This is a genomic window from Maricaulis sp. (genome assembly GCF_017642925.1).
Lineage (GTDB): Bacteria > Pseudomonadota > Alphaproteobacteria > Caulobacterales > Maricaulaceae > Maricaulis.
Map to the genome: position 1 here is coordinate 1 of NZ_JAEPOL010000025.1, position 53,259 is coordinate 53,259.

Here is a 53,259-nt window from a genome sequence, read left to right on the forward strand (position 1 = left end):
AAACCGGCGGGGACGGTCCGGTCGAGCTTTTTGCCGGTCGTCCCTGCCGATGGCCTCGCCGGAGCCTGCCGTGGTCAACCCGGCAGGCGCGGACAAGCTCCGTACTCTTTGCACCCCCGGATAACCGGTCCGGGCCTCGAGTGGTGCGAAGACGGGGTGATTATGCGGCCGGTCCGAGGGGGTGGGTATAAATATTCTTTCCTCCCCACATCGTGGGGAGGGGGACCCGCGAAGCGGGGGAGGGGCCGCCGCGGCACGCGGCGGGGTGCCGGCGCCTTGCCTTACAGGCCTTCCGGCGCTGGCGCGCCGCCCCTTCGACCCGATGCTGCGCATCGGCCCACTTCCCCATGGAATGGGGAAGAAAGAGGCATGCGGGCGGGGATAAGCATCTGTTCTCCCGGCCGGATGGCCCGCGAAGGCGGGCCGCAGCGCCGGGATCGACCGTGGGGCGCTTTCAGCGATGAGTCTCCCGTTGGTCCCGGACAGCGCTGCCGCGCTTCCGGGAAAAACGGGAAGTGGTGGTGTTTCCCGGATGCGGTGGCCATGCACGCACAGGGCGAATACACTGAGATGAACAGCCTGCAGGATGTTCAAGGCGGAGCCGCAAGGGGGCGCTTTTGAGACTTTTCGGGAACTGGGACTGTCCTCCGATTTCTCCGCATGTTTTCGCCGGGCTGATTGCTGCAGTGACTCCGCTCCTGGCCGGCATGGACACGGCCGCAACGCCCCCGGCTGTTGTCGAGGTCACCATCCTGCAGGACCGCGCCGACGGGGAAACGGCCTATCAGGTCGACATGACGATTCCGGTTGAGGGCGATCTTCCTCTCCTGGTGCTTCGTGACATGTCATACCCGGAGCCGAACTGTCCTGAACTCCAATTTACCTTCGGCCAGGTCGAGAATGCCCGCGTGCTTGATCTCGACCTGGACGACGACCGGCGCGTCCGGCTTGAACCTGTAGGCGACGGCCCGGTTTTCATCTCGTACCGGATCCAGACCGATTTGCGGGCCGCCGATCTGACTGTCGCAGCCGTTAACGGGTGCAATATCCTGCTCGCGCGGCCGGACGGGGTTTTTCTGGACGGAGGAGCTCTGCTTCTGGCGCCGCGCTCGCCACCCGGCGTTTGGCCACCTTATCGCGTCGGCCGCACGGTTTTGCGGATAGAGGGATTGCCGCAAGGTACGCGGGTATCGGGGTCACTCGCGAGACAGCAAGCTTCCCGTGAATGGGAGGTTGAGCGGTTTGACGATCTCAGGTTTGCCTTTTTTGCTACCGGGGCGTTCGCACGCGACCCGGCTGACGAGGCGGGGACTTTCCGCATCCACGCACCGGATCTCGATCAGGAACGCCGCCAGCGTCTCCGCTCAGCCGGAGACCGGCTTGTCTCCCACTTCAGCCAGCATTGGCGCGAAGCGCGTTTCACGGACTATACCGCCTATGTGATCGAGACGACCGGGCGGGGCACCGACCTGGGCGAAAGTGTCGGGATGGCGCGGAGCAATGCCCACGTCCTGTTCCACGGCCCAGCGACGGACTATGACAGCCTGCTGGTGATGTTCGCTCACGAGCTGGCGCATAGCTGGATCCCGTCGCGTCTGGGGCAGCTTGCCCCTGATCACGACTGGTCTTGGGTCCGCGAGGGGCTGACCGACTATCTTGCGCGCAAGGCACTCATCGAGCTTGACCTGGCCGAAGCCGGCAGTCTGGTCGACCGGCTCAATCTGGCTCTGCAGAACACGGTGCTCCGGCATACGCCTCAGCTGGAAGACTATGATGAGGGCCTTCTTCTCTGGGCGGCGATGGACGCTTATGCCGGGTCGCGCGGTGAAGCGGCGAGCGTCGACGATCTGGCACGTACGCTCATGCAGCGGGAAAACGTCCCGCTGACGCCTGCCGAGGTCTGGCAGGTCGCACAGGCACTCGGTCTGTGGCCGGCGGACCAGCCGGACTTTGTCCCCGAGCGCGACCTCCCCTGCACGCTCGCCATGGACGGGCGGATCTATACGCTCGTGGAAGGGCGTTGGCCCCGGTACGAAATAGGCTGGCAGCTCTCCGAAGACAGGGCCGGGCTGGTCGAGCGGGTCGAACCCGGCTCGCCTGCAGCAAAGGCAGGATTGATGGCCGAGCACAGGATTGCGTCCGTTCGATCCGGTGGCTTCGGCAATGTGCACCGGCCGGTCGAGTTGAAGCTGGAGAGCGCCGGTGGGCCGGCCTCATTGTCTTTCATGCCGCGGGGCGCCACGGGTGATACGGCCTACCGTCAATATGTCGCTGACGTGGATGCGGCCGGGGCCTGGGCCGATGTCGAGCCCAGCAGGCAGTGCCGGGACGCCCTCCAAACAAGCGTCGCGACCCGCGGTTGACACCGCGGCCCACGTTCCCGCGGGCGTGGCGAAGGCAGGTGCGGGCGGGGATAAGCGCGAATTTCTCCCGGCCGGATGGCCCGCGAAGGCGGGCCGCAGAGCCGGGACCGACCGAAGCTCATATCAAGCGATGAGTCTCCCGTCGGTCCCGGACAGCGCTCACGCGCTTCCGGGAAAAATGGATGGAGAGACCGACATCCATCGCCTTCAACCGTCATCCTGACGAAAGTCAGGATCCAGGGCGCGAGACGCAATCGCGGCGGGATGGGAGCACCCGGTTTTATGATCTGGGCCCTGACTTTCGTCAGGGTGACGGTGGTTGGTGTCGTCCGTAGCATTCAACCAAACAAAAAAGCCCCGGCGCAGCGCACCGGGGCTCTTTCATTCCAGCCATGCCCTTGGACCCTAGTCCTCGAACATATCCCCATAGCGGTGGCGCGGGCGCTTTTCCCAGGCCTTGCGGTGGTAGACGTCGGAGACGATGACTGGGGCCACTGTGGAGGCTTCGGCGTAGACCATCTGTTCCAGGGCCACGTCCACCTTGCCCCAGGAACAGGCTTCCTTGAGGGTGGAGGAGGAGCAGGCGCCGTCGCGCACATCGGCGACGGTGATCTGGACGGCATAGGCGTGCATGGGCACGTCCTCGCCGAGGATTTCCGCGCACACGACCGTGTCCTGGGCGAAATTCTTCGGCACGCCGCCGCCGACCATGAAGAGGCCGGTTGTGCCGGCCTTGATCTTGATGTCGGTCAGCTCGCGGAAGTCGGCCACGCTGTCGATCGACAGGTAGGGCTTGTTCGCCTTCATGCGTTCCACCTGGTGCTTCACCAGGCCGAAGCCGGCAGAGCAGTCGGAGAAGGCCGGGCAGAAGATCGGCACGCCCTGCTCATAGCATTCCTGGACGAGCGAGCCCTGTTTCTTGGCATTGCCTTCGGACAGCCATTTGCCCATCGCCTTGATGTAGGAGCGCGAGGAGCGCGGTCCCGGCTCGAGCATGTCGGCGATTTCCTGCGTGACGTGATCGCACGCCTGCAGTTCTTCCTCGTCGATATAGGTGTCGTAGATGCGGTCGATATAGAGATCGCGCAGTTCGCGGTCGTCCGGGATCTCGCGGGCCTGGTAGTGCTTGAAGCCCAGGGCCTCGAAGAAGTCCATGTCGACGATGGAGGCGCCGGTCGACACGATGGCGTCGACCATGTTGTGACGCACCATGTCACGCCAGACGTGCATGCACCCACCTGCGGACGTGGAACCGGCCAGGGTGAGGATCACCGAACAGTCCGGATCGGCCACGGCAGCCTGCAGGATGCGGGCGGCCCGCGCAGCATCGCGCGAGGTGAAGGACATCTTCTCCCAGCTGTCGATCAGCTCGCGGCCGTCGAATTCCGTGATGTCGATATGATGGATCGGGTTGGCGAGAAGTTCCGCCTTCCGGTTCGACATATCGGTCATGCGCGTCTCCTGAGTTTGGGCCGGCGCCGGCGGGCGCGGGCGAAGGAAATGACCGTCGCTTCGCTGTCGTCGGCCTTGTCGGGTTGGACTTCGAACATAGACGGCCAGGGCATGTCCTCAACCGTTACGTATTCGATGGCACCAAACCCGTTGAAATTCGTCGCCAGCGCGGTGCCGTAGGCGCCGAGCATGCCGATCTCGATGATGTCGCCCTCGGCAATGTCGGCCGGCAGTTCGAAGGGGCCGGAAATGGCGTCCATCGAATCGCAGGTCGGGCCGTAGAGGCGGAAGGATGCGGTCTCGCCGTCGGCATCGCCGGACGTGCTGCCCTTGCGGCGGTGCACACGGACCGGGAAGGGCCATTTGGCGTGCGCTGCGTCGAACAGGCGGCCATAGGCGCCGTCATTGAGGTAGAGGGCGTCGCCCTTGACCAGTTCGACCCGCGTGAGAACGCTTTCGGCCTCGGCGACCAGGGCGCGGCCCGGCTCGCACCAGAGGTCGGCATTCTCCAGCACCATCATCTCCTCGAACGCATCCTCGATGGACGAGATATAGTCGTCCATCGGCGGCGGGGTCATGCCCGGATAGATCGAGGGGAAGCCGCCGCCGACATCGACGATGTCGACCGTCACGCCGGCCTGAACGATGAGGCGCGAGGCTTCCATCATGGCCGAGCGATAGGCGGAGGGCTGCATGCACTGGCTGCCGACATGGAAGCTCACACCGAGCTCGAAGGCGTGGGCCCGCGCCTTGCGGATCAGGTCGGACGCCTCATAGGCAGGCGCACCGAACTTGCCGGCGAGCGAGAACATCGCGCCGTCATTCGACACGGCCAGGCGCACGATCAGGATCAGATCGTCGGCGTGGTTCGTCTCCTCGAGGATTTTGACCATCTCCGCCTCGCAATCGAGGGCGAAGATGCGCACGCCGAATTCATAATAGGCGCGCCGGATCGACTCGCGGCTTATTACCGGGTGCAGGAAGGCCATGCGGGCCTCGGGGCACCGTTCGCGGACGAGCTGAATCTCGGGAATCGAAGCGACGTCGAAGAAGCGCGTGCCGTTGGCATACAGCACGTCGAGAATCCACGGGCTGGGATTCGCCTTCACCGCGTAGAGGACTTCGCCCGGAAAGTTTTCCTGGAACCAGTGGCTCGCTTGTGCAACGCGATCCGGACGTGCGCAGACGACCGGGCTTTCTACGTGCCGTGAGCGGACCAGGTCCAGGGGAGTATGGTACGTGTGCAATTCACGTGACCCCCTGTTGGCAGTTAACCCAATCCGGCATCGTCGCCTCCGCCGGGAGAAGCGCGGATAAAGTCAAATACGGGCTGTGTAAAGCACGAATTTTACCTTGGACGCACTTTGTCATGTCGGGGGTCATTTCGGGGCCCCTTCGGTTGCTGAACGAGACCTTAGTGTTGCGGCTTGGCGCCGGAAGTGCAACCTCCACGCCAGGTGATCCGTATAGAAATCAATATTCGCCAATCCTCGACTTGGGCGATTCCAGTCATCACGGGCGTGAATTCCGTCAAACAAGTGTCATACTGCGGATTGTCGCAAAAATTTCAATTTCGAATTCTTCCGATGTGGCGGAATTGCCACCGGCGCGAAATCCCTTGCATGGCCAGCATCTAGTGGGTGCCGGCGCGGTAAATCCCCACCCTTGGTGATGATGCGGTTCCGGTCTGCGGGCGCCGTCGCCGCGATCTGTCATTCAGCCGTTACAATGCTGATGTTTATCCCCGGCCCAAGCGGCTGGGCCGGATACGCCGGTGCCACCGTGGTCGAGATTCATTCCTCTTGGGGGTCTTCCATGTCGGTGAAGCACAATTTCCGCAAGCTGCTGCTTGTGACCACGTCCTGCGCGTTCTTTGCAGCGTGCGCGGATACGTCCATCTCCTCTCCGGGTGCCGAAAACCCGGGCACGCCTCCGGGCGATGGCGGCAACCCGCCGCCTGCAGGCCAGACGATCGATCTGATCCCGGCCGGTGGCTGCGGTACGGGCTCGATCCGCGAAACCTCCGTCACCAATGGCGACATCACCATCAATGCCTGTGAGATCACCGGCAATATCACGACCAACACGACGATTGCCCCGAATGCCGGCGTGATCATCACGGGCCCGACCTTCGTGGGTACCGATGACGGCGCCACCGGCGGCAGCGGCGCTCGCGCCACCCTGTCCATCGGCGCCGGTGCCACGCTGTTCGGTGCGGCCGGTTCCGACTACATCGTCGTGACCCGCGGATCGCGTATCGAAGCGCAGGGCACGGCCGACGCGCCGGTGATCTTCACCTCGCGCACGGACGTTGAAGGTTCGGTCGGCGAGAACGACAAGGGCCTGTGGGGCGGCCTGGTGCTGAACGGCCGCGCGCCGATCAACGCCTGTACCGACGCCACGGCGGTCGGCGGTTCGGCCGATTGCGAAAAGTCCGGCGAAGGCTCCTCGGGCCTGTTCGGCGGCGCCGACGCAGCCGACAGCTCGGGCATCCTGAACTATGTCCAGGTCCGCTTCGCCGGCTTCAAGGTGAACAATGAGGACGAGCTGAACGGCATTGCCTTCCAGGGCGTCGGTTCCGGCACCCAGGTCGACTACGTCCAGGTCCACAACAATTCGGACGACGGCGTCGAGATGTTCGGCGGTACGGTCGATCTGCGTCACCTGGTGCTGACCGGCAATGACGACGACTCCATGGACTACACCGATGGCTGGCGCGGCCGCGCCCAGTTCGTGCTGGTCCGCCAGGGTCCGTCCGGCGATCAGGGCTTCGAGTTCGACAACCGCGGCGGCAACGACACGGCGAACAATCTCGAGCCGCGTTCCAACCCGATGATCTCGAACTTCACCCTGATCGGTAACCGCAACGGTTCGGGCTCGAACGACAGCGACCAGGGCATGCTGATCCGTGAAGGTACGGCCGGCCGTCTCTATAACGGCATCGTGGCCGATTTCGGCGATGACTGTATCGACATCGACCAGGACGCCACCTTCGCCCGCATCGGTGCGGCGACCGATCCGCTGGACATCCAGTCGGTCGTGCTGGACTGCGTGAACAATTTCGACGAAAGCACCGGCGATCCGGTGGACCTGTCGGACTGGTTCCTGTCCCGTCCGAACAATGCCGTGATCAACAACACGCTGAACGGCGTGTTCTCCGGCCCGGCCGAACAGGCCGTGACGGCGTTCGACGTGAACGGTGCCGACAGCTGGTTTGAAGATGTCGATTACATCGGCGCTTTCGCCGATGATGAGATCGCTGCGTCCAACTGGGCCTCGGGCTGGACCTACAACCTGTTTGAAGATGCCGGTTGTCCGGAGGGCACGACGGAATCCGCGGAAACCATCAATGGCGCCCGCGTCTGCCAGATCACCGGCAACATCACGTCCGATCTGCGCCTGACCCGCGGCAATATGTACGAGCTGATCGGTCCGGTCTTCGTCGGTGTCGACCGCGGCCCCGATCCGGCCAGCCCGCTGCCGTCCGGCATCGAAGCCACGCTGACGGTCGATCCGGGTGTGACGGTCTTCGGTTCGGCTGGTTCCGACTACATCGTCGTGACCCGCGGTTCGCAGCTGCGCTCGAACGGTACGGCCTCCTCGCCGGTCATCTTCACCGCCCGTACGGACATTGAAGGCACGGCCGGTGTGAACACCAAGGGTCAGTGGGGCGGTCTGGTGCTGAACGGCCGCGCGCCGATCAACGCCTGTACCGACGCCACCGCCACCGGCGGCACGGTCGACTGTGAAAAGTCCGGCGAAGGCTCTTCGGGTCTGTTCGGCGGCGCCACGGCCGACGATACCTCCGGCTCCATCACCTATACGCAAGTCCGCTTCGCCGGCTTCAAGGTGAACAATGAGGACGAGCTGAACGGCATCGCCTTCCAGGGCGTCGGTTCGGGCACCTTCGTCGACTACGTCCAGGTCCACAACAATTCGGACGACGGCGTGGAAATGTTCGGCGGTGCGGTCGATCTGCGCCACCTGGTACTGACCGGCAATGACGACGACTCCATGGACTACACCGATGGCTGGCGCGGCCGCGCCCAGTACGTCATCGTCGTCCAGGGTGCCTCGGGCGACCAGGGCTTCGAGTTCGACAACCGTGGCGGCAACGACACGGCGAACAATCTGACGCCGCGTTCCAACCCGATGATCTCCAACTTCACCCTGATCGGTAACCGCAACGGTTCCGGTTCCAACGACAGTGACCAGGGCATGCTGATCCGTGAAGGTACGGCCGGCCAGCTCTACAACGGTCTCGTCGTGAACTTCGGTGATGACTGCATCGACGTCGACCAGCAGGCCACGTTCGACCGTATCGGCGCTGCCAGCGACTTCCTGGACATCCAGTCGGTCGCCCTGGATTGCGTCAACAACTTCGACGAGAGCGCGGGTGAAACCCCGGCCGGCTTCGCCAATCTGGAAGCCTGGTTCCTGTCCCGCCCGAACAACACCGAATACACCAACTCGCTGACCGGCTTTGCCTTCTTCAGCGGTGGTACGGGTGTGGTTCCGGGTTCGGCCGAGACCGCTCTGATCTCGACCGACGTCAACGCCCTCGACACCTGGTTCGAGCCGGCCGGCTATGTCGGTGCCGTCGAGGACGCCAGCGACACCTGGTACCAGGGCTGGACCTTCGTTCCGGCGCAGCAGTAACGCAGACGCCGCGGGTTCCGGGTGTGAAAGCGCCCGGGACCCGCAGCATCGTTTAATCGCAGTCTCATGGTGATGAAGATGCAAACTACACGATATGCGCTCTCGGCTGCGTTGCTGGCGTCAACCACGCTGGTTCCGGTCGCCGCTTTTGCGCAGGACGCTCCGTCCTCCGAAGCCGAAGACGTCATCACGGTCCGCTTCCAGTACATTCCGGATGACCGCCGCGTCACCTCGGAAGTGTCGGCGGCCCTGTCGATCGACGACCTTGAAACCACCGGCGATAGCGACTTGGCTGCGGCCCTGGTCCGCGTCACCGGCCTGTCGACCACGGGCGGCAAGTTTGTCGTCGTCCGCGGCCTCAACGAACGCTACTCCAACACGCTCCTGAACGGCTCTCCGATGCCGTCTCCGGAGCCTTTCCGTCGCGCGGCGCCGCTCGACATCTTCCCGACCAATGTTCTCTCGAACGTGCTGGTCCAGAAGACCTTCTCCCCGGAATTCCCGGGCGAGTTCGGTGGCGGCGTGATCGGTGTCGAAACGGCAACCCTGCCGGATGACCGCTTCCTCACCATCGGTGTGGGCGGCAGCTTCGACACGGTGACGACGGGCAATAACGGCCTGACCTATGACGGTTCCGACACGGACTGGCTGGGTTATGACGACGGCCTGCGCGATCTGCCGGCCGAACTGGCCGAGATCTTCAACACGACCCGCGTCGGCAACAACCTGCCGGCCGCGCAGCAGCAGGCCATCGGCCGCTCGCTGGTCAATTCGGAACTCTGGGTGCTCCAGACCGTCGATACGGACGCCAATGGCTCCATCGACTTCAGCGCCGGCGACCGTTTCGATTTCGACGGTTTCTCCCTCGGCCTCACCGCCGCCGGCTCCTACTCGAACGAGTGGGTGACGCGCGAAGGTATCCGTGGCCGTGGCGGTGTTGACGGCACGTCCGCCCGCTACATCAACGGTCCGGCCAATGACGACTTCTCCGACGTCGCCGCGCCGGAAGATGCCTCCGACAACTATATGGGCACCGAGAACGTCATCGACGTGTCCGGCATGCTGTCGGTCGGCATCGACTGGTACAATGACCACGAGATCAACTTCCTGACGATGGCCCTGCGCTCGACGTCCAAGGAAGCCCGGACCCAGACCGAGTTCAACGCGGGTGGCAACGGCGTCTTCCTGACCGACAGCCTGGAATGGTTCGAACGTCAGGTGCTGTTCAACCAGCTGTCCGGCGAGCACGTCTTCTCCTTCCTGGGCGATCTCGCCCTGGACTGGCGGATCTCGGACGCGACCGCCACGCGCGACGCGCCGTACCAGCGCGAATACCGCTACGAGTATTCCGGTGCGGGCCTGCAGTATGGCGGCAATGTTGCCGACAACCGCACGTCCTTTTCGGAAATCGAGGACAACACCCAGGATGCAGGCTTCGATCTTGCCCTGCCGCTGACGGTGTTCGATCGCGATGTCGAGCTGAAAGCCGGTATGTCGGTGACCAGCCGCGAGCGTGAAGCCTACACCCGGACCTTCTCCTTCGAGCAGGGTGGTGTGGGTCTGCCGTCCGATCTGCGCTTCAGCCGGATCGACTACATCTTCGCCCCGCAGAACATCGTCGACGAGCGTCTGCGCCTGGTGGAGACCGGCGGTCTGTCCTTCCCGGAAGCCTATGAAGGCCGGATGAATGTCCGCGCCTACTATGCCGGTGCCGATATCGCGGTGAACGATTTCGTTCGCGCTGCGGTGGGTGCCCGCTTCGAAGACGGCGTCCAGAAGGTCGACACGTTCGCTTTCCCGGTTAATGCCGGCGACAGCGGCCTGCTGGAAACGCGGATCGAGGAAGACTACGTCCTGCCGGCGGTGACGCTGACCTGGACCTTCGCCGACAATCTGCAGCTGCGCACCGGCTATTCCCAGTCGATCGCCCGGCCGCAGTTCCGCGAACTGGCCTTCGCCGAATTCTTCAACACCGATACCGACCAGCGTTTCCAGGGCAACCCGTATCTCGTGAACACCGAGATCGAGTCCTACGATGCGCGTCTGGAATACTATTTCGGCCGCGAGGAATTCGTGACCGTCGGCGTGTTCCACAAGATCCTGGAAAACCCGATCGAGGAGTACATCCTGCCGACGGGCGACAGCCTGGGCACCTCCTTCATCAATGCGCCTGAAGCGACCCTGACCGGTGCGGAATTCGAGTTCGAGAAAGTCTTCGATCTCTCCAACCGCTTCGATCGTCCGTTCTTCAATGACCGCGAATGGTTCATCAAGACGAACTACACCTACATCCAGTCGGAAGTGTCGGCTGACGGTACGGTGACGATCGCCCAGGGTGCCTTCGGCCAGCCGTCTGCGAACGTGCTGGACGCGGCGGGCTTCATCGATGACGGCCGGGCCCTTCAGGGCCAGTCGGAACACCTGTTCAACGTCCAGCTCGGCTTCGAAACCTTCGATGGCCGGGCACGCGGCGCCCTGCTCTTCAACTACACCGGAGAGCGCACCCGGGCCGTGGCCGATCTGAACACCGGCAATCCGGCGATCATCGAGCAGGTCCCGAACTCGCTTGACCTGGTCTACAGCCGCACGCTCGATCTGCGCGGCAATGACTGGGATTTCGGGTTCTCGATCCGCAACATCCTTGGCGACGATTACGAAGCCACCCAGTCCGCGGGCGGGGTCGAACTGCCGGTCGACACCTATGATGTCGGCACGGAGTTCGCGATCTCCATCAGCCGCAGCTGGTAACACGCATTCGGGCGGGCGGACCTTCGGGTCCGCCCGTCTGCATTCATCCGACGATTAATCCCGAAACGTCGTAAAACTGACGTACGCCACGTGTATCGGGGAGCGGATATCCGAAGCTTCGATACGGCATGCCCAAGGCGGGCGCCGGACGCCGGTTCGAAGCGGATGGCGACCGAAGGGACAGGCGATCATCGTGACGCATCAGTCGCAATCACTGCCGGCCGGACGGGGAGGGCGAACGCGCCTTCCGCGCAGTCTCGCGACCGTGCTCGCCCTGGCCGAACTCCTCCTGCTCGCCGGCCTGACCTATATCGCCGCGCGCCTGATCTGGCTCATCGCCTTCGGCGCCAGCGCGACCGATTTCCAGCAGGATCCGGCGGATGCCGGCCCGCGGTTCGGCGGCGCTCCGTCCTACCAGGCCGACCTCACGCAACTGGCTGAGACCGACCTGTTCGCTGACCGGCGTGCCGGGCCTGTCGATGCGGCGCCCGTTGCGGCGGCGATCCAGGAAACCAGCCTCGATCTCACCCTGCGCGGCATCCGCCGCGGCGCGACGCCGGACAGCGGTGGCGCCATCATCCAGATCCCCGGTGGCCGCCAGAGCTTCTTTGCCGTGGGTGCGGAAGTCCTCGATGGCGTGACGCTGGAAGAGGTGCATGTCGACCATGTGCTGATCCGCCGCCGCGGCATCGCCGAATCGCTCTTCCTGCGCGACGAGGACACGCCGCGCGCGGCTGCGGCGCCCGCCGCCGCTGGCGGCCAGTCCGTCGCGGGCCTGTTCCGCGCCGAGCCGGTGCGCGAGGGCAATCGCCTCACCGGCTATCGCGTCAGCGAGGCCAGCCCGGCCCTCCTGTCGGCAACCGGCCTGCGCAATGGCGATGTGATCCTGGCGGTGGATGGCCGTCCCGCCACCGATATTTCCGATCTTCCCGCTCTCTTCCGCCGTCTGCGCGAAGAGGACGGTTTCACCCTGTCGATCAATCGGGGCGGCCTGCCCCTGACCCTTCAAGTGGACCTGCCGTGATGACCGATTTCGTGAACCGACTGATTGCGGGCCTCCTGGCGCTCGTCCTGTCTGCGATGGCACCGGCTGCCGTCTCGGCCCAGTCCGGCGGCCAAGGCAGCGTGGTCAATTTCAACCAGGCCGAAATCCAGGCCGTGATCGACGATGTATCGTCGGTGACCGGCTATACCTTCATCGTCGATCCCAATGTGCGCGGCCGGGTGACCATCACCTCGCAGGCGCCGCTGACGCCGGACCAGTATTTCCAGGTCTTCCTGTCGACCATGCGGGTGCATGGCTTTGCCGTCGTGCCGACCGCTTCGGGCGCCTACCAGATCATTCCCGAACAGGCCGGTGCGCGCACCTCCAGCCCGGTCAATTCCAACCTGCGCGGCGACCAGTATGTCACTGCCGTGGTGCGCCTGACCCATGCGGGCACCCGGGATGCGCTGACGGTCGTGCGGCCGATGGTCAGCCCGAACGGTTTCGTCAATGCGGCCGAGGGCGGCAATGCGCTGGTCATCGTCGACTATGCCGAGAATGTCGCGCGTATCCGCCAGGTCCTGCGTGACCTGGATCGCGACACTTCGGTGGTCGAGATGGTCGAACTGTCGAATGTGTCGGCCGGCGAGATGGCGCGCATCATCGAGACCATCCGCACCCGCAACACGTCCGGCGAAGACGATATGGCGTTCGGCGTCACCGTGGCGCCGATCCCGGCCTCCAACACGGTCGTGCTGCGCGGCAATCGTGACGCCGTGGCCGAGATGATGTCGCTGATCCGGCGGGTGGATGGCGTCAGCCGGTCCAACCAGGGCTTCCGGGTGATCTATCTCAGCCATGCCGACGGCGAGGACCTGCTGCCCATCCTGCAGCAGGTGGTCGAGACCATGGCCGATGACGAGACCATGGCCCGGCGTCCGTCCGTCTCCTATCACGCGCCGACCAATGCCGTGGTCGTCAACGCCGATCCCGACATCCAGCGCGAGCTGGAACTGGTGATCCGCCAGCTCGACATCCGCCGTCCGCAAGTGCTGGTCGAGGGCATCGTGGTCGAGATGTCCGACACGGTTGCCGACGAGCTGGGCGTGCAGATGCTGCTGGCCGGCGGCGAGGGCGATGCGCCCCTGGCGATGACCCGCTTCGGGTCGAATACGCCGGATCTTCTGGCCCTGACCGGGGCGATCACTTCGCCCGGCGATGACGACAGCGACTTCAATGACGATCTGCGCCAGGCGGCCCTCAACTCGCTGCTCGGCGCCACGGGCGGCACGATCGGTTTCGGCGGACAGAATGGTGACGGCACGCTCTTCGGCCTGGTGCTGAACGCGGTGGAGAGCGACCGCAATTCCAACGTCCTGGCGACGCCGTCCATCCTGGCGATGGACAATGAGGAAGCCTCCTTCCTGTCCGGCCAGGAAATCCCCGTCACCACCGGTGAAGTGCTGGGCGACGACAATTCCAACCCGTTCCGCACGGTGCAGCGCCAGGAAGTCGGCGTGCGCCTGCATGTGCGCCCGCAGATCACCGAGGGCAATACGATACGCCTGCTGATCGAGCAGGAAGTTTCCTCGGTCGCGGGCACTGTCAATGACGACACGACCGACCTGATCACCAACAAGCGTGAGATTCAGACGACGGTGCTGGCCGATAATGGCGAGATCATCGTGCTGGGCGGGCTGATCCAGCAGGAAGACGAGGATTCGGTGACCGGTGTGCCGGGCCTGTCCCGCGTGCCGGGCGTGGGCCGTCTGTTCCGGTCCGAGGGCACCGAGCGCCGCCGCACCAATCTCATGGTCTTCATCCGCCCGACCATCATCCGCGACGAGGCCGACATGCGTGCGGTGACCGACAATCGCTACGGCTATATCCGCGGCCAGCAGATCGCCAACGATCCGCAGGGTGCGAGTTCGCTGGAATCCATCGTCGAGATGATGATGATCGACATGCCGCGGGGCAGCGCCGACGATGGCGAGTGAAACGGATACCAGCCCGGCCCGCGAGGCCAGCCCGGTCACCTATGCCTTCGCCCGCCAGAAGGGCGTCGCCTACCGGCCCGGTGCCGAGCCGGCCTTCCTGTTGCGTCAGGGCGGGGACCGCCGGGCGCTGCTGGAAGTGCGGCGCGTGGTCGGGGCCACGCATCCGGTTGTCGAGTGCGATGCCGGCCGGTTCGACCAGGCCCTGTCGGATATCTACGCCTATGCCGGTCTGGGAGCGGACAGTGCGGACGCCGATGCGGCGGACGGCGAAAGCCTGTCCCGGCTGATCGACGAGATCCCCAAGACCGAGGACCTGCTGGACAGCGCGTCCGACGCACCGATCATCCGCCTGATCAACGGCATGATTGCCGAGGCCGTGCGCACGGCAGCATCGGACATCCACGTCGAGCCCTTCGAGGACCGGGTCTCCATCCGCTACCGCGTCGATGGCGTGCTGCATGAGACAGTCTCGGTCTCGCCGCGCCTGGCGCCGCCGCTGGTCAGCCGGATCAAGGTGATGGCGCGGCTGGATATTGCCGAAAAGCGCGTGCCGCAGGATGGCCGCCTGACGATTGCCCTGGGCGGCAAGTCGATCGATGTGCGGGTCTCCACCCTGCCGTCGCGTCATGGCGAACGCGTCGTGCTGCGTCTGCTGGACAATTCCCAGGCCCGCTTCCGTCTGGACGATCTGGGCATGCCCCAGGCCATGCTGGCGGATATGAAGAAGGCGCTGGCCCAGCCCAACGGCATCATCCTCGTCACCGGTCCGACCGGCGCGGGCAAGACCACCACGCTCTATGCCGGGCTCAACCTTCTCAACGAGGAGACCCGCAACATCCTCACCGTCGAGGATCCGGTGGAATACGCCATCGACGGGATCGGCCAGACCCAGGTCAATGCCAAGGTCGGCATGACCTTCGCCGCCGGCCTGCGCGCCATCCTGCGCCAGGACCCGGACATCGTGATGGTCGGCGAGATCCGTGATGTCGAGACGGCCCAGATCGCCGTCCAGGCCAGCCTGACCGGTCACCTCGTCCTGTCCACCGTGCACACGAATTCCGCCGTCGCCGCCATTGCCCGCCTGCGCGATATGGGCGTGGAGAGCTATCTGCTGGCTTCGACTCTGTCGGCGATTGTCGCCCAGCGCCTGGTGCGCCGCCTGTGTACGCATTGCCGTGAGGTCTACACGCCGGACGCGGCCGAGCTGGAGCTGCTGGGGCTGGCAGGCCGCAGCGATGTGACGCTGCACCGTCCGGCGGGGTGCTCGCACTGCAAGCAGACCGGCTATGACGGCCGGACCGGGGTCTACGAGATCGTCGTGGTCGACGACACGCTGCGCAAGCAGATCCACGACGATGCCCGCGAGAGCGAGATCGCGGCCCACGCCTTCACCCGCCGCAAGACCCTGTTCCAGAACGGTGTCGATCTGGTCCTGGCCGGCACGACCAGCCTGTCCGAAGTCCTGCGCGTCAGCCGCGAGGAGGGGGAGCGACATGCCGGCGTTTGAGTATGAAGCGCTGGATGCCCGCGGCAAGAAGTCGAAAGGCCTGATCACCGCGGACAGCGAGCTGGCAGCCCGGCGCGAACTGCGCGGCCGGTCGATGGCGCCGCTCTCCGTGCGCTCGGCCGACGGCCGGCGCGCAGCTGCGGTCGCAGGCGACCAGACCTCGCTGATGGACCGGCTGCGCCGGCAGGACCTGTCCAGCCGCGAACTCATGCTGGTCACGCGCCAGCTGGCCAGCCTGATCGGCGCCGGCATGCCGATCGCCGAGTCGCTGGGCCTGCTGGCCCGCCAGGGCGGCCGTCACAACATGCAGCGCGTGCTGATGGCGGTGCGGGCCCGGGTGTCCGAGGGCGACCGGTTGTCCGTCGCCATGGACGGTTTCCCGAAATCCTTCCCCGCCGTCTACCGCGCCATGATCGCGGCCGGCGAGAGCGCGGGCGGGCTGGGCCATGTGCTCGAACGGCTGGCCGACTATCTGGAAAAGGAACAGGCGGTGCGCAACCGGATCACCGGCGCGCTGGTCTATCCGGCGGTGCTGACCGTGGTCGCCATGGGCGTGGTGACGATGCTGATGACATTCGTCGTGCCCCGCATCGCCGAACAATTCACCGGTATGGGCATGGCGCTGCCACTCCTGACCCGGATCATGATCGGCCTGTCGGGCGGATTGCAGGCGGGCTGGCCTTTCATTGCTGCCGGTCTCGTCGTGCTGATCGTTGGCAGTGCGCTGGCGCTGCGCCAGGCGCCGGTGCGCACCGCATTCGACGGGCTTCTGGTGGGACTACCCCTGCTAGGCGGTTTCCTGCGCAAGGCTGAGGCGGCGCGGTTTGCCCGTACGATGGGCATCCTGATCGAAAGCGGCGCTGTGCTGCCGGATGCCCTGCGGGCCGCGGCGCGGGCGAGCGGCAATCTCGCCGTGCGCAAGCGGATCGGCCAGGTCGTTACCGATGTGGAAAGCGGGCGCGGCCTGTCGGACGCGCTCTCCACGCGCGGCCGCTTCCCCGCCCTGATGCTGTTCATGGTCGCGGCCGGCGAACGCTCCGGTGCGCTGGGGGAGATGTTCCGCCGCTCTGCCGACCAGATGGACCAGGAGATCGACGGGGCCATCACGGTCGGCCTCAACCTTCTGGAACCCGGCATCATTCTCGTCCTGGGTGTGGTGGTGGTGATGATCGTGCTGTCGATCCTGCTGCCCATCCTGCAACTCAACACTTTGGCTCTTGGCTAGGGAGATTTCGATGCAGACCCGTTCGGCCGCTCAGACGACTGACGACATGCAGGAAGACCGCGAGGCCGGTTTCTCCCTGCTGGAGATCATGATCTCGATCACCATTCTGGGCCTTCTGGCCACGATCGTGGTGATCAATGTCCTGCCCGCGCAGGACCAGGCGATGGTGCAGAAGGCCCGCACCGATATCGCCACGCTGGAACAGGCGCTCGATGCCTACCGGCTCGACATGCGCGAATATCCCTCGACCGAGGACAGTCTGCAGGCGCTGGTCGAGGCGCCGCGCGGGGCGGAGAATTATCGCGAGGGCGGCTATGTGCGCCGCCTGCCGGACGATCCCTGGGGCAATCCCTACCAGTACGCCTATCCGGGCCAGCACGGCATGCTGGACATCTGGTCGCTGGGCCGGGACGGCCGCGAGGGCGGCGAGGAGCTCGACGCCGATATCGGCAACTGGCAGGGCTGATGACGGCCATGCCCGCCCATACGCCCAGCCGTGAAGCCGGCCTGTCGCTGATCGAGATCCTGGTGGGGATCTCGATCCTGGCGATTGTCGCCTTTGCGGTGACGCTGTCGATCACGCCGGGCGGGCCGGCGATCGAACGCGAGGCCGATCGTCTCGCGGCCAGGCTCAACCAGGCCGAGGCCGAGGCGATTGCGTCCGGCGCGCCGGTGGGACTGGCGGTCGAGGGCGCCGGCGAAGGCTATGCCTTCTACCGCCTGGTCGACGGACGCTGGTGGCCGGTGCGCGACCATCCCACACTGACGGAATACCGCTTTGAAGACGCGCTGCGCCTGCGGGTCGAGGAGACGCGGCCGGTGGCGCCCGAGGCCGCGGCCCGGGCCGCGCTCTACCCGGCGATCTGGTTCGACCCGGCCGGCATGACCGAACCTTTCCGCCTGCGCCTGTCGGCTGATGACGGTGCCGAAATCGAACTGGACTGGCAGGCTGCCGGCCGGATCGAACGCACGGCGCGGGGCTGATCCATGCGCGCGCCGGTCTCCAGTCCTGAAAGCGGGTTCACGCTGATCGAGATGATGATGGCGCTCGCCGTCCTCTCGGTAGCGGGGCTCGCCCTGATGAACATGACCCAGGCGACGACGCGCAACACCGCCGCCGTCCAGGAGCGGGCGCTGGCAATGGTGGCGGCCGAGAACATTCTGAACAGCCAGATCCTGCGCCCCGGCCCGCCGCAATCCGGTTCGGGCGAATATGCGATTGCCGGGGTGGGTTATGACTGGTCGCTGGCGGTCAGCGCGACCGACGATGCCGGTCTCGTCCGGCTGCACCTGGAAGTGCGCGAGGCGCAGAGCGGGCATCTCGGCGCCGAGCTCGACACGTTCCGGAGGGCGCAATGAGCGCGGCCGCACCGGCGCGCGAGGCCGGCTTCTCCCTCGTCGAGATCCTCGTCTCGGTTTTCGTCTTCGCGATCATCGGCACGATCTCGGTCGCGCTGATGGCGTCGAGCGTGGGCGCGCGGGAAATCAATTCGGACGTGCTCGAGCGGACCGCGATGATCGACCGTGCCCGCACCCTCCTGCGCGAGGATCTGGGACAGATCGCCCGCCGCGCCGTTCGCGACGAGGCCGGCTATCGCGACCCCTGGATCCTGGCCGGCGCGGCGACCGGGCTGGCCGACTACGAGACCGATGCGACAGAGCGGGTGCTGATGGTGTTTACCCGGCATGGCCGCGCCAATCCGGGCCTGATACGGCCGCGCAGCTCGCTGCTTCATGTCACCTATCTGATACGCGGCGGCGATCTCGTTCGCCGGGTGCGCGACTATCCCGACCCCGGCGAAGCGACCCGGATCACCGACCAGGTGCTGATCGCGGGCGGCGAGGATTTCACGATCGAGTTTCTCGTCGGCGCGGTCTGGCAGAACCGGGTCTTCCTGTCGCAGACCGGCCAGGGCGTGATGCCGGCGGCCGTGCGCCTGCGCTACGATCTGCCGCCGCTGGGGGCGATGGAGCATGTGCTTCTGACACCGGAGGCGCAGCCATGAGCCGGCCGGTTCTCGACAGCCATCGCGAGCGCGGCGCCTCGCTGGTTTCGGCCTTGCTGCTGGTGGCGGTGATGGCCAGCCTCGCCATGGCGCTGGCCGGCGATCTGCGCTTTGCCATGCGCCGGTCGGCCAATATGGATGTGCGCGACCAGGCCTACTGGTATGCGATCGGCGCGCGCGAGTTCACCGAAGGCCTGATCGCGCGGGCGATGGACGATCCGCGCCGGGCCCTGCGGCCGGACGCTGACTGGCTGAACGGACCGCGCACTTTCCCGATCGAGCAGGGCGTGTTGACGGGCCGGGTGCGCGACGGAAACAATTGTTTCAACCTCAACAGCCTGGCGCCGGCCGGTGCATCGGGCGAGCGGCAGGCCGATACTGCCCGGATACAGCGTTTCGAACAGCTGATGCGCGCCGTGGATATCCCGGCTGCCCGTGCGGTGCGGATCGCCGCGCAGGCGGCCGACTGGATCGACAGCGATATACGCCCGGTCGCTTCGGGCGGCGAGGACGAGCTTTATCCGGGTTATCGCACTGCCAATGCGCCGATGGCCGAGCGGGCCGAGCTGCTGGCGTTGGAAGCGATAACACCGGACATCTATGAGCGCCTGCGCCCGCTGGTCTGCGTGCGACCGACCGGCGAAGCCCTGGCGCTCAATATCAACACACTGACCGCCGCGCAGTGGCCGCTGCTCGCAGTGGCCTTCGATGGCGGGCTGTCGCGTTCGGCCATCGAGGGCCTGCTTCTGAACCGGCCGGCCTCGGGGTTCGAAACGGAAGAGGCGTTCTGGGCGCTGGACACGGTGCGCGAGCTCGATCCGGACGCCACGGTGCGCGAACGCGTCGGCATCGAGACCCGCTATTTCGAGATCGAGATCCACGTCGCCCATGCCGGCCAGCGCTTTGCGCTGAACGGTCTGGTGCAGAGTCTGGGAGGCGGGCAGGTGCGCCGTCTCTCGCAGAACTACGGAAGCGTTTCATGAGCCAGGACCTGATCCTCAGGCTGGACGGGCAGGACAGGCTGCACTGGTCCATCATCGACCGCGCCGGCCAGGTGCGCCGCGCGTCCGGTGCCGCCGGACCCGGCGAGCTGCTGGACCTGCCGGACACACACGGCGTCAGCCGGACCCTGATCCTGGTGCCGTCGGAAGATATCTTTCTCGGCCTGATCGATCTGCCCGCGCGCGGTGAGCGCGAGGCCCGCCAGGCGGCGCCCTACATGATTGAGGAGGCGCTCGCCTCATCGCTCGCCGCGACCGAGATCGTGCCCGGTGCCCGCGCCGAGGATGGCCGCCGCTGGGTGATGGCGGCAGATCGCGATCGCGTGGCGCAATGGGCGACACGGATCGGCGACGCGATCGTTCGCCCGGCCTGGGTGATGCCCGACTGCATCGCCGCTGCCGAGCGCGATGTGGCGCTGACCCTGTTCGACCGCGGCGACAGCATTCTCTGGCTCTATGGCGCCGATACCCGCAAGCCCGGTGAGGCGGCCGGCGGTGCCATGGATCCCAAACTCTTCGGTCCGGTGATCGGTCCGCTGATCGAGGGGGCGGGCGGCGGCACGGTGGCCGTTTCGGCTTCGCTCGGCCTGGCGGGCGAGAATTTCCGCCAGGTGCCGCGCGGCGATCTCGATCTCAAGGCCAGCGCCCTGCCGGCCGAATTTATTGCGGCGCTGCCGCCGCTGCTGGGTGATCGGCTGAAGGCGACGATCGACTGGCGCGGCCTGCTGGGACCGATCCGCAGACCGGTGGCGCTGGCGGCGGGTCTGCTGGTGGCTTTCTGTGCGCTCATGGCGGGCGAGGGCGTCTACTACCGCCTGCAGGCCGAGCGTTTCGATGCGGCGAGTATCGCCGAGTTCCGCGCCGCGGTGCCGGACGTGACCCGTCGGGTTATTCCGGCCGAGGCCGAGCGCCTGCTGGCGGCGCGCCTGTCCGGTCTCGGCGGCGGGGAGGCCTCGTCCTACCTGCAGCTGATGGCGGCACTGGGTGAGCTGACTTCGGGCAATGAGCGGGTGCGGATCGATGATGTGCGGTTCGACCAGGCCCGGTCCGAACTGTCTGTCTCGGCGATCTATAGCGATTTTGCCGATTTCGATGCGCTCAACGCCCGCGCCGGCACGCTGGGTATTGCGCTGGAGGATGGCGGTGCGCGCGAGAGCGGCCAGGCCATCCAGGGCGAGTTTACGGTGAGGCTGCGATGAATGCTGTGACCCGCATGTTCGAACAGGTCTGGGGCGGCCGCAGCCTGCGCGAGCAGGTCCTGCTCGGGGTCGCCGGCGGCCTGGTCCTGGTGCTGGCGGTCAGCGTGCTGGTCGTGCAGCCGCTGATCGGCTTCAACGATCGTGCCCGCGACGATTATGCCGCGGCGATGCGGCTCTACCGTTCGATCCAGGACGATGCCCGCACCTATCGCCAGCTGGCAGCGCAAACGCGTGAAGAGGCCGATACCGGCCGCTCGCTGCGGGCTGTGGCCGGGGCGACGGCCCTGCGTCACGAGATTTCACTGGCGCGCATGGTCCCGGCGGACGACGGCTCGCTGACCGTGAATATCGACCGCGCCGACAGCCGCGCCGTGATGGCCTGGCTGGTCGAGCTGGAGACGGGCTTCGGCATCCAGGTGGCCTCCTCCACAATGGACCGGGCGGGTGAAGGCGTTGTTGAGGCATCCTTCGTTCTGCGCCGTCAGGGAGGCGGCCGATGATCGGGCGCATTCTCCTTGTGCTGGCGCTGCTGGCGGTCTGGCTGGTCGTGCTCTTGCCGCTGAAGGCTGTGGCGATTGCCGCCGGTGGCGTTGCGCAGTTGGGCTATGACGATGTGTTCGGCACGGTCTGGAACGGGCGCGTCTATGGTCTGCGTCTCGGTGGCGAGCGCATTCGCGAAACGGCCGTGTCCGTGTCGCCGCTGGCGTTCCTGACCGGACGCGTAGCCGTGGACTGGCGCTTGGCGGACAGTGGTCTGTCCGGCGACGGGCATGCGATCCTCGCGCCGGGCCGGGTACAGCTGGAAAACGTGTCGCTGACCGTGCCGCTGGGCCGTCTGACGGAGACGGGCGGCACCGGGCTGGACCCGCGTGCGCCGGTCTTCGTCCGTGTCGCTCAGCTCGACCTGTTGGACGGGCGTTGCGAAAGCGCCACCGGTTCGGCGCGCTCGGATGCGCTGACGGCGCTCGCTGCGCCTTACAATATCGAGGCGCCGGCCCTGGACGGCGTGCTCGCCTGCAATGGCGACGATCTCGAACTCGTCTTTTCCGGCGAAAGTGCCGACATGACGGTCGAGGGCAGCGCCCGGCTTCGCGTCGAGGGCTATGACTGGCAGGTCTCGGTCGATACGGTGCGTCCGGAACTGGCCGAGGCGCTGGCGCTGGCCGGTTTCGAGGCCGAAGGCGAAATCTGGCAGGCACAGGGACGGGGAGTTTATGGTGCGAACCGCTGACGGACTTCTTCTTCTTCTCGCGGCCGGGCTGGTCCTGTCAGCCTGCACGGCGACGGCTGGCAGCGCTTCCACGCAATTGCAGAGGCCGCCGGCGCTGAGCCAGGCCCGCCCGGATCCGGCTCCGGCGGCGGCCGTTGAAACGGCCGGCGCGCTGCCGCCGCAAACGCTGGAAGCCGGTGCCTGTGCCACCTTCTTCTGGACTGCAGATCCGGCGCATCGCTTTGTCGCTTTCGAAAACGAGACCGAGGGCTTTGCCCGCGTCTACGCCAATGGCGCCGAGCATGGTTTCTATACGCCGCCGCGCGAGGCGCCCTATGTGGCAGGCGAGACCTATCGGCGCGATTATGTCGATCCGGCCCGCGGGCTGGACATCCGCCTCACCGGCCGGGTCGGCGAGCCCTTGCCGACAGGCCAGCGGATCGAGCGGGTTGTGATGCGGGTGCTGCAGCCGAACGGCCAGACCCGCGTCGTGCCGCTGATCGGGCATTATGCCTGCCGGACGGTGGCGGAGGGGTGAGGGCGGTCGCTTCCCTTGTCATCCCGGCCGGATGGCCCGCGAAAGCGGGTCGTAGAGCCGGGCCCCATACGCTCGCTCTCGGCCGGAAGCGGGCTCGATATTGAAGGCAGCCCGGTGAGCACCGGGATTATGGGTCCCGGATCTCCGCCCGGCTCAAGGCCGGGCATGCGTCCGGGATGACAATGTTAAAGTCAGCTGTCTCACAGCACCGGATAAAGGCCCGGCCCGTAGGCGCGGTAGATCCAGCCGGCGGCAATCCCCACAGCCAGCCAGGGACCGAAGGCGAAGGCTTCGTCGCGTCCCGGCAGGCGCCGCTGCACAAGCGCTTTGCCCAGCACAAACAGGAGCGCGCTGCCCGTGCCCACCAGGACAATGGCGGGCAGGAGCCAGCCGCCGCACCAGGCGCCGCCCGCCGCGATCAGCTTGGCATCGCCGCGGCCCAGCCCGTTGCGGCCGGTCAGCCGGCGGAAGCCGGTCTCGACGGCGACAAAGGCGAGATAGCCTGCGACGGCCCCGATCAGTGACACCCACGGCGTGGAAAACACGAACGCGTTGAGTGCCAGGCCGGCTGCAATCAGCGGCAATGTTATTGCGTCGGGCAGGCGGTATGTACGAAAGTCGATCCAGAACAGGGCGCTAAGCGCAATGATGAGAATCAGGGTTGCGGCGTGGGTGAGAAACATGCTGCTCCTGTCACAAAAGTGTCATGCGACTGCGCCACAAGGGCGGGGCGTACAAGGGGTGTTTTCAAGATGACAGACGCCGTGCCGGCGCTCAAAGCCGAAAATGTCCGTATGACATTCGGCGAGACCCGAGCGCTCGACGATGTCAGCCTTGCGGTTGAACCAGGTGAAATGGTGGCTCTGATCGGGCCGTCCGGATCGGGCAAGTCCACCCTCCTGCGCGTGGCAGCCGCGCTGCAACCGGCGGACAGCACGTCCGGGCCGGTTGCCGTGCTGGGCCAGACGATGCAGTCGCGCGGCAAGATTGCCTCGCGTGTCCGCAAGAACCGTGCGCGGCTGGGCTTCATCTTCCAGCAGTTCAATCTGGTCGGGCGCCTGTCGCTGTTCGGCAATGTCATGCTGGGTGCTCTCGGCCGCCTGCCGGTCTGGCGCGGCGCGCTGGGGATGTTCCCCAATTCGGTCAAGCAGGCCGCCATGGACGCGCTGGAGCGTGTCGGCATGGAAGAGTTTGCAGCCCGGCGTGCGTCCAACCTGTCCGGCGGCCAGCAACAGCGCGGCGCGATTGCCCGCGCGCTGGTGCAGGGTGCCGAGGTCCTGTTTGCCGACGAGCCGATTGCCTCGCTCGACCCGGTCTCCGCACGCAAGGTCATGGAATTGCTGCGCGAGCTGAACCAGAGCGACGGCCTGACCGTCGTCGTGACGCTGCACCAGGTCGACTATGCCCAGCGCTATTGCGACCGCACAGTTGCGCTCAACAAGGGCCGGATTGTCTATGACGGCCCGTCCAATGGCCTCGATCGGGAGAAGCTGATCGAGATCTATGGTCCCGAGTTCGAAACCGCCTTCTATGGAGGCGAGGAATGATCCGCGCGCTCTGCCAGATCCTCGTCCGGATCACGCTTGTCAGCCTCGTTCTGGGCCTGTCGGCCTGTTCCGCTCCGCAGGCCGGACCGGATGCAGCGTCCGGTGCCGACCCGGAAAGCGGCGAACGGCGCACGCTGAATTTCGGCATTATCGCCACGGAAAGCTCGTCCAACCTGGAATCCAACTGGCGCCCCTTCATCGCCGCGATGGAAGAATGGACCGGCTATGACGTCGAGCCCTTCTACGCCTCCGACTATGCCGGCATGATCCAGGCCATGCGCTATGGCTCGATCCAGGTGGCGTGGTTCTCCAACTTCTCCGGTCTGCAGGCTGTGCGCCTGGGCGGCGGCCAGGTCTTTGCCAAGGCGACCTATCCGGACGGTTCGGAAGGCTATAACTCGGTGCTCATCGTGCCGGTCGACAGTCCGATCCAGTCGGTCGAAGACGTGCTGTCCTGTGACAGATCGATCGATTTCGGCATGGGCGACCCGAATTCCACCTCCGGCTATCTTGTGCCGTCGGCCTTCATCTTCGCGCCGCGCGGTATCGATCCGGGCGAGTGTTTCAACTCGGTGCGCAACGCCAATCACGAAGCCAATGCGCTCGCTGTGGCGAACGGTCTGGTCGATGTGGCGACCAACAACACGACCAATATGACCCTGCTGGCGCGGACGCGTCCGGATATCGCCAGCCGTATCCGCGTCGTGTGGACCTCGCCGGCGATCCAGACCGACCCGATCATCTGGCGTGCGGACCTGGACGAGGAAGCCAAGCAGCGCCTGCAATACTTCTTCATGAATTACGGCCGCATGGGCACGCCGGAAGAGATCGCCGCTGCCCGCGACGTGCTGAACCCGCTCTATTTCGGTCTCTTCCTGCCGTCCTCGAACGCCCACCTCGATCCCATCGTCCAGCTGGAGATCGTGCGCGACCTGACCGAGGCACGGAATGATCCGGACCTGACCGAGGCGGAGCGGGAAGCGCGGGTGGCCGAGCTTGAACAGCGCCTAGCCGAAGTCGAAGCCGGCAATACCGGCCTGATCAGCCAGGCGAGCGCTGTGGATGGTCTCGCGGCGGCCGGCCCGGCCGAGGCGGCTGCCGGCTCGCAGATCAACTGGATAGCTTCCGGCGTGATACTGGTGCTCGTTGTGGTGCTGCTGACCCTCCTACTGTGGGCCTCTGCGCCACGCGGCCCCGGTCCGCGTGTGCCGCTGACCGAACGCGTCGCCAATGCCGTGATCGCGGCCGGTGTGGTGATCATCCTCGTCTGGAGCTTCGACAGCGCCGACATGGACCGGTCCTACCTGCTGGTCGAGAATGCCGGCGATATGGGCGAGTTCATTGCCGGCTTCTTCCCGGAAGATCTTTCGCCGGCCTCGCGCGCCAGCTACTGGCAGAACCTGACCCATGGCTTCAGCGAAGCCGTGCCGCAGATGATCATCACCGTGCAGATCGCGATCTGGGGCACATTCATCGCCGTCTTCGCCGCGATCCCGTTCGGCCTGCTGTCGGCCCGCAATGTGGCGCCGGCCTGGATCGTCCAACCGGTCCGCCGGCTTATGGATGTGTTCCGCTCGATCAACGAACTGATCATTGCGCTGGTCTTCATCGCCGCCGTCGGCCTCGGACCTCTGGCCGGTGTGATGGCGCTTGCCGTGCACACGACCGGTGTGCTGGCCAAACTGTTCTCGGAGGCCGTCGAGGCTGTCGATGACGGTCCGGTCGAGGGCGTGCGGGCGACCGGTGCCGTGCCGCTGCACGAGGTGATCTGGGCGGTGATTCCCCAAGTCGCGCCGCTGTGGACTTCCTTCGGTCTCTACCGGTTCGAGTCGAATGCGCGCTCGGCAACGGTGCTGGGCCTGATCGGCGCCGGCGGTATCGGCCAGATCCTGTTCGAAGCCGTCCGCGCCTTCGACTACCAGCGCACCGCCGCCATCGTCATTGTCATCGTCATCGCCGTCAGCGCCATCGACCTCTTGTCGCAATTGCTGCGCAAGCGCCTGGTCTAGCCGGACGGTGCCCGCTCATCGGATAGGACTTGGTTTCGTCCCAATTCGGCGCTAGGCGAAACCGCGAAAAGCCAACTACGGGGGACCCCCACCCATGTCAGCGTTCAACAAACTCACCGCGGCGCTCCTGGCGGCCGCTGTCGGCACGGCCGGCGCCTATGCCATCCAGCAGCGCGAGCAGATCCGCATCGTCGGTTCCTCCACGGTCTTCCCTTTCTCCACGGCGGTGGCCGAGAGCTTCGGCGCCAAGACCCAGTTCTCCACGCCGGTGGTCGAGTCGACCGGCTCGGGCGGCGGGTTCCGCCTGTTCTGCGCCGGTGTCGGTGCCGAGCATCCGGACATCGTGAACTCCTCGCGCCGCATGCATGCCTCCGAGTTCGAGCGCTGCCAGAACAATGGCGTGCGCGAGATCACCGAAGTGCGGATCGGCTATGACGGTATCGTCATGGGTTCGGCCAATGACGAGGTTGCCGATCTCGACCTGACGCTGACCCAGCTCTGGCTGGCGCTGGCGGCCGAGGTGCCGGCCGACGACACCTGCTCGTCCTTTGTTGCCAATCCGAACGAGCGCTGGTCGGACATCGACCCGTCCCTGCCGCGTCAGCGGATCGAGGTGTTCGGCCCGCCGCCGACCTCGGGCACGCGCGACGCCTTCGTGGAACTGGCCATGCAGGCCGGTGCCGCCGGCATCGATTGCATGTCGGACCTCGCCGATGCCGATCACGACCGCTTTGAAACCATTGCCGGCCGGATCCGCGAAGACGGCCGCTGGATCGATGCGGGCGAGAATGACAACGCGATCGTCCAGACGCTGGTCAACACGCCCGACGCGTTCGGTGTGTTCGGCTATTCCTTCCTCGACCAGAATTACGACCGTCTCTACGGCGTGACGATCGACGGCGTGGCGCCGGAATTCGACGCGATCTCCGACGGCACCTATCCGGTCTCCCGTTCTCTCTTCTTCTATGTGAAGAACCAGCACGCCGCGATCGTGCCGGGCCTGGCCGACTATGTCGCCGAGTTCACTTCGGACGCCGCCTGGGGCGAATTCGGCTATCTGACCGATCGCGGCCTGATCCCGCTCGCGGATGCTGACCGCGACGCGATCGCCAACCAGGCGCAATCGCTGGAAGCGATGACGCAGGCGCCGGAATAGAGGCAGTCACAGCGACCAAAACAATAAAAAAGCGCCGGCAAGACCGGCGCTTTTTCTTTATTCGATCGGGGCCGCCGCTGCCTCAGTACAGCGACTTCTGGCGTCGCAGGCGGCGCCAGAAGCGGCGGCGTTCCGGCTTGGGGTGCGGCGTGAGGTTTTCGACGAAGTCGATGGCGCACTGTTTCCAGGAGTGCTTTTCGGCGTGGGCCCGCGGCGCGGCACGGTCGATCTCCAGACAATCCAGGCAGGCCTGGCGCAGATCGTCATTGATGAAGCCGCCACCGGAGCCGGGGATGATGTCCTTGGGACCGTGGGCCGGGAAGGCCGCAACCGGCGTGCCGCAGGCCATCGCTTCCAGATTTACCAGGCCGAACGTGTCGGTCCAGGACGGGAAGACGAAGACGTCGGCATCGGCGAAATAGCGCGCCAGCTCCTCACCGAATTTCGGGCCCGGGAAGACCGCGTCGGGGAATTTCTGCTTCAGCTCCTCGCGCTGCGGGCCGTCGCCGACGACGACCTTGGTGCCCGGCAGGTCAAGCTTGAGGAAAGTCTCGATATTCTTTTCGACCGCGATCCGGCCGACATTCACCCAGATCGGACGCTCCAGGCCTTCATAGACATCCTCGCCATTCACGCGGCGCTTGTCCGGGTTGAACAGTTCGATATCGACGCCGCGCGCCCAGGCGGTGAGATTCTTGAAACCGCGGGCCGCGAGATCGTCGCGCATCGAGGGCGTTGTCACCATGATGCGACCCGATGCGTTGTGGAACCAGCGCATGAAGGCATAGCCCGCCGAGAGCGGGATGAAGGGGAAGCGGGCGTTGACGTATTCCGGGAATTTCGTGTGGTAGCTCGTCGTGAAGGGCAGGCCCCACTTCTTGCAGATCCCGCGCGCCGCCTGGCCCAGCGGGCCCTCAGTCGCGATATGAATCGCCTCCGGCTCGAACTCCTTGAAGCGCCGGGCGATGTCGCCGCGCGCATTGATGGCGAGCTGAATCTCAGGATAGGTGGGCAGCGGGAAGGTCTTGTAGCCGAGGCCCGGATGGATCACCTCGATCTGGTGCCCCATGGCGCGGCATTCATCGACCGTGCGCGACAGGGTGCGTACGACCCCGTTCATCTGCGGTTCCCAGGCATCCGTGACCAGCATGATCCGCTGGGGGCGTTCTTCGGTATCCTCCGCTGTGGTCTGCACCTGCGTGCCGGTTTGAGCGGTTTCGTGTTCGAGGGGCTGGCTGTTGTCGGTCATCTCGATCCGTTTTCCGGGCCGCTTTCGGGCCGATAGTGTGGCCGGTTCAACCGGGGTCCCGCCGCGTTTAGCGGAACCGGTCCGGCATGTCAGCCATTAGCATACTGGCGAAAGCGCTGGCTTGAAGGAAAGAAAGCGGTTATCCGCCGCGCGGACTGCGTCCGGTGGGCGCTCTGCTGCGCAAAATACCCTGCCGCCGCCGACCGGAATGCGGACAGGAAATTGTTCGTTGGCGGGTCGCGAACCAAGATCACGCAATGTTTGGGCGAAGTTACGGGGTCCCGGGTGTTTCGCGGTTATAAATTAGCCGCACGCGAACACAAATGACCCGCACACTTGTCTTGCCCCGACGAAAAGACCGGACCATTGTCCGGGCTGTTCACTTACTGGAGTGGGAGTTTCAGTTATGAATGTCCAGACCCGTGAAGCCCTGCGCTGGGATGATTTGGATTCGGTGAAGTTCGCCGACGAGAGCGCTGCCGTGAAGCGTCTCGCGGATGAAACGGGTCTGGATGCCGACGCTCGCAAGCGCGTTCATGACGGTGCCATCGAGCTGGTGAAGACGGCGCGTGCGACCACGCGTTCGCGCGGCCTGATGGACAGCTTCCTGCAGGAATTCGGCCTGTCCAACAAGGAAGGCCTCGCCCTGATGTGCCTGGCCGAGGCGCTGCTGCGTGTGCCGGATGCGCCGACGGCCGACCGGCTGATCGCGGAAAAGATTTCCGGCGGTGCCTGGGCCGAGCATATGGGCCGCTCCGAGAACTGGCTGGTCAATGCGTCCACGCTGGGTCTGATGCTGACGGGTTCGATCATCGACGTCGATCCGGACGCACGCCAGAATCCGGGCGATTACTGGCGCAAGATGACGGCGCGCCTTGGCGAGCCGGTGATCCGGGCGGCGGTGTTCCGCGCCATGGGGATCATGGGCGAGCAATTCGTTCTGGGCCGCAGCATTTCCGAAGGCATCAAGCGGGCCAAGAAGGGCGAGGGCGCCCTGTGCTCCTTCGACATGCTGGGCGAGGGCGCCCGCACCGCCGCCGATGCCGAGCGCTATCACAAGCGTTATATCGAGGCGATCGATGCTGTCGGCAAGGTGCGCGGCGACAAGCCGGTGGAGCTGGAACACGGCGTGTCCGTGAAGCTCTCGGCGCTGCATCCGAAATACCTGGCGGTGAAGGAAGAGCGGGTGATGGCCGAGCTCTATCCGAAACTGCTCGAACAGGCCAAGCTGGCGAAATCCTACGATATCGGCTTCTGCCTGGATGCCGAGGAGGCGGATCGCCTGGTCGTCTCGCTGAAACTGCTCGAGCGGCTGGCGCGCGAGCCGGATCTGGCCGGCTGGCAGGGGCTGGGGCTGGCGGTGCAGGCCTATCAGAAGCGCGCACGGTTCGTGATCGAGCGCCTGATCGAGCTGGGCCGCGAAACCCAACGCCGTTTCCTGGTGCGCCTGGTGAAGGGCGCCTACTGGGATACCGAGATCAAGTTCTCGCACCAGATGGGCTGGCCGGACTTCCCGGTCTGGACTACCAAGCCGGCGACGGATCTGAACTATCTCGCCTGCGCGCGGGTGATGCTGACCGCGCCGGACCAGATCTATTCCCAGTTCGCCACCCACAACGCCCACTCACTGTGTGCCGTGCGTGAAATGGCGCAGCAGGCCGGTGTGGAGCATTACGAGTTCCAGCGCCTGCACGGCATGGGCGATGCGCTCTATGCCGCCGCTGCCAAGCTTCACGAGGAACGTCCGGTGCGTATCTATGCACCGGTCGGCAGCCATGAGGACCTGCTGCCCTATCTCGTGCGCCGCCTGCTGGAGAACGGCGCCAACACATCCTTCGTGCATTCCTTCCTTGATCCGGACGTACCGGTGGAAGACGTGGCGCGCGGCCCGTTCCGCGATGCCGAGACGATCGACCGTCATGCCCGCATCTCGCTGCCCGGCGATCTTTACGGCGAGGAGCGTCCGAACTCGAAAGGACTGGACCTGGCCCAGGCGCGGGTCCGCGCCAGCCTGGCGAAGGCCTTCCGCGATTTCGAAAAGTCCGAACCGATCACGGCTGCGCCGCTGGTCAATGGCAAGCTGCTCGACGGCGCCGCCCACCAGATCATGTCGCCGGTCGATTCGGGCGAGTATGTCGGCACGGCGGTGGACGCCTCGGTCGATGATGTGAATGCCGCCTTCGAAATCGCCATTGCGGCCCAGCCGGCCTGGGATGCGCGCGGAGGCAAGGCGCGCGGCGCAATCCTGCGCGCCATGGGCGATGCGCTGGAAGCGGACATGGAACGCCTCATCGTGCTGATGGCGCGCGAGGCCGGCAAGACACTCAATGACGGCATCGCCGAAGTCCGCGAGGCGGTCGACTTCTGCCGCTATTACGCAGCCCAGGCTGAGCGCGAGTTCGATTCGGATGTCCGCCTGCCCGGACCGGCCGGCGAGACCAACCATCTGGGCCTGAAGGGCCGGGGTGTCTTCGTCTGTATCAGCCCGTGGAATTTCCCGCTGGCAATCTTCGTCGGCCAGGTCGCAGCGGCTCTGGCCGCGGGCAATGCCGTTATCGCCAAGCCCGCGGAACAGACCCCGCTTGTCGCCTTCGAGGCCGTCCGCATGTTCCAGAAGGCGGGGCTGCCGGCCAGTGTGCTGCACTTCCTGCCCGGTACGGGTGAGATCATCGGTGCGGCCCTGACCAATGACCCGCGGACGCAAGGCGTCGCCTTCACGGGCTCGACGGAAGTCGCCCGCGCGATCAACCGGTCGCTGGCCGCGCGGGAGACCGCAATCGCACCGTTGATCGCGGAGACCGGCGGTCTCAACGGCATGTTCGTGGACACCACGGCCCTGCGCGAACAGGTCGTCGACGATGCCATCATGTCGGCCTTCGGATCGGCCGGTCAGCGCTGTTCGGCGCTGCGCATCATCTTCGTGCCGGAAGACACGGCGGACGAGCTGATCGAGTCGCTGGCCGGTGCGATGGACGAGCTGCAGCTGGGCGATCCCATGGATCCCGCGACCGATGTCGGCCCGGTGATCGACAACGAACAGCGTGAACTTCTGCTGCGCCACATGGAGCGTATGGAAGCGGCCGCGAAGGTGATCAAGAAGATCGACGATGTGGAGCTTTCCGAGCGCGGCTTCTTCTTCGGGCCCGCCCTGGTCGAACTGCCCTCGCTCGACATGCTGGACCGCGAAGTGTTCGGCCCGATTCTGCACGTGGTGCGCTACAAGCGCCGCGATGTCGGTGCGATTGCGCGCGAGCTGGCAGCGAAGGGTTACGGGCTCACCTTGGGCATTCATTCGCGCCTGGCATCTTTCCACAGGCAAATTCAGTCCATCGTTCCGGCGGGCAATGTCTATGTGAACCGGAACATGGTCGGCGCCGTTGTCGGCGTGCAGCCTTTCGGCGGGGAAGGCCTGTCAGGCACGGGTCCCAAGGCCGGCGGTCCGCACTATCTGCACCGGTTTGCCGGCGAGCGGACGGTCACGATCAACATCGCGGCCCAGGGTGGCGACCCGGAATTGCTGAACCTGTCCTGATCGCCTGTATTAACGGGATTTAACCCTGTTGCGGGGCCCTCTCATCCGGTTTAATCGGGTGTGACGGGCCCCGCTGCGCATTCAGGATTTGTTAACCAAAAAATCCGCCCGCGGACCATTCTGGGCGTTGACCGACCCTTTTCATTGATCCACTATATGTTGGGTCGGCTGGTCACAGCGACACACTATACAGAGTTTCTTTCGACCTTTCGGGTTCGTTCGCTGCGCGGCGCTGTCTACCGCGCGACAGGACTTTTTTGCCTCGGGCTTGGGGAGTAATGCCATCATGTCGCCACTGGATTCGGCCACAAATCGCCAGATGGAAACCGATGTTGCCAGCACGCGTCCTGCGCGCCGCGGCAAGCCCAAATCCTCGGCCGGCGCACATCTGCGTCTGGTTGAAAGCGTCAAGATCGACCGGTCGCGCGATGCGCTGCTGACCGAGTTCGGCAAGAAGACGCTGGAAGACCGCTACCTGCTGCCGGGGGAGTCCTATCAGGACATGTTTGCGCGCGTCGCGACGGCCTATGCCGATGACGGTGAGCACGCCCAGCGTCTTTATGACTATATCTCGCGCCTGTGGTTCATGCCGGCCACGCCCGTCTTGTCCAATGGCGGCGCCGATCGCGGTCTGCCGATCTCCTGCTTCCTGAATTCGGTCGGGGATTCGCTCGACGAGATCGTCGGCACCTGGACCGAGAATGTCTGGCTCGCCTCCAATGGCGGCGGCATCGGCACCTATTGGGGCAGCGTGCGCTCGATCGGCGAGAAGATCGGCAAGAACGGCCAGACCTCGGGCATCATTCCCTTCATCCGCGTGATGGACAGCCTGACCCTGGCGATTTCCCAGGGCTCGCTGCGCCGTGGCTCTGCCGCTGTCTATCTGGATGTCCACCATCCGGAAATCGAGGAGTTCCTCGAGATCCGCAAGCCGTCGGGCGACTTCAACCGCAAGTCCCTGAACCTGCACCACGGCCTCAACATCTCCGACGCCTTCATGAACGCCGTCGCCAATGACGAGGAGTTCGAGCTGAAGTCGCCGAAGTCCGGCGAGGTGGTGAAGACGGTCAATGCCCGCAAGCTGTGGCAGAAGATCATCGAGCTGCGCCTGCAGACCGGCGAGCCCTATATCATCTTCTCCGACACGGTGAACAACGCCCTGCCGGCACACCAGCGCAAGCTGGGCCTGAAAGTGCGCCAGTCCAACCTGTGCGCCGAGATCATGCTGCCCACCGGTTTCGACCACAAGGGTAAGGAACGTACGGCCGTGTGCTGTCTCTCCTCGCTGAACGCGGCGAAATATCTGGAGTGGAAGGACGATCCGGACTTCATCGAGGACATCTATCGCTTCCTCGACAATGTCCTGCAGGACTTCATCGACCGCGCGCCGGCCGAGATGGACCGCGCCGTCTATTCCGCGATCCAGGAGCGCTCGGTCGGTCTGGGCCTGATGGGCTTCCACACCTTCCTGCAGCAGATGAATGCACCGTTCGAATCCGCGATGGCCAAGTCGTGGAACATGAAGCTGTTCAAGCATATCCGCACGGCAGCCGATGCGGCGTCGGTGAAGCTGGCCGAAGAGCGCGGGGCCTGCCCGGATGCCGAGGCGTCGGGCGTGAAGGCGCGCTTCTCGCACAAGCTGGCGATTGCGCCGACCGCGTCGATCTCGATCATCTGTGGCGGTGTGTCCGCCGGCATCGAGCCGATCCCGGCCAATGTCTACACCCACAAGACCCTGTCGGGCTCCACGACGGTGAAGAACCCGAAGCTGGAAGAAGCGCTGGAGGCCAAGGGGCTCAATACGCCGGCCGTCTGGGCTTCGATCCTCGAGCACGAAGGTTCGGTGCAGCATCTCGACGGCTTGGACGAGCATGAGAAGGCGCTGTTCCGCACTGCGTTCGAGATCGACCAGCGCTGGGTGATCGAGCACGCGGCCGACCGCACGCCCTTCGTGTGCCAGTCGCAATCGCTCAACATCTTCCTGCCGGGCGATATCGATAAGTGGGACCTGCACATGCTGCACTGGTCGGCCTGGGAGAAGGGCGTGAAGTCGCTCTACTACTGCCGCTCCAAATCGGTGCAGCGGGCGGCCTATGCCGGCTCCGAGAAAAAGTCGGAAACCGAAAAATCGATGGAAGCCGCCGCGCCGACGGATTACGAAGAGTGCCTCGCCTGCCAGTAGGCGAGCGCGACATACCGGCCGGTCCTTCGAGGGGGAGAGACCGGCCCCGGAAAGGGGATGGCGCTTCGCTGTCCCCTTTCTCATTTCGTCCCTGCCCGGGCCCGCTACTTATTACTCCCGTCAATGAACGCGCCTGCGATATTGCGCTGTGTCATGGTCTTGTGATGGACCGTCTGACGCGTGCGGGTTAACCTTTCCTCGCGTCTGGAGTGAATCGGCATGCGACTCGCGCGCCGATTGCTAATCTGGACGCAGAGGGGATGAATGATGCGACTGGGCCGGACAGCCGAGCTTGTGACAGCCGGCGCAATTGCGCTGGGCGGCATTGCCTACGTGCTCATCGAGCCAGGCGATGCCGCGAGCGAGTGGGCGTCGTCCTCCCGCATGATCCAGGATCAGTTCCGCGCCGAGGGCGAGGTCCGGCCGCTGTCGCCGGCAGCTGCCCGTGTAGCCTTGTCTGCGCTCTCCATGAATGACGACCCGTTCGGCGGCGCGCCGCTTGCCTCGCTGACATCGCAGCAGGGCGCCCGCGTCGATCTCGGCGAGGCGGGCACGCTGGAAGTGGCGATTGTCGATCCGGCCGGCGACGAACGGGCACAGCGTCTCTTCTCGCCGCGCGGAGACGGGTATTCGCCGGTCGTGATCGACCGCGGCCAGCGCGAAGCGACGGTGGCGGTCAATTATGAGCGACGCTTCGAGACCCAGGGGCAGGGCGAAGAGCTCGATGTGTCCTTTACGCCCAGAGCCGGCCTGAGCGTCGGTCCGGAGGGCTCTGCAGCCGGGGCGGGCGCAGAGGTTCGGGTCGGCCAGTATTTGCGCGGCGGCGAAGGCGAGCGGCCGCGCTGGTATGTCTTCGCCGGGGCCGACCGGCGGGCCCTGATGTACGATCCGTCCAAGGGAGTCGACTTCTCCAACGCCATGCAACTGGCCCAGCGCCAGGTCGTTGGCGATGCCCAGGCCGGTGTCGCGGTGCGGGTCGGCGAGGTGGACCTGTCGCTGGCCTATGTGCGCCGCGAGTACAAGCACGTCGCCGGCGTCACCAGTTTCGATGAGACCGAGGAGTTCGGCGCCGTCACGGTGAACTGGACCTGGTAGGGCGGTTCGGGGCCGGACACAGCGCCGCACCTGCATGAGCCAGGCATGGCGAATTGCAGGCGAATCGCGCACTCTCCACAGCCGCCTGCCGTCCAGAGCGCATCAAGCTGTAGACGTTTTGGAAAGGATAGGCACAATATCTTGTGTTCGATCCGATTCCGTTCCGCCCCATGGGAGCTGCGACCATGACCCTGTCCGCCGAGAAAGCGCCGACTCTTTTGAGCCCGAGCCTGACCTACAAGCCCTTCCGCTATCCGTGGGCCTATGACTTCTGGCAGCGTCAGCAGCAGGTTCACTGGATGCCGGAAGAAGTTCCGCTCGGCGAGGACTGCAAGGACTGGGCGACCAAGCTGACGGACAAGGAGCGCAATCTGCTGACGCAGATCTTCCGCTTCTTCACCCAGTCGGACGTCGAGGTCGGCGCCAACTACATGGAAAACTACATGCCGCTCTTCAAACCGGTTGAAGTGCGCATGATGCTGGCGGCCTTCTCCAACATGGAGACGATCCACATCGCGGCCTACGCGCTGCTGCTGGAAACCATCGGCATGCCGGACAGCGAATTCTCCGCCTTCATGGAATACCAGGAGATGGCGGCGAAGCATGATTATCTCGGCCAGTTCGGCTGCGACACCGAGAAGGACATCCTGACCTCGATGGCCGTGTTCGGCGGCTTCACCGAGGGGCTGCAGCTGTTTGCCTCCTTCGCCATGCTGATGAACTTCCCGCGCTTCAACAAGATGAAGGGGATGGGGCAGATCGTCTCCTGGTCGGTGCGCGATGAGTCGCTGCACTGTGAAGGCATGATGCGCCTCTTCCATACATTCGCGGCCGAGACCGGCGCCCTGACCCAGGGCGTGAAGGACGACATTGCCGATTGCTGCAAGACGGTGGTGAAGCTGGAAGACAAGTTCATCGAGCTGGCCTTCGAGGCGGGTGAGGTGGAAGGCATGACGCCCGAGGACATCAAGCAGTACATTCGCTACATCGCCGACTGGCGCATGAAGCAGCTCAAACTGCCGACGATCTATGGGGTCAAGGAACACCCGATCCCGTGGCTGACGGAAATCCTCAATGGCGTCGAGCACGCCAACTTCTTCGAGGCCCGCGCCACCGAATACTCCAAGGGTGCCACCAAGGGCGCCTGGCACGGCGATAACGGCGTGTGGGAGATGTTCGACAAGATGAAGAAGAAGGATGACAGCGTCCCGGCGGAGTAGGGCACGCTCGCTCTCGCTTTCCGGGGTTCCATCGCCCGAGGTTTCGACGTAAAGTTGCGTGCGTTGCGCTTTTGCGGAGGGATCCATGGGCACTCAAAGGCATGCGGCCGTCGCTGTTGCGGCCGTGGTCGCAGTCTCGCTCGTGGCGGGTGCAAGCCGGCGCGCACCAGCCGGCGAGCCAGGTCATGCGCTGATCAAGATCGACATGAGCGCCGCGGACTGCGGAACTCATAACGCCGTTGGGCTGAGCATCGAGCGGTTCGTCGAGCTGCCGGCATCTGGGCCGCTCATTCTGGACGCCGGCCTCGTGCAGGAAGGCGTCAACGTGCCGGCCGGGGGAGAGCTGCTCAATCCGCTCCTCGACGAGCTCAGGATCCCGATCCTGGCTGACTTTGTCACCATTGTGAGCGGCGAAGTTCCCGATGCACCTGCCATGCTCAGCCTGGTTCCGGGCGAGGGCGGCGAATGGCACGGTCAGATCTCGGCACAGCTGGGCGCGTCTGCCGGGGAATGGAAGATATCCACCGCCGGCACAGAAGATGACCTGGTCACCAATCCGGAGAATTACTGGCGGTTTGATGTGTCCCTCGATCGCCGTCCCTTCTGGCAACGCTGGCTGCAGCTTGGCGAGGCTGATTACAGCTCTGTCGCCAATGAGGGTGGCGGTGCGTGCCCCGAAATGAATAGCTGACCAATCAGTCCGCTTGCCAAGCCTGACGGCGGGGACTAGCTAGCGGTCATGCCGAAGTTCCGCACCCGCCGAAATTCTGACATCCCCTTTGTCATGGGCGTGCTCAATGTCACGCCCGACAGCTTTTCCGATGGCGGGCAGTGGATCGACCAGGATGCCGCGGTGCGCCGCGCCCTGGAAATGCTGAAGAACGGTGCCGATGTGATCGATATCGGTGGCGAATCGACCCGGCCGGGTGCCGATCCGGTGCCCGAGGCCGAGGAGTTGCGGCGCGTTGTTCCGGTCATCAAGGCGCTGCGCGACGAAACGGCGGCAAGGATCTCTATCGACACCTTCAAGCCCTCTGTCGCGCGTGCCGCGATCGAGGCCGGTGCGGATATCTGGAACGATGTCATGGCGCTGCGCTATGAGGGCGCGGTGGAAACGGCGGCCAAACTGGGCGTGCCGGTGATCCTGATGCACATGTCCGGCACGCCTCAGGACATGCAGAAAAATCCGCAGTATGACGATGTCGTCTCCGAGGTCTGCGACTTCCTGACCGAGCGCGCCGATATCGCCATGGCGGCCGGGGTAAGTGCGGACAGTATCTGGCTCGATCCGGGCATCGGTTTCGGCAAGTCTCTGGATCACAATCTGGCCCTCATGCACGACCTCGATGAGGTGATCGGTCTGGGCTATCCGGTCCTGTTCGGCGCCTCACGCAAGCGCTTCATCGCGGCGATCGACGAAGGCGCTGCCGAAATGGAACGGCTGGGTGGCTCGCTCGCTGCGGCCCTGCGTGCCGCCCAGGCCGGTGCGGCAATGGTGCGTGTGCACGATGTGCGCATGACGGTGCAGGCACTGAAGGTCCAGGCCGCCATTCGCAAGGGACGTTCGTGATGATGGCGCTGTTCGGTCCGTGGACCCTGCTCGTGCTCGGCGGAATCCTGGAAATGGTCTGGGCGCTGGGTTTCAAATATGTCGGCCGTGACGCGCCCTGGTGGCAGCAGGGCGGCGTCGTGCTGGCGCTGATCGGATCGATGACGCTGCTCTTCCTGGCGATGAAGCAATTGCCCGCCGGCACGGCCTATGCCGTGTGGACGGGAATCGGCGCCCTGGGCGTTGCAACGCTCGGCATCCTGGTCTTCAAGGAACCGGCGACGCTGGCCCGTATCGTCTTTCTGGCACTGATCCTGATCGGCATTATCGGGCTGAAGGCAACCAGCGGCTCCAGCGCCGGCTGACCGGTCTCAACCGAAGGGGTCGTCGATCGACTTCGAGGGCTCGGTGAACCAGCGCGGGCCGTCGTCGGTCATGTAGAAATGATCTTCCAGCCGGATGCCGAATTCGCCGGGCACGCAAATCATCGGCTCGTTCGAGAAACACATGCCGGGCGCCAGCGGTGTCGTGTCGCCACCGACGAGATAGGGCCCTTCATGGATGTCCAGCCCGATGCCGTGGCCGGTGCGGTGCGGGATGCCGGGCAGGGCATAGCCCGGGCCCAGGCCGCGGCGTTCGGCCTCGGCGCGTCCGGCCGCGTCGACATCGGCACAAGGCGTGCCGATCCGGGCGGCGTCGAAGGCGGCCAGCTGACAGGCCTTCTCGGCGTTCCAGATATCGCGCTGCCGGTCCGTCGGCGTGCCGAAGACATAGGAGCGGGTGATGTCGGACTGATAGCCATGCATGGCGCAGCCGGTATCGATCAGCACCATGTCGCCCTCATCCAGCGCTTTCGGTCGCGCCACCCCGTGCGGGAAGGCGGTGTCCTGCCCGAACAGCACGATGCAGAAGGTCGAGCCGCCGGGCGCGCCGATCTTCTTGTGGGCGGCATGAATGAACTCGGTCACTTCGGCGGTCGAGATGCCGGCGCGCAGGATGCGGGCGGCGGCCTTGTGGACCTCGATCGTTGCCGTCTTCGTGGCCTGCATCAGCGCCAGCTCGTCCGCGTCCTTGCGGGCACGGGCGCCCAGGACGATCCCGGCCGCATCCGCCGTCGGGCCGGTCCAGGCCCCGTTGAGGGCGTTGGCGGTGATCAGCGGCGTATCGGGTGACAGCGCGAGCGTTGCGTTCGGCCGGCCGAGCGAGGCGACGAGGGCGAAGGGATCTTCATGCTCTTCCCAGACGGCCAGCGGCGCATCGAGGCGCAGATAGCTTTCCAGCGTGCCGGTCTCGAAGGCCGGTCCGACATAGGTTAGCCCGGCGTCCACGCTGACGAGGGCGCCGACCAGCCGCTCCGTCGCCGGCCAGCGCAGCCCAGTATAATAGGTGAGATTAGAACCGGCATTCAGCCAGATTGCGCCGATCCCGGCATCCCGCATCCGCCCGCGCAGCCCGTCCAGCCGCCGGCGGAAGCTCGCCTCGGGGATCGGCTTGCAATGCCCCAGCATGTCGCTCAGGCGCGAGAGTTCCGTCGCAGCGTCGGATCCACCCACTCCGCGTGTCATCAGCATTTCGGCCATCATCTCCTCCTGAACAATTCTGCGGCTAGAGCCGCTCGAGAAACTTCTCCAGCCGTTCCATGTCTTTCGGCAGCTCGCTTTCAAACCGCATGTCTTCGCCGGTCACGGGGTGTTCGAAACCCAGAATGGCGGCGTGCAGGGCCTGGCGGCGGAAATCCTTCAGCTCGCGGCCATTGTCCGAGATCGCCAGGATATTGCCGCGCTTGTTGCCATAGACCGGATCGCCCAGCAGCGGACAGCCGATATGGGCCATGTGGACCCGGATCTGGTGCGTACGGCCGGTTTCCAGGCGGCATTCCACCTTGGCGGCCAGCCCGGTGCCGATCGCGGCGCCCGGCGCTTGGCCGTAGCGGGCGAGGGTGGCGTAATTGGTGATCGCATGCTTGCCGGCTTCGCTGTGCGGATCCCGGGGCACGACGAATTTCTTGCGGTCCTGCGGCGAGCGGGCGATGCGGGTCTCGATCCGGCCGGCCTTGGGCGAGGGGGCGTTGCGGGTGAAGGCGATATAGGCGCGTTCGACCGTGTGCGCGGCAAACTGCGCGGCCAGGCCCTGGTGTGCGGCATCCGACTTTGCGACGACCATCACGCCGGACGTGTCCTTGTCCAGCCGGTGCACGATGCCCGGACGCTCCACCCCGCCAATGCCGGACAGTGAGCCGGCGCAGTGATGCAGGAGGCCGTGCACCAGCGTGCCGGTCCAGTTGCCTGCAGCGGGATGGACGGCCAGCCCGGCAGGCTTGAGCAGGACGATCAGGTCGTCATCCTCGTGCAGCACGTCGAGATCCATCTTCTCGGGCACGGGCTCGGCCGCCCGCGGCGCCGGGACCTCCAGGGCATAGATCGAGCCGGCAGCGATCTTGGCAGACGGGTCGTTCAGGACCGTACCGTCAACCCGAAGCTGACCCTGTTCGATCAGCGCTTTCAGGCGCGAGCGCGACAGGGTTTCGATCTGGCCGGCCAGCCAGCGGTCGAGGCGTTCGCCGGCGGCATCGGCGTCGGCAGTGAGTTCGGTGAGCTGGGCTGTTCCGGTCATGGGCGGATCGTCCTCCAGGCGATGCAGGAATGCAACGCGCGGCTGAATGCTGCAGCGCGTCATCTACCTGTCACGGCTCTGTCGGCAAAGCGTCATGGCCACTTTCTAGACAGGCGCATCGGATCGCGACCGGAGGGGTCGCGTAACTGCAAGGACTTAGCCATGACGTTGAAAGCGCGCCTGATGGCGGCCGCGGCGATTGCTGCGCCCCTGTTTTTCGCACCCGCAGCGATTGCCCAGGACGACAACACGGTGGATGTGATCACGGTCACCACCCAGTTCCGCGAACAGTCTGTCGCCGACGTGCCGATCAATGTCAGCGCCTTCGACGAGGGCCTGCTGGAGGATCTCGCCATTGCCGACTTCGAGGACCTGGCTGCTTTCACGCCGGGCCTGATCGTGCAGGAACAGTCGCCGAACAATACCGGCTACTCGATCCGCGGCATCACGACCGATAGTGGCGAGGCCACGTCGGAAACCCGCGTGGCCGTGTTCCGCGACGGTGTGTCGATCACGCGTTCGCGCGGCTCCTATATCGAGCTGTTCGACATCGAGCGTATCGAGGTGGCCAAGGGCCCGCAGCCGACCCTGTTCGGCCGTGGCGCACTGATCGGCGGCATCAACATCATTCAGAACAAGGCTGAGGACGAGAATTCCGGCTCGTTCGAAATGGGCTTCGGCAATGAGGGCCAGGTCGAGGCGCGCGGCCACTATAATTTCCGTCTCGCCGACGGTTATGGCCTGCGTATCTCCGGCGTGTCGCGCGAACGCGACGGCTATATCGCGAACACCGAAGGCGGCGACCTGCAGGGCCGCGACACCCAGGCCGTGCGTCTGGTGCTGTCCGGCACGCCGAATGACGTCTTCTCCTTCGACCTGATCGCCAATTATCAGCAGGACACCCCTCCGGGCACCTCGTTCAAGTCCGGCACGCTGCCGGCTGTGGGCGGCGATACCGATCCGTTCACCGCGGCCTCGCTGAACACGTTCGGCGGTTTCGAGGGCGGTGCCGAGCTGGGCCTGGACCGCGAAGTGCGCGAGCTGACCTTCCTGGCCGATTTCCAGCTGTCCGACGCCTGGACGCTGAACGCGATCACCGGCTGGCGTGATTTCGACTCCGTCGAGATATTCGATCCGGACGGCATGGCGCTGCCCTTCCTCGTCATCGCCGAAGACGCGACCGGCGAGCAGTTCAGCCAGGAATTCCGCCTGTCCTATGATGCCGGCGGCGCCTGGACGGGGTCGCTCGGTGCCCTCTACTTCCACGAGGAAGGCGAGCAGCGCATTCCGATCGGCATGAATGAGGCCGTCGCCCAGGCGATCCTCGCACCGACCCTGGCTGCCGGTTTCGGCGCCACCGTGGCGCAGCTCGAAGGCCTCCTGGCGCTCAACGGCTTCCCTGGTGTCGATCTGGACAACCCGCTCAACCCCTTCCCCTATTCGGTGGCAGCCCTGCTGCAACAGCAACAGCTGGTGCCGCTGCGCGACTTCTACCTGGAAGAGGGTTCCAACTCCGGCGAGACGACGTCCTTCGACATCTTCGCCGACACGTCCTACGCCGTGACCGACCGTCTGACCCTCACCGCCGGCCTGCGCTGGACCTATGAGGACAAGACCTCGTCGGGTTATGGCCGCAATATCAACGGCCCGAACTTCGTGACCTTCGCCAACACGCTGGTGACGCCCTACACGCCGAATGGCGAAACGGTCAGCCAGTCTGGCGAGTTCGACGACTTCACCTGGCGTTTCGCGGCCTCCTACGCCGTCAACGACATGCTGAACACCTGGATCAGCTATGCTCGCGGCCGCCGCCCGGACGTGATCTCGGTCGATACCGACAGCCCGACCTTCTTCTCGGAAGCTCCGGCAGAAATCATCGACTCGGTCGAAGCCGGCGCCTTCTGGACCTTCTCGCGCGGCACGCTGTCCGGCTCGGTCTTCTATTCGGAATACGAGAACTTCCAGACCACCCGTTTTGATCCGGGCACGGTCAGCTTCGTCACCGACAATGCGGGCAATGCCACGCAGTACGGTGCCGAGCTGCAGGGCCAGTTCGACATCACCGACCGGGCCGAGCTGTTCGCCAGCTATGCCTACAATTCGGCGACTTTCGACGACACCGACTCGAACGGCAATGCGCTGGAGCTGGCGGGCAATACCTTCCGCTATGCCCCGGAACACACGCTCGCTCTGGGTCTGAACTGGGAAGTGGCGGCCGGAAACTGGGGTTCGCTGCGCTTCCTGCCGACCTATAGCTGGCAGTCGAAAATCTACTTCGACAACGATAATGACCGCTTTGGCGGCATCCTGCACCAGGACGCCTATGGCCTGCTCAATGCGCGCCTGCGCTACGAGAATGCCGACGAACGCTTCCACGTCGAGCTCTACGGCACCAACCTGACCGACGAGGAATACCTGATCGACGCCGGCAATACCGGCGGCAGCTTCGGCATGCCGACCTTCATCGCCGGTTCGCCGATGCTCTACGGCATCCGCGGCGGCGTCGAATTCTAATTCCCCAGGGGGCTGGGGCGGGTGGCGCGCCGGGCGGGGAGCCCGGTGTGCCACCTTCGTTTATGAGCGTAGTGAACCCGTCGCGAAATTGCGCTAATGATCGGTGTTAACCGCCGGTCTGCGCGCGGAAGTCTGGGGGGAGACCCATGAGCAAGATGAAGCTGACACGCCGTACCGCCCTGATCGGTGCCGCCGGTGCGGGCCTAGCCGTAAGCGCCTGCTCGAGCGGGTCGGAACGATTCGAACCGCGTGCCGAGGGACATTTCCGGCATGGCGTGGCGTCGGGGGATCCGGACACGAACAGCATCATGCTCTGGACCGCACTGAGCGACGATGCCGGCGGCTGGCGCGGGGTCGAGGTCGCGCGCGACGAGGCCTTTGACGACGTGGTGTTCCAACAGGGCGAAGAGATCACCTATATCCAGCCGCAAGCGCTGGGCACGCTGAAAATCCTGGCGACGGGCCTGCAGCCGGGCGAGCGGTATTTCTACCGCTTCCGCCTCAACGAGACCTATTCTCCCGTTGGCGTCACCCGCACCCTGCCCGAAGGCGCGGTCGAGCAATTCCGGATCGGTGTCTTCTCCTGCTCAAACTTTCCGGCCGGGCATTTCAACGTCTATCGCGAGGCGGCGGAGAATGGCGAGCTGGATCTCGTCCTGCACCTGGGCGACTACATCTACGAATACGCGATGGGCGAGTATGCGACCGGCGACGCCGAGGCGCTGAATCGTGTGCCCGATCCGGTGCACGAGATCGTGTCGCATGCCGACTATGTCGCGCGGCACGCCCAGTACAAGTCCGACCCGGACCTGCAGGCGCTGCATGCGGCGGCGCCCTGGATCATGAGCTGGGACGATCACGAGACGGCGAACAATTCCTGGACCGGCGGCGCCCAGAACCACAATGACGGCGAGGGGCGCTGGGAAGACCGGCGCGAGGCCGCGCTGCGGGCCTGGTATGACTGGACGCCCTCGCGGGAGCCGGAAGATCTGCGCAATCGCTATGGCGTCTACGAGATCGGCAATCTGGCGACGCTGTGCCTGATCGAGAGCCGTCTGTCGGCACGCGACCAGGAGATCCTGAACGAGACGTTCCCGGTCGCCTCGGATGCCGATATCGAGGATCCCGAAGTCGTGGCCGCCGTCGATGCGTGGAAGCGCGATGTTGTCGGGGCCGAGGATCGCGAGCTGATCGGCGCGGCCCAGATCGCCGGCATCCGCGAAGCCTGCGCGGCCTCTATCGCCGCGGGCAAGCCGTGGCGCATCCTGGCCAACCAGGTGATCATGAGCCGGGTGAATTTCCCGAATTTCGCCGAGGAAATGCCGGGATGGCTGCGCTGGTGGGCGACGCGGGACAGCGAGTTCGCCCGCAATTTCATCATGCGCACGCGGTTCGAAATCCCGTTCAATCTGGATATGTGGGATGGTTATCCGGCCGAGCGCGAGCGTCTGTTTGCAGCCCTTCGCGAGGCCGATGCCGACGTCATCACGCTGACCGGCGATGTGCACTCCTTCTGGGCCAACGAGCTGACGGATGCGCAGGGCAATCTTGTCGGGACGGAGTTCGTCGGCTCGTCAGTGACCTCACCGGCGCCTTTCTCCAGCTTCGCTGCGCCCGGTGTCGACTATGGCCAGATGATGCGTGACGCCAATCCCGATGTTGCCCACTGCAACATGGTCGATCATGGCTATATCCGCCTGACCCTGACGCCCGGCGAGGCACAGGCCGACTATGTCACCGTGTCGACCATCCTGCAGCGCGACTACCGGGCCGGACTGGACAGCCAGTGGCGTATCGGCCGCCCGTCAAACGGCAGCGTTCCGCGTGTCGAGCGGCTGGGCTAGAGCATTTTCAGCGAAAGCGGGCACCGGTTTCGCGGTTCGAAAATGCGGCCGCGGAAGCACTAACTTGTTGCGCAGGCGTTGGCGGACCGTTTCAGACGGGTGCCCACGTCGACGATGGCCTCGATCACCGGCAGCAACTCGCGGCCGAGCTCGGTCAGTGCGTATTCGACGCTGGGCGGCGAGGTCGGCTGCACGGTGCGCACCACCACGCCCTTCCTGCCGAGCTCCTTCAGGCGTGCAGAAAGTACCTTGGCCGAGATTGGCGGGATGTCGGCCTCCAGTTCGGAGAAGCGGCGCGGACCGCCGGCGAGGTGCCAGATCACATAGGGCGTCCAGGCCCCGCCGAGCAGTTGCATGCACTCGTTCACGGGGCAGTGCGTGCCGTCATCGAGGGGCCGGGATGTGTTGCGGCGGCGTTTCAGCATGCTGGGGCTCCGGAAAGCTGCTTACCGCGGGGATAGTACAAAACGCCGCTTACGCCTACTCACAAGGTTACATTTCGTAATCACGTGCCCATCTGTCTCCCGACCGCAGCGGACAGGAGGCAAGCGATGGCGGAGCGAAGCGAGGTTCAATCACGGATCGGGATCGAGCATCCGGTGGTGCAGGGACCGTTCGGCGGCGGACTGTCGACGGTTGAACTGACGACGGCCGTATCGAATGCCGGCGGGCTTGGCTCGTTCGGTGCCCATATTCTCGAACCGGACGGCATCGAGGCCCTGGCACGCGATCTGAGAGCGGCAACGGACGGGCCTTTCGCGCTCAATCTCTGGGTCAGCGATCACGATCCGGGCGGGGATCCCTTTCCGAAGGCGGCGTTTGACGCTGTCTGGCCAGTCTTCGAACCCTATTTCCGCGAATACGGCCTCGACCGGCCGGAACCGCCGGCGCGCTACCATCCGCGTTTTGAAGACCAGGTCGAGGCGATCCTGGCTGTGCAGCCGCGGGTCTTCTCCTTTGTGTTCGGCGTGCCCGACCGCGCCATCCTGGAGGCGTGCCGCAGCCGGGACATCCTGACGCTGGGCGCCGCGACGACACTGGCCGAAGCCGAGGCGCTCGCGGATGCCGGTGTCGATATCGTTCTCGCCACGGGTTTCGAGGCCGGCGGCCATCGCCCCGCCTTTCTCGAACCGGCCGAAGCCAATCTGATCGGCACCCTGCCGCTGACCCGCCAGATCGCGGCGCATCTTCGCGTGCCGGTGATTGCGGCCGGCGGAATTGCCGACCGGGCCGGTATCGATGCGGCCCTCACGCTGGGCGCCGGCGCGGCGCAACTGGGCACGGCCTTCCTGGCCTGCGCCGAGTCCGGCACCAATGACGCCCACCGCGATGTGCTGTTCTCACCGCGGGCCCGGCACACCGTCCTGACCCGTGCCTATACCGGCCGGCTGGCCCGCGGCATTCCCAATCGCGTCATCGCCGAAATGGAAGCGCGCGCTGACCGCCTTCCGCCCTTTCCGGTGCAGGCCTGGTTCCTGGGTCATCTCAAGCATGCCGCGATTGCGGCCGGCGATGAGGATTTTGCCTCGCTCTATGCCGGGCAGGGTGCGCCCCTGCTCCGCCACCGCAAGGCGGCCGATCTGATGGCGGATCTGAGCCGTCCAGCCGAGGTCCGGGCTGTCGCCTGATCTCTCCCTCCACAACTTGCCAACCCCAGAAAGGATACCTTCCGATGAAACTCTATTTTGCTCCGGGCGCCTGTTCGCTTTCGCCCCATATTGTCCTGCGCGAGGCCGGTGTACCGGTTGAGCTGGAGCGCGTCGATCTGGCCGAGGGCCGGATCGTGTCGACCGGCGAAGCTTTCCGCTCGGTCAATCCGAAGGGCTATGTGCCGGCGCTGGAAGTCACGCCGGGCGAGGTCGTCACTGAAGGCGCGGCCATCGTTCAGCACATCGCGGATTCCAATCCCCAGGCCGGATTGGCACCGGCCGCCGGCACGCTGGCGCGGGCCCGGGTGAATGAGTGGCTGACCTTCCTCTCCTCCGAACTTCACAAGGCCTTCTCGCCCCTGTTTCGCCCCGACAACAGCGAGGAGGTGAAGTCTGCCGCGATCGAACGCGTTGCCAATCGCCTCGACCATATCGAAAGCGTGCTGGACGATGGCCGCAGCTATCTGACCGGCGACACCTTCACCATCGCCGACGCCTATCTCTTCACCCTCACCAACTGGACCGGTCCCACGGGTATCGGCCTGGGCAGCCGGTCGAAGCTGATGGCCTACATGGACCGCGTGCGCCAGCGGCCGGCGGTTCTGGCTGCACTGGAGGCCGAAGGCCTGCTGCAGCCGGCGGCCTGATCCGGATACGAAAACGGGCGGCCGAAGGGCCGCCCGTTCATTCCCGCTGTCAAGCGTGTCTGCGGCCTAGTTGCCGGCCTGCGCCTGGGCTTCGGCCTGGATGCGGGCCGCAACGCTCTGGTCGGTGCGGGCGGCATTGGCGATGGAGTTGTACTCGACCACGGTCAGTCCGGCGTCCTGTACAATGGTCTCCATCTCGGCCTGGGCCTCCTGCTGGATCTGGGCCTGAGCTTCCTGGCTTTCGGCTGCCTGCATGCGCGGCTGGATGTCCTGGACGAGGGCGTTGATGCCGTTGGCGGCTTCCACGAAAGCGGTGACCTGCGCATCGGTGAGGGTGAAGGTCTCGGCCGCTCCGGCTTCGGCGCCGGCCTGGGCCGGGTCCTGGGCGAATACGGGGGCGGCGGCAGCGCCTGCCAGCGCGGTTGCAGACAGGGCGGCGGTCAAAATCTTGTGCATCATGAGAGTGTCTTCCCGGTTGCTGAACAGTATCTGGGTTCAATGGCCCAATAGCGTGGGAACGACACCGGTCTAACAATGTTCCATTACAATTTCACCACATGTATACAGCTCATGGTTTTGCCGCATTTGTTGTGACGGGACCAAAAAGTACTGAGATTGTATTTCTTGATAACTCAACCGGCCTGGTTCTCAGGGTTTGCGGTATCGCAGTGCCTCGACGAAAAGTCTGAGTGCCGGCGGCATCTGGCGGCGGCTGGGATAATAAAGATGGTATCCGGGAAAGGGCGGGCACCAGTCCTCCAGCACACGTACGAGCCGGCCTGCTTCGATATCCTCGCGCAAATAGTCTTCAGGCAGGCAGGTCAGGCCGAGACCGGCCCGGGCCGCGGCGAGCACCACACGCGGATCATTGCAGGTGAATTGTCCGGAGACGCGCACATTCAGTGCCCGGCCGTCCTGCTCGAACTCCCAGGCATAAAGACCGCCGCGCGTCGGCAGGCGCAGATTGATGCAGGCGTGCCGGGTGAGGTTGTGCGGCGTCGCGGGCTGGCCGTGCTGCCTGAAATAGTCCGGCGTGGCAGCCACAGCCATGCGGATGTCGGGACTGATCGGGATCGCGATCATGTCCTTCTCGACTTCCTCGCCCAGGCGCACGCCGGCGTCGAACCGGCCTGCGACGATGTCGACGAGACGCTGGTCGATGGCGATCTCGATCTCGATACCGGGATGTTCGGCCATGATCCGGGCTGCCGCGGGCAGAAGCAGGGTCTCGGCGATGTCCAGACTGCTGGTCACGCGCAGCGTTCCTGCCGGGCGCCCGCCCATGGAGGCCACCGTATCGAGTTCCGACTGGATGCTGGAGAACGCCGGGCGCAGGGTGGCGGCGAGCTGCTCGCCGGCCGCCGTGGGAGCTACATTGCGGGTGGTCCGGGTGAGCAGGCGCACGCCTAGCCGGTCCTCAAGCCGCCGGACCGCATGACTGAGTGCGGATTGCGACGTCCCGAGCTGCGCCGCCGCGCCCGTAAAGCTGCGCGCATCGGCCACCCCGAGAAAGGCGATCAGGTCGCCGAGTTCCTCTCGTCTCATTCATGAAACTCCGGTATAGGCTTATTGCTGATTATGCGGGTTCAGCGAATAAGTCACCTCGCCTATATCAGGCTCAAGCGCGCCGCCGATGCAGCGCGCACCGCTTGCCGGTCCCGGAACAAATCCATTCGAGAGAGCTGACATGAAGACGATTGGCTATGCCGCCCACAGCGCTGACACACCCTTGGTGCCATACACATTCGAGCGCCGCGGCCTGCGTGCCGACGATGTGGCGATCGATATCCTCTATTGCGGTGTCTGCCATTCAGACCTGCACACCGCGCGTGGCGACTGGGCGGGTACGGTCTACCCCAACATCCCCGGTCACGAGATTGTCGGCCGTGTGACGGCGGTCGGTCCGGATGTCAGCAAGTTCGCCGTCGGCGATACCGTCGCCGTGGGCTGCATGGTCGACAGCTGCCAGGATTGCGATCGCTGCCACGACGACGAAGAGCAATACTGCCGCAACGGGTTCACCGCGACCTATAACAGCCCGGACCGGATCACCGGCGACAACACGCTGGGCGGCTATTCCAAACATGTCATCGTGCGTGAGGCCTTTGTCCTGCGTGTGCCGGCAACGCTCGACGTGTCGCGGGTGGCGCCGCTCCTGTGTGCCGGCATCACCACTTATTCACCGCTGCGCACCTGGAATGTCGGCAAGGGCAGCCGGGTCGGAGTGGTCGGCATGGGCGGTCTGGGGCATATGGCGATCAAGCTGGCTGTCGGCCTCGGTGCCCATGTCACCGTGATCAGCCGCAGCCCGTCCAAGGAGGCCGATGCGAGCGAACTCGGTGCCGATGCCTTCCTGATCTCGTCGGACAAGGCGGCGATGAAGGCGGCGCGCAACAGTTTCGACCTGATCGTGGACACCGTGCCGGTCAAGCACGACCTCAACCCCTACATGCCCCTGCTCGACGTCGACGGCACGCTGTGCCTGGTCGGACAGGTCGGCCCGCTGGAGGAACTGGTGTCCGTGCCGCTGATCATGGGCCGCCGCCGGGTCGCGGGTTCCCTCATCGGGGGTATCGCCGAGACCCAGGAAGTCCTCGATTTCTGTGGCCGGATGAACATCCTGCCGGAATGCGAGATGATCCGGATGGATGAGATCAACACGGCTTTCGAGCGCATGGAAAAAGCCGATGTGCGCTACCGCTTCGTGATCGACATGTCGTCGCTGGAGGTGCCGGACGCCGCCTAGGCGCTCCGGCGCTGTCCGAAAAAAGAAAAGCCCCGTCCGGCCGGACGGGGCTTTTCTCTCGAACCGGTGTTTCGCGTCAGGCGCGTTCGACCATGCGGATGAAGCGGTCCTTCAGGGCCGGGTCGGTCTTGAACTCACCGGTGAAGGTGGTGGTGATGGTCGACACATTCGGGTGGTGCACGCCGCGGGTGGTCATGCACTGGTGCTTGGCGTCGATCAGGACGGCCACGCCCAGCGGCTGCATCGCCTCGGTCAGCGCGTCGGCGATCTGGGCCGTCATGGTTTCCTGCGTCTGCATGCGCTTGGAGAAGATCTCCACCACGCGGGCAATCTTGGAAATGCCGACCACGGCCTTGCGCGGCAGGTAGGCGACATGGGCCACGCCCAGGATCGGCGCGAGGTGGTGTTCGCAATGGCTCTCGACATCGATATTGGTCAGCATGACCATGTCGTCATAGCCCTGCACGTCCTCGAACGTCTTGCCGAGAGCGGCCATCGGATCGGCTTCATAGCCGGAGAACCATTCCGACCAGGCTTTCACGACGCGCTTGGGCGTGTCGATCAGGCCTTCGCGGGCCGGGTCGTCGCCCGCCCAGGCGATCAGCGTGCGGACGGCCTCCTCGGCCTCCTCGCGGGTCGGTTTGGAGTTTTTCACGCCAGCCAGGCGCGCAGCTTCAGGTGTCACGGCGTCCATCCCCATGGATCCTTTCGTTGTCGGGTCGGTCCTGCGCGTATACGACAGGGCCGTAGTGCCGGTTTCCGGATCGAGGATGCAGAGCCGGATTTTTTCACCCGGAGCCTGAAATCCTCTGTTTTCGCGCCTCGGCGCTTGACGGTATTTAGGCCTTCCCTGCGTGAAATCCAATGATATGACCGCAGGGAAGATGTGAATTTTTCACGCCCTTGACACAAACGGAACAGACAAGAACATGAAATCGCTCACCCTTTACGATACGATGGCGCGGCGAAAGCGCGCATTCGAACCGATCGATCAGGACCGGGTGACGATGTATGTCTGCGGTCCGACGGTCTACAGCTACGCCCATATCGGCAATGCGCGTCCGCCGGTCGTGTTCGATGTGCTGCGCCGGGTGCTCGGATATCTCTACGGTGCCGAGAGCGTCGTGCTGGCGGCCAATATCACCGATATCGACGACAAGATCATGGCCGCCGCCCGCGAGAGCGGCGAGGGGATCGAGGCCGTGGCGACGAAGTTTGCCCGCATCTATCGCGAGGATCTCGATGCGCTGGGCATCGTGCCGCCGACGCTGGAGCCCAAGGCGACCGATCACATCCAGCCGATGATCGCCATGATGCAGCGCCTGGTCGATGGCGGTCATGCCTATGCGGCGGAAGGCCATGTCCTCTTCTCGGTGAAGTCCTACGAGGCCTATGGCGCGCTGTCCAAGCGCTCGCTCGACGACATGATCGCCGGGGCCCGGGTCGAGGTGGCGCCCTACAAGAAGGACCCGTGCGATTTCGTGCTGTGGAAGCCGTCTGCCGATGACGAGCCGGGCTGGGACAGCCCCTGGGGCCGCGGCCGTCCGGGCTGGCACCTGGAATGCTCGGCCATGTGCGAGACGCATCTGGGCGAAACGATCGACATTCATGGCGGCGGCATCGACCTGGTCTTCCCGCACCATGAGAACGAGATCGCCCAGTCGACCTGCGCCCATGGCGGCAAGTCGATGGCCAATTACTGGCTGCACAATGGCTTTCTCAACATGGGCTCGGACAAGATGTCCAAGTCGCTGGGCAATGTCGCGCTGATCCACGATCTCCTGAAATCCTGGCCGGGCGAAGTGCTGCGCTGCGCGCTGCTGACGGCGCATTATCGGGCTCCGCTGACCTGGAATTCGGATCTCCTGGCCAAGACCCGCCGTTCGCTCGACCGGATTTATGGCGTGCTGCGCCGCCTGGGCCATCTTGAAGCCGCGCCCGGCGATGTGCCCGAGGCCTTCCTCGATGCCCTGCTGGACGACATCAATACGCCCAAGGCGATGTCGGAGCTTTTCGCGCTGGCCGGTGAGGCCAACAAGGCGGAGACGCCGCAGGAAAAGGCCGAGGCCAAGGGCCGTCTGCTGGCAGCCGGTGCCCTGATGGGGCTGGGCCAGGCCGATCCGGATGCCTGGTTCGGCCTGACCGATATCGACCCGGAGGAACGCGCCGCGATCGATGCCCTCATCCTCAAGCGCCAGGAGGCGCGCGAGGCCAAGGACTGGGCGCTCGCCGACGAGGTGCGTGACGAACTCAATGCGCGGCAGATCCAGGTCGATGACGGGCCGGAAGGCTCGACCTGGCGGAAGATGGGATAACACCATGGCCCTCAAGGGCTTCAATGTGATGCTGCAGGCCGAGGACGCGGTCGGCCCGTGCTTTGTCGCCTATGGCGTGGTGGCCGAAACCGAGGAACAGGCCGCCCGCCTGGCCGAAGGCGCGGCGCAGGCCGAAGGCTTCTGGTCGGTCGAGACCGACGAAGTCTGGCAGCCCGAACCGGATGGCGACGAGGACTTCGGGGACATCCCCGAAGTCCTCGGCCGCAATGATCCCACCTATCTCGACGAGGACGAGGAAGACTGGGACTGAGGCCGCGGTTTTCTCCCTCACTCTCTCGCCACTTTCTCTTTCTTCCCCACGCTGTGGGGAAGTGGGCCCTCCGTAGCCTTGGCGAAGGAGGGGTCGAAGGGGCCGGCGCGGAGCGCTGGGAGGCGGTGGAGCTTGGCATCAACATAACGCCGCTGACGCGGCGCCCCTCCGTCTCGCCGCCTTGCGGCGATCCACCTCCCCATGAAATGGGGAGGAATGGCGTGTCAGCAC

43 protein-coding genes are annotated in these 53,259 nt (G+C 65.1%); 33 read left to right on the forward strand and 10 right to left on the reverse strand.

The annotated features are described in order from the left end of the window. The first annotated feature begins 617 nt into the window (after positions 1 to 617). Positions 618 to 2,363, forward strand: a complete 1,746-nt coding sequence (locus JJ918_RS15895; protein WP_291889542.1) for a hypothetical protein — start codon at positions 618 to 620, stop codon at positions 2,361 to 2,363. Between the two features lie 405 nt (positions 2,364 to 2,768). On the opposite strand, the gene JJ918_RS15900 is transcribed toward JJ918_RS15895, so the two are convergent. Next, positions 2,769 to 3,815: a deoxyhypusine synthase gene (locus JJ918_RS15900; RefSeq protein ID WP_291889546.1), complete on the reverse strand. Its 1,047-nt coding sequence runs from the start codon at positions 3,813 to 3,815 to the stop codon at positions 2,769 to 2,771. Then, on the reverse strand, positions 3,812 to 5,062 hold the full coding sequence (locus JJ918_RS15905) for a type III PLP-dependent enzyme (protein WP_291889548.1): 1,251 nt from the start codon (positions 5,060 to 5,062) through the stop codon (positions 3,812 to 3,814). Before JJ918_RS15905 ends, JJ918_RS15900 begins: the two co-directional genes overlap by 4 nt. A 568-nt stretch (positions 5,063 to 5,630) precedes the next feature. Here JJ918_RS15905 and JJ918_RS15910 point away from each other — a divergent pair. The 15 genes from JJ918_RS15910 to JJ918_RS15980 all read left to right on the forward strand — a co-directional run bounded on the left by JJ918_RS15910 (position 5,631) and on the right by JJ918_RS15980 (position 22,890). Beyond that, positions 5,631 to 8,474, forward strand: coding sequence for a hypothetical protein (locus JJ918_RS15910; RefSeq protein WP_291889551.1), 2,844 nt, complete (start codon positions 5,631 to 5,633; stop codon positions 8,472 to 8,474). A gap of 78 nt (positions 8,475 to 8,552) precedes the next feature. Beyond that, on the forward strand, positions 8,553 to 11,222 hold the full coding sequence (locus JJ918_RS15915) for a TonB-dependent receptor (protein ID WP_291889553.1): 2,670 nt from the start codon (positions 8,553 to 8,555) through the stop codon (positions 11,220 to 11,222). Between the two features lie 193 nt (positions 11,223 to 11,415). Beyond that, on the forward strand, positions 11,416 to 12,246 hold the full coding sequence (locus JJ918_RS15920; protein WP_291889556.1) for a type II secretion system protein N: 831 nt from the start codon (positions 11,416 to 11,418) through the stop codon (positions 12,244 to 12,246). Next, positions 12,246 to 14,204 (forward strand): secretin N-terminal domain-containing protein, encoded by a 1,959-nt coding sequence (locus JJ918_RS15925; RefSeq protein WP_291889559.1) that lies wholly within the window; start codon positions 12,246 to 12,248, stop codon positions 14,202 to 14,204. Before JJ918_RS15920 ends, JJ918_RS15925 begins: the two co-directional genes overlap by 1 nt. Further along, the gene (gene gspE / locus JJ918_RS15930) at positions 14,194 to 15,711 is read left to right on the forward strand and encodes a type II secretion system ATPase GspE (protein WP_291889562.1); all 1,518 of its coding nucleotides are present in this window, start codon (positions 14,194 to 14,196) and stop codon (positions 15,709 to 15,711) included. The genes JJ918_RS15925 and gspE overlap by 11 nt, the downstream gene beginning before the upstream one ends. Continuing rightward, on the forward strand, positions 15,698 to 16,936 hold the full coding sequence (gene gspF / locus JJ918_RS15935) for a type II secretion system inner membrane protein GspF (RefSeq protein ID WP_291889565.1): 1,239 nt from the start codon (positions 15,698 to 15,700) through the stop codon (positions 16,934 to 16,936). Before gspE ends, gspF begins: the two co-directional genes overlap by 14 nt. A 10-nt stretch (positions 16,937 to 16,946) precedes the next feature. Next, on the forward strand, positions 16,947 to 17,402 hold the full coding sequence (gene gspG / locus JJ918_RS15940) for a type II secretion system major pseudopilin GspG (RefSeq protein ID WP_291889567.1): 456 nt from the start codon (positions 16,947 to 16,949) through the stop codon (positions 17,400 to 17,402). Further along, a complete protein-coding gene (locus JJ918_RS15945) occupies positions 17,402 to 17,920 on the forward strand; it encodes a GspH/FimT family pseudopilin (RefSeq protein WP_291889570.1) in 519 nt (172 codons plus the stop codon). Before gspG ends, JJ918_RS15945 begins: the two co-directional genes overlap by 1 nt. A 3-nt stretch (positions 17,921 to 17,923) precedes the next feature. After that, a complete protein-coding gene (gene gspI, locus JJ918_RS15950; protein ID WP_291889573.1) occupies positions 17,924 to 18,295 on the forward strand; it encodes a type II secretion system minor pseudopilin GspI in 372 nt (123 codons plus the stop codon). Next, positions 18,292 to 18,942, forward strand: coding sequence for a type II secretion system minor pseudopilin GspJ (gspJ, locus tag JJ918_RS15955; protein ID WP_291889575.1), 651 nt, complete (start codon positions 18,292 to 18,294; stop codon positions 18,940 to 18,942). Before gspI ends, gspJ begins: the two co-directional genes overlap by 4 nt. After that, positions 18,939 to 19,925: a type II secretion system minor pseudopilin GspK gene (gene gspK, locus JJ918_RS15960; RefSeq protein WP_291889577.1), complete on the forward strand. Its 987-nt coding sequence runs from the start codon at positions 18,939 to 18,941 to the stop codon at positions 19,923 to 19,925. Before gspJ ends, gspK begins: the two co-directional genes overlap by 4 nt. After that, complete coding sequence (gene gspL, locus JJ918_RS15965; protein ID WP_291889580.1) at positions 19,922 to 21,142, forward strand: type II secretion system protein GspL; 1,221 nt, start codon at positions 19,922 to 19,924, stop codon at positions 21,140 to 21,142. The genes gspK and gspL overlap by 4 nt, the downstream gene beginning before the upstream one ends. Next, on the forward strand, positions 21,139 to 21,642 hold the full coding sequence (locus tag JJ918_RS15970) for a type II secretion system protein M (protein ID WP_291889581.1): 504 nt from the start codon (positions 21,139 to 21,141) through the stop codon (positions 21,640 to 21,642). Before gspL ends, JJ918_RS15970 begins: the two co-directional genes overlap by 4 nt. Further along, entirely contained in the window at positions 21,639 to 22,373 is a 735-nt protein-coding gene (locus JJ918_RS15975) for a type II secretion system protein N (RefSeq protein ID WP_291889583.1), read from the forward strand. Before JJ918_RS15970 ends, JJ918_RS15975 begins: the two co-directional genes overlap by 4 nt. Then, positions 22,357 to 22,890, forward strand: coding sequence for a hypothetical protein (locus JJ918_RS15980; protein WP_291889585.1), 534 nt, complete (start codon positions 22,357 to 22,359; stop codon positions 22,888 to 22,890). The genes JJ918_RS15975 and JJ918_RS15980 overlap by 17 nt, the downstream gene beginning before the upstream one ends. A gap of 200 nt (positions 22,891 to 23,090) precedes the next feature. Here JJ918_RS15980 and JJ918_RS15985 read toward each other — a convergent pair whose 3' ends face one another. Then, the gene (locus JJ918_RS15985) at positions 23,091 to 23,573 is read right to left on the reverse strand and encodes an A24 family peptidase (RefSeq protein ID WP_291889587.1); all 483 of its coding nucleotides are present in this window, start codon (positions 23,571 to 23,573) and stop codon (positions 23,091 to 23,093) included. Positions 23,574 to 23,642: 69 nt separating this feature from the next. On the opposite strand from JJ918_RS15985, the gene phnC reads away from it, so the two are divergent. From phnC to JJ918_RS16000, 3 genes are all read left to right on the forward strand, one after another. Next, positions 23,643 to 24,437, forward strand: a complete 795-nt coding sequence (gene phnC / locus JJ918_RS15990) for a phosphonate ABC transporter ATP-binding protein (RefSeq protein WP_291889589.1) — start codon at positions 23,643 to 23,645, stop codon at positions 24,435 to 24,437. Next, positions 24,434 to 26,446 (forward strand): phosphonate ABC transporter, permease protein PhnE, encoded by a 2,013-nt coding sequence (gene phnE, locus JJ918_RS15995; RefSeq protein ID WP_291889592.1) that lies wholly within the window; start codon positions 24,434 to 24,436, stop codon positions 26,444 to 26,446. The genes phnC and phnE overlap by 4 nt, the downstream gene beginning before the upstream one ends. A 94-nt stretch (positions 26,447 to 26,540) precedes the next feature. Next, positions 26,541 to 27,602: a substrate-binding domain-containing protein gene (locus JJ918_RS16000; RefSeq protein ID WP_291889595.1), complete on the forward strand. Its 1,062-nt coding sequence runs from the start codon at positions 26,541 to 26,543 to the stop codon at positions 27,600 to 27,602. Positions 27,603 to 27,684: 82 nt separating this feature from the next. Here JJ918_RS16000 and JJ918_RS16005 read toward each other — a convergent pair whose 3' ends face one another. Continuing rightward, positions 27,685 to 28,752, reverse strand: a complete 1,068-nt coding sequence (locus tag JJ918_RS16005) for a glycosyltransferase family 4 protein (protein ID WP_367277730.1) — start codon at positions 28,750 to 28,752, stop codon at positions 27,685 to 27,687. A gap of 505 nt (positions 28,753 to 29,257) precedes the next feature. Between JJ918_RS16005 and putA the strand changes: the two genes are divergently transcribed. From putA to JJ918_RS16040, 7 genes are all read left to right on the forward strand, one after another. After that, positions 29,258 to 32,383 carry a bifunctional proline dehydrogenase/L-glutamate gamma-semialdehyde dehydrogenase PutA gene (gene putA, locus JJ918_RS16010; protein ID WP_291889599.1) on the forward strand — a complete coding sequence of 1,042 codons (3,126 nt, stop codon included), beginning with the start codon at positions 29,258 to 29,260 and terminating at the stop codon, positions 32,381 to 32,383. A gap of 286 nt (positions 32,384 to 32,669) precedes the next feature. Beyond that, positions 32,670 to 34,565: a ribonucleoside-diphosphate reductase subunit alpha gene (locus JJ918_RS16015; protein WP_291889601.1), complete on the forward strand. Its 1,896-nt coding sequence runs from the start codon at positions 32,670 to 32,672 to the stop codon at positions 34,563 to 34,565. A 264-nt stretch (positions 34,566 to 34,829) separates the two neighbouring features. Further along, on the forward strand, positions 34,830 to 35,660 hold the full coding sequence (locus JJ918_RS16020) for a lipid A-modifier LpxR family protein (RefSeq protein ID WP_291889603.1): 831 nt from the start codon (positions 34,830 to 34,832) through the stop codon (positions 35,658 to 35,660). A gap of 185 nt (positions 35,661 to 35,845) precedes the next feature. Further along, a complete protein-coding gene (locus JJ918_RS16025) occupies positions 35,846 to 36,880 on the forward strand; it encodes a ribonucleotide-diphosphate reductase subunit beta (protein ID WP_291889605.1) in 1,035 nt (344 codons plus the stop codon). An 85-nt stretch (positions 36,881 to 36,965) separates the two neighbouring features. Beyond that, a complete protein-coding gene (locus tag JJ918_RS16030) occupies positions 36,966 to 37,571 on the forward strand; it encodes a hypothetical protein (protein ID WP_291889607.1) in 606 nt (201 codons plus the stop codon). A 48-nt stretch (positions 37,572 to 37,619) separates the two neighbouring features. Beyond that, complete coding sequence (gene folP, locus JJ918_RS16035; RefSeq protein WP_291889609.1) at positions 37,620 to 38,450, forward strand: dihydropteroate synthase; 831 nt, start codon at positions 37,620 to 37,622, stop codon at positions 38,448 to 38,450. Continuing rightward, positions 38,450 to 38,794: a multidrug efflux SMR transporter gene (locus JJ918_RS16040; RefSeq protein WP_291889611.1), complete on the forward strand. Its 345-nt coding sequence runs from the start codon at positions 38,450 to 38,452 to the stop codon at positions 38,792 to 38,794. The genes folP and JJ918_RS16040 overlap by 1 nt, the downstream gene beginning before the upstream one ends. Positions 38,795 to 38,800: 6 nt before the next feature. Here JJ918_RS16040 and JJ918_RS16045 read toward each other — a convergent pair whose 3' ends face one another. Then, positions 38,801 to 39,994, reverse strand: a complete 1,194-nt coding sequence (locus tag JJ918_RS16045) for a M24 family metallopeptidase (protein ID WP_367277731.1) — start codon at positions 39,992 to 39,994, stop codon at positions 38,801 to 38,803. Between the two features lie 40 nt (positions 39,995 to 40,034). Further along, a complete protein-coding gene (locus JJ918_RS16050; protein ID WP_291889615.1) occupies positions 40,035 to 41,042 on the reverse strand; it encodes an RluA family pseudouridine synthase in 1,008 nt (335 codons plus the stop codon). A gap of 162 nt (positions 41,043 to 41,204) precedes the next feature. Here JJ918_RS16050 and JJ918_RS16055 point away from each other — a divergent pair, with 162 nt between their 5' ends. Then, positions 41,205 to 43,556 (forward strand): TonB-dependent receptor, encoded by a 2,352-nt coding sequence (locus JJ918_RS16055; protein ID WP_291889617.1) that lies wholly within the window; start codon positions 41,205 to 41,207, stop codon positions 43,554 to 43,556. A gap of 146 nt (positions 43,557 to 43,702) precedes the next feature. After that, positions 43,703 to 45,400 carry an alkaline phosphatase gene (locus JJ918_RS16060; RefSeq protein ID WP_291889619.1) on the forward strand — a complete coding sequence of 566 codons (1,698 nt, stop codon included), beginning with the start codon at positions 43,703 to 43,705 and terminating at the stop codon, positions 45,398 to 45,400. A 59-nt stretch (positions 45,401 to 45,459) separates the two neighbouring features. Here JJ918_RS16060 and JJ918_RS16065 read toward each other — a convergent pair whose 3' ends face one another. Continuing rightward, positions 45,460 to 45,825, reverse strand: a complete 366-nt coding sequence (locus tag JJ918_RS16065) for a helix-turn-helix domain-containing protein (protein ID WP_291889621.1) — start codon at positions 45,823 to 45,825, stop codon at positions 45,460 to 45,462. Positions 45,826 to 45,951: 126 nt separating this feature from the next. Here JJ918_RS16065 and JJ918_RS16070 point away from each other — a divergent pair, with 126 nt between their 5' ends. Continuing rightward, positions 45,952 to 47,028, forward strand: coding sequence for a nitronate monooxygenase family protein (locus tag JJ918_RS16070; RefSeq protein WP_291889623.1), 1,077 nt, complete (start codon positions 45,952 to 45,954; stop codon positions 47,026 to 47,028). A gap of 44 nt (positions 47,029 to 47,072) precedes the next feature. Continuing rightward, on the forward strand, positions 47,073 to 47,696 hold the full coding sequence (gstA, locus tag JJ918_RS16075) for a glutathione transferase GstA (RefSeq protein ID WP_291889625.1): 624 nt from the start codon (positions 47,073 to 47,075) through the stop codon (positions 47,694 to 47,696). 66 nt (positions 47,697 to 47,762) lie between these two features. Here gstA and JJ918_RS16080 read toward each other — a convergent pair whose 3' ends face one another. Continuing rightward, positions 47,763 to 48,155, reverse strand: coding sequence for a DUF4168 domain-containing protein (locus JJ918_RS16080; protein ID WP_291889627.1), 393 nt, complete (start codon positions 48,153 to 48,155; stop codon positions 47,763 to 47,765). A 189-nt stretch (positions 48,156 to 48,344) separates the two neighbouring features. Next, positions 48,345 to 49,241 (reverse strand): LysR family transcriptional regulator, encoded by an 897-nt coding sequence (locus JJ918_RS16085; RefSeq protein WP_291889629.1) that lies wholly within the window; start codon positions 49,239 to 49,241, stop codon positions 48,345 to 48,347. A 142-nt stretch (positions 49,242 to 49,383) separates the two neighbouring features. On the opposite strand from JJ918_RS16085, the gene JJ918_RS16090 reads away from it, so the two are divergent. Then, positions 49,384 to 50,442 carry an NAD(P)-dependent alcohol dehydrogenase gene (locus tag JJ918_RS16090; protein ID WP_291889631.1) on the forward strand — a complete coding sequence of 353 codons (1,059 nt, stop codon included), beginning with the start codon at positions 49,384 to 49,386 and terminating at the stop codon, positions 50,440 to 50,442. A gap of 76 nt (positions 50,443 to 50,518) precedes the next feature. On the opposite strand, the gene folE is transcribed toward JJ918_RS16090, so the two are convergent. Beyond that, positions 50,519 to 51,136 (reverse strand): GTP cyclohydrolase I FolE, encoded by a 618-nt coding sequence (gene folE / locus JJ918_RS16095; RefSeq protein WP_291889633.1) that lies wholly within the window; start codon positions 51,134 to 51,136, stop codon positions 50,519 to 50,521. 235 nt (positions 51,137 to 51,371) lie between these two features. Here folE and cysS point away from each other — a divergent pair, with 235 nt between their 5' ends. Beyond that, on the forward strand, positions 51,372 to 52,757 hold the full coding sequence (cysS, locus tag JJ918_RS16100) for a cysteine--tRNA ligase (protein WP_291889635.1): 1,386 nt from the start codon (positions 51,372 to 51,374) through the stop codon (positions 52,755 to 52,757). Between the two features lie 4 nt (positions 52,758 to 52,761). After that, a complete protein-coding gene (locus JJ918_RS16105; protein WP_271187306.1) occupies positions 52,762 to 53,028 on the forward strand; it encodes a hypothetical protein in 267 nt (88 codons plus the stop codon). Positions 53,029 to 53,259: the final 231 nt, after the last annotated feature.

What these genes read in the sequence shown, in the direction of transcription:
- JJ918_RS16070 (WP_291889623.1), top strand. Translation starts at nt 45,952, where the DNA reads ATGGCGGAGCGAAGCGAGGTTCAATCACGGATCGGGATCGAGCATCCG.
- cysS (WP_291889635.1), top strand. Translation starts at nt 51,372, where the DNA reads ATGAAATCGCTCACCCTTTACGATACGATGGCGCGGCGAAAGCGCGCA.
- JJ918_RS16105 (WP_271187306.1), top strand. Translation starts at nt 52,762, where the DNA reads ATGGCCCTCAAGGGCTTCAATGTGATGCTGCAGGCCGAGGACGCGGTC.
- JJ918_RS15925 (WP_291889559.1), top strand. Translation starts at nt 12,246, where the DNA reads ATGACCGATTTCGTGAACCGACTGATTGCGGGCCTCCTGGCGCTCGTC.
- JJ918_RS16090 (WP_291889631.1), top strand. Translation starts at nt 49,384, where the DNA reads ATGAAGACGATTGGCTATGCCGCCCACAGCGCTGACACACCCTTGGTG.
- JJ918_RS16020 (WP_291889603.1), top strand. Translation starts at nt 34,830, where the DNA reads ATGATGCGACTGGGCCGGACAGCCGAGCTTGTGACAGCCGGCGCAATT.
- gspK (WP_291889577.1), top strand. Translation starts at nt 18,939, where the DNA reads ATGAGCCGGCCGGTTCTCGACAGCCATCGCGAGCGCGGCGCCTCGCTG.
- gstA (WP_291889625.1), top strand. Translation starts at nt 47,073, where the DNA reads ATGAAACTCTATTTTGCTCCGGGCGCCTGTTCGCTTTCGCCCCATATT.
- JJ918_RS15975 (WP_291889583.1), top strand. Translation starts at nt 21,639, where the DNA reads ATGATCGGGCGCATTCTCCTTGTGCTGGCGCTGCTGGCGGTCTGGCTG.
- JJ918_RS16085 (WP_291889629.1), bottom strand. Translation starts at nt 49,241, where the DNA reads ATGAGACGAGAGGAACTCGGCGACCTGATCGCCTTTCTCGGGGTGGCC.
- JJ918_RS15970 (WP_291889581.1), top strand. Translation starts at nt 21,139, where the DNA reads ATGAATGCTGTGACCCGCATGTTCGAACAGGTCTGGGGCGGCCGCAGC.
- gspJ (WP_291889575.1), top strand. Translation starts at nt 18,292, where the DNA reads ATGAGCGCGGCCGCACCGGCGCGCGAGGCCGGCTTCTCCCTCGTCGAG.
- gspI (WP_291889573.1), top strand. Translation starts at nt 17,924, where the DNA reads ATGCGCGCGCCGGTCTCCAGTCCTGAAAGCGGGTTCACGCTGATCGAG.
- JJ918_RS15980 (WP_291889585.1), top strand. Translation starts at nt 22,357, where the DNA reads ATGGTGCGAACCGCTGACGGACTTCTTCTTCTTCTCGCGGCCGGGCTG.
- JJ918_RS15910 (WP_291889551.1), top strand. Translation starts at nt 5,631, where the DNA reads ATGTCGGTGAAGCACAATTTCCGCAAGCTGCTGCTTGTGACCACGTCC.
- JJ918_RS15985 (WP_291889587.1), bottom strand. Translation starts at nt 23,573, where the DNA reads ATGTTTCTCACCCACGCCGCAACCCTGATTCTCATCATTGCGCTTAGC.
- JJ918_RS16080 (WP_291889627.1), bottom strand. Translation starts at nt 48,155, where the DNA reads ATGATGCACAAGATTTTGACCGCCGCCCTGTCTGCAACCGCGCTGGCA.
- JJ918_RS16055 (WP_291889617.1), top strand. Translation starts at nt 41,205, where the DNA reads ATGACGTTGAAAGCGCGCCTGATGGCGGCCGCGGCGATTGCTGCGCCC.
- JJ918_RS16065 (WP_291889621.1), bottom strand. Translation starts at nt 45,825, where the DNA reads ATGCTGAAACGCCGCCGCAACACATCCCGGCCCCTCGATGACGGCACG.
- JJ918_RS16060 (WP_291889619.1), top strand. Translation starts at nt 43,703, where the DNA reads ATGAGCAAGATGAAGCTGACACGCCGTACCGCCCTGATCGGTGCCGCC.
- folP (WP_291889609.1), top strand. Translation starts at nt 37,620, where the DNA reads ATGCCGAAGTTCCGCACCCGCCGAAATTCTGACATCCCCTTTGTCATG.
- JJ918_RS16025 (WP_291889605.1), top strand. Translation starts at nt 35,846, where the DNA reads ATGACCCTGTCCGCCGAGAAAGCGCCGACTCTTTTGAGCCCGAGCCTG.
- JJ918_RS16030 (WP_291889607.1), top strand. Translation starts at nt 36,966, where the DNA reads ATGGGCACTCAAAGGCATGCGGCCGTCGCTGTTGCGGCCGTGGTCGCA.
- gspL (WP_291889580.1), top strand. Translation starts at nt 19,922, where the DNA reads ATGAGCCAGGACCTGATCCTCAGGCTGGACGGGCAGGACAGGCTGCAC.
- JJ918_RS16015 (WP_291889601.1), top strand. Translation starts at nt 32,670, where the DNA reads ATGTCGCCACTGGATTCGGCCACAAATCGCCAGATGGAAACCGATGTT.
- phnC (WP_291889589.1), top strand. Translation starts at nt 23,643, where the DNA reads ATGACAGACGCCGTGCCGGCGCTCAAAGCCGAAAATGTCCGTATGACA.
- JJ918_RS16000 (WP_291889595.1), top strand. Translation starts at nt 26,541, where the DNA reads ATGTCAGCGTTCAACAAACTCACCGCGGCGCTCCTGGCGGCCGCTGTC.
- JJ918_RS15915 (WP_291889553.1), top strand. Translation starts at nt 8,553, where the DNA reads ATGCAAACTACACGATATGCGCTCTCGGCTGCGTTGCTGGCGTCAACC.
- JJ918_RS15945 (WP_291889570.1), top strand. Translation starts at nt 17,402, where the DNA reads ATGACGGCCATGCCCGCCCATACGCCCAGCCGTGAAGCCGGCCTGTCG.
- JJ918_RS16045 (WP_367277731.1), bottom strand. Translation starts at nt 39,994, where the DNA reads ATGACACGCGGAGTGGGTGGATCCGACGCTGCGACGGAACTCTCGCGC.
- putA (WP_291889599.1), top strand. Translation starts at nt 29,258, where the DNA reads ATGAATGTCCAGACCCGTGAAGCCCTGCGCTGGGATGATTTGGATTCG.
- gspF (WP_291889565.1), top strand. Translation starts at nt 15,698, where the DNA reads ATGCCGGCGTTTGAGTATGAAGCGCTGGATGCCCGCGGCAAGAAGTCG.
- phnE (WP_291889592.1), top strand. Translation starts at nt 24,434, where the DNA reads ATGATCCGCGCGCTCTGCCAGATCCTCGTCCGGATCACGCTTGTCAGC.
- JJ918_RS16040 (WP_291889611.1), top strand. Translation starts at nt 38,450, where the DNA reads ATGATGGCGCTGTTCGGTCCGTGGACCCTGCTCGTGCTCGGCGGAATC.
- JJ918_RS16050 (WP_291889615.1), bottom strand. Translation starts at nt 41,042, where the DNA reads ATGACCGGAACAGCCCAGCTCACCGAACTCACTGCCGACGCCGATGCC.
- folE (WP_291889633.1), bottom strand. Translation starts at nt 51,136, where the DNA reads ATGGACGCCGTGACACCTGAAGCTGCGCGCCTGGCTGGCGTGAAAAAC.
- JJ918_RS16005 (WP_367277730.1), bottom strand. Translation starts at nt 28,752, where the DNA reads ATGCTGGTCACGGATGCCTGGGAACCGCAGATGAACGGGGTCGTACGC.
- JJ918_RS15900 (WP_291889546.1), bottom strand. Translation starts at nt 3,815, where the DNA reads ATGACCGATATGTCGAACCGGAAGGCGGAACTTCTCGCCAACCCGATC.
- gspE (WP_291889562.1), top strand. Translation starts at nt 14,194, where the DNA reads ATGGCGAGTGAAACGGATACCAGCCCGGCCCGCGAGGCCAGCCCGGTC.
- gspG (WP_291889567.1), top strand. Translation starts at nt 16,947, where the DNA reads ATGCAGACCCGTTCGGCCGCTCAGACGACTGACGACATGCAGGAAGAC.